Annotated in this window: 48 protein-coding genes, 1 tRNA gene and 1 pseudogene (2 of these 50 cut by a window edge); 25 read left to right on the forward strand and 25 right to left on the reverse strand. The window is 35.0% G+C overall.

All coding sequences use genetic code 11. From position 1 onward, the window contains the following. On the forward strand, positions 1 to 1,452 hold the 3' portion of the coding sequence (gene mfd, locus MCS_RS00510) for a transcription-repair coupling factor (protein WP_004854341.1). It extends 2,040 nt beyond the left edge of the window; 1,452 of the gene's 3,492 nt are visible here — the last part of the coding sequence; its start codon lies off the left edge, out of view; the stop codon is at positions 1,450 to 1,452. Positions 1,453 to 1,695: 243 nt separating this feature from the next. Further along, a complete protein-coding gene (locus MCS_RS00515) occupies positions 1,696 to 2,568 on the forward strand; it encodes a hypothetical protein (protein ID WP_004854343.1) in 873 nt (290 codons plus the stop codon). Between the two features lie 184 nt (positions 2,569 to 2,752). On the opposite strand, the gene MCS_RS00520 is transcribed toward MCS_RS00515, so the two are convergent. Continuing rightward, on the reverse strand, positions 2,753 to 4,474 hold the full coding sequence (locus tag MCS_RS00520) for an extracellular solute-binding protein (protein WP_004854346.1): 1,722 nt from the start codon (positions 4,472 to 4,474) through the stop codon (positions 2,753 to 2,755). A gap of 424 nt (positions 4,475 to 4,898) precedes the next feature. Here MCS_RS00520 and MCS_RS00525 point away from each other — a divergent pair, with 424 nt between their 5' ends. Further along, a complete protein-coding gene (locus tag MCS_RS00525) occupies positions 4,899 to 5,513 on the forward strand; it encodes an invasion associated locus B family protein (RefSeq protein ID WP_004854347.1) in 615 nt (204 codons plus the stop codon). 78 nt (positions 5,514 to 5,591) lie between these two features. On the opposite strand, the gene MCS_RS00530 is transcribed toward MCS_RS00525, so the two are convergent. Next, entirely contained in the window at positions 5,592 to 8,222 is a 2,631-nt protein-coding gene (locus MCS_RS00530) for an Rne/Rng family ribonuclease (RefSeq protein WP_004854350.1), read from the reverse strand. Positions 8,223 to 8,818: 596 nt separating this feature from the next. On the opposite strand from MCS_RS00530, the gene MCS_RS00535 reads away from it, so the two are divergent. The 3 genes from MCS_RS00535 to prfB all read left to right on the forward strand — a co-directional run bounded on the left by MCS_RS00535 (position 8,819) and on the right by prfB (position 13,992). Next, positions 8,819 to 10,048: an N-acetylmuramoyl-L-alanine amidase gene (locus MCS_RS00535; protein WP_004854353.1), complete on the forward strand. Its 1,230-nt coding sequence runs from the start codon at positions 8,819 to 8,821 to the stop codon at positions 10,046 to 10,048. A 161-nt stretch (positions 10,049 to 10,209) separates the two neighbouring features. Then, positions 10,210 to 12,675, forward strand: a complete 2,466-nt coding sequence (locus MCS_RS00540) for a penicillin-binding protein 1A (RefSeq protein ID WP_004854354.1) — start codon at positions 10,210 to 10,212, stop codon at positions 12,673 to 12,675. A 188-nt stretch (positions 12,676 to 12,863) separates the two neighbouring features. Then, positions 12,864 to 13,992 (forward strand): peptide chain release factor 2 gene (gene prfB / locus MCS_RS00545; RefSeq protein ID WP_115608613.1). Its coding sequence is split into 2 segments (ribosomal slippage): positions 12,864 to 12,932 and positions 12,934 to 13,992, totalling 1,128 coding nucleotides; the frame shifts between segments, so codons are not numbered across the junction. A 182-nt stretch (positions 13,993 to 14,174) separates the two neighbouring features. Here the strand turns inward: prfB and MCS_RS00550 are convergent. The 3 genes from MCS_RS00550 to MCS_RS00560 form a co-directional block, all read right to left on the reverse strand. Beyond that, the gene (locus tag MCS_RS00550) at positions 14,175 to 14,657 is read right to left on the reverse strand and encodes a peroxiredoxin (RefSeq protein WP_004854358.1); all 483 of its coding nucleotides are present in this window, start codon (positions 14,655 to 14,657) and stop codon (positions 14,175 to 14,177) included. Between the two features lie 238 nt (positions 14,658 to 14,895). Next, a complete protein-coding gene (gene tyrS, locus MCS_RS00555; protein WP_004854361.1) occupies positions 14,896 to 16,149 on the reverse strand; it encodes a tyrosine--tRNA ligase in 1,254 nt (417 codons plus the stop codon). A gap of 253 nt (positions 16,150 to 16,402) precedes the next feature. Then, positions 16,403 to 17,083, reverse strand: a complete 681-nt coding sequence (locus tag MCS_RS00560; RefSeq protein ID WP_004854362.1) for an alpha/beta hydrolase — start codon at positions 17,081 to 17,083, stop codon at positions 16,403 to 16,405. Positions 17,084 to 17,264: 181 nt separating this feature from the next. Here MCS_RS00560 and MCS_RS00565 point away from each other — a divergent pair, with 181 nt between their 5' ends. The 8 genes and pseudogenes from MCS_RS00565 to MCS_RS00605 all read left to right on the forward strand — a co-directional run bounded on the left by MCS_RS00565 (position 17,265) and on the right by MCS_RS00605 (position 28,315). Next, positions 17,265 to 18,404 carry a cysteine desulfurase family protein gene (locus MCS_RS00565; RefSeq protein WP_004854364.1) on the forward strand — a complete coding sequence of 380 codons (1,140 nt, stop codon included), beginning with the start codon at positions 17,265 to 17,267 and terminating at the stop codon, positions 18,402 to 18,404. 171 nt (positions 18,405 to 18,575) lie between these two features. After that, positions 18,576 to 20,087, forward strand: a complete 1,512-nt coding sequence (sufB, locus tag MCS_RS00570) for a Fe-S cluster assembly protein SufB (protein ID WP_004854366.1) — start codon at positions 18,576 to 18,578, stop codon at positions 20,085 to 20,087. 52 nt (positions 20,088 to 20,139) lie between these two features. After that, positions 20,140 to 20,895 (forward strand): Fe-S cluster assembly ATPase SufC, encoded by a 756-nt coding sequence (gene sufC, locus MCS_RS00575; protein WP_004854368.1) that lies wholly within the window; start codon positions 20,140 to 20,142, stop codon positions 20,893 to 20,895. A gap of 11 nt (positions 20,896 to 20,906) precedes the next feature. Then, positions 20,907 to 22,175 (forward strand): Fe-S cluster assembly protein SufD, encoded by a 1,269-nt coding sequence (gene sufD / locus MCS_RS00580; protein ID WP_004854370.1) that lies wholly within the window; start codon positions 20,907 to 20,909, stop codon positions 22,173 to 22,175. 8 nt (positions 22,176 to 22,183) lie between these two features. Beyond that, complete coding sequence (locus tag MCS_RS00585) at positions 22,184 to 23,428, forward strand: aminotransferase class V-fold PLP-dependent enzyme (RefSeq protein WP_004854372.1); 1,245 nt, start codon at positions 22,184 to 22,186, stop codon at positions 23,426 to 23,428. After that, entirely contained in the window at positions 23,421 to 23,822 is a 402-nt protein-coding gene (locus tag MCS_RS00590) for an SUF system Fe-S cluster assembly protein (protein WP_004854375.1), read from the forward strand. The genes MCS_RS00585 and MCS_RS00590 overlap by 8 nt, the downstream gene beginning before the upstream one ends. A 60-nt stretch (positions 23,823 to 23,882) precedes the next feature. Beyond that, positions 23,883 to 25,523, forward strand: a complete 1,641-nt coding sequence (locus MCS_RS00595; RefSeq protein ID WP_004854377.1) for a site-specific DNA-methyltransferase — start codon at positions 23,883 to 23,885, stop codon at positions 25,521 to 25,523. A 21-nt stretch (positions 25,524 to 25,544) separates the two neighbouring features. Next, positions 25,545 to 28,315: pseudogene (locus MCS_RS00605) on the forward strand (DEAD/DEAH box helicase). Between the two features lie 451 nt (positions 28,316 to 28,766). On the opposite strand, the gene sodC reads toward MCS_RS00605, so the two are convergent. The 4 genes from sodC to MCS_RS00625 all read right to left on the reverse strand — a co-directional run bounded on the left by sodC (position 28,767) and on the right by MCS_RS00625 (position 32,161). Next, positions 28,767 to 29,318: a superoxide dismutase family protein gene (gene sodC, locus MCS_RS00610; protein ID WP_004854382.1), complete on the reverse strand. Its 552-nt coding sequence runs from the start codon at positions 29,316 to 29,318 to the stop codon at positions 28,767 to 28,769. 400 nt (positions 29,319 to 29,718) lie between these two features. Then, positions 29,719 to 30,024, reverse strand: coding sequence for a hypothetical protein (locus MCS_RS00615; protein WP_004854384.1), 306 nt, complete (start codon positions 30,022 to 30,024; stop codon positions 29,719 to 29,721). Next, positions 30,021 to 30,359, reverse strand: a complete 339-nt coding sequence (locus tag MCS_RS00620; protein WP_004854385.1) for a hypothetical protein — start codon at positions 30,357 to 30,359, stop codon at positions 30,021 to 30,023. The genes MCS_RS00615 and MCS_RS00620 overlap by 4 nt, the downstream gene beginning before the upstream one ends. A 575-nt stretch (positions 30,360 to 30,934) precedes the next feature. Then, entirely contained in the window at positions 30,935 to 32,161 is a 1,227-nt protein-coding gene (locus tag MCS_RS00625) for a UbiH/UbiF family hydroxylase (protein WP_004854387.1), read from the reverse strand. Positions 32,162 to 32,344: 183 nt separating this feature from the next. Here MCS_RS00625 and pcsA point away from each other — a divergent pair, with 183 nt between their 5' ends. The 3 genes from pcsA to MCS_RS00640 are packed head-to-tail and all read left to right on the forward strand — an operon-like array spanning position 32,345 to position 34,627. Then, positions 32,345 to 33,163: a phosphatidylcholine synthase gene (gene pcsA / locus MCS_RS00630; RefSeq protein WP_004854390.1), complete on the forward strand. Its 819-nt coding sequence runs from the start codon at positions 32,345 to 32,347 to the stop codon at positions 33,161 to 33,163. A 10-nt stretch (positions 33,164 to 33,173) separates the two neighbouring features. Further along, entirely contained in the window at positions 33,174 to 34,220 is a 1,047-nt protein-coding gene (locus MCS_RS00635; protein ID WP_004854391.1) for an enoyl-CoA hydratase/isomerase family protein, read from the forward strand. Then, a complete protein-coding gene (locus MCS_RS00640; RefSeq protein ID WP_004854394.1) occupies positions 34,217 to 34,627 on the forward strand; it encodes a DUF6163 family protein in 411 nt (136 codons plus the stop codon). The genes MCS_RS00635 and MCS_RS00640 overlap by 4 nt, the downstream gene beginning before the upstream one ends. A 558-nt stretch (positions 34,628 to 35,185) precedes the next feature. On the opposite strand, the gene MCS_RS00645 is transcribed toward MCS_RS00640, so the two are convergent. The 6 genes from MCS_RS00645 to MCS_RS00670 form a co-directional block, all read right to left on the reverse strand. Beyond that, a complete protein-coding gene (locus MCS_RS00645; RefSeq protein ID WP_004854395.1) occupies positions 35,186 to 36,001 on the reverse strand; it encodes an MBL fold metallo-hydrolase in 816 nt (271 codons plus the stop codon). Between the two features lie 9 nt (positions 36,002 to 36,010). After that, positions 36,011 to 36,787 carry a TatD family hydrolase gene (locus MCS_RS00650; protein WP_004854398.1) on the reverse strand — a complete coding sequence of 259 codons (777 nt, stop codon included), beginning with the start codon at positions 36,785 to 36,787 and terminating at the stop codon, positions 36,011 to 36,013. After that, entirely contained in the window at positions 36,777 to 38,336 is a 1,560-nt protein-coding gene (gene metG, locus MCS_RS00655; protein WP_004854401.1) for a methionine--tRNA ligase, read from the reverse strand. Before metG ends, MCS_RS00650 begins: the two co-directional genes overlap by 11 nt. A 62-nt stretch (positions 38,337 to 38,398) precedes the next feature. Continuing rightward, complete coding sequence (locus MCS_RS00660) at positions 38,399 to 39,454, reverse strand: DNA polymerase III subunit delta' (protein WP_004854404.1); 1,056 nt, start codon at positions 39,452 to 39,454, stop codon at positions 38,399 to 38,401. Next, positions 39,447 to 40,094, reverse strand: a complete 648-nt coding sequence (tmk, locus tag MCS_RS00665; protein WP_004854407.1) for a dTMP kinase — start codon at positions 40,092 to 40,094, stop codon at positions 39,447 to 39,449. The genes MCS_RS00660 and tmk overlap by 8 nt, the downstream gene beginning before the upstream one ends. Before the next feature lie 31 nt (positions 40,095 to 40,125). Further along, positions 40,126 to 41,289: a D-alanyl-D-alanine carboxypeptidase family protein gene (locus MCS_RS00670; protein ID WP_004854409.1), complete on the reverse strand. Its 1,164-nt coding sequence runs from the start codon at positions 41,287 to 41,289 to the stop codon at positions 40,126 to 40,128. A gap of 47 nt (positions 41,290 to 41,336) precedes the next feature. Between MCS_RS00670 and MCS_RS00675 the strand changes: the two genes are divergently transcribed. Then, the gene (locus tag MCS_RS00675) at positions 41,337 to 41,558 is read left to right on the forward strand and encodes a hypothetical protein (protein ID WP_004854410.1); all 222 of its coding nucleotides are present in this window, start codon (positions 41,337 to 41,339) and stop codon (positions 41,556 to 41,558) included. Here MCS_RS00675 and MCS_RS00680 read toward each other — a convergent pair. Then, positions 41,544 to 42,458: a septal ring lytic transglycosylase RlpA family protein gene (locus tag MCS_RS00680; RefSeq protein WP_004854412.1), complete on the reverse strand. Its 915-nt coding sequence runs from the start codon at positions 42,456 to 42,458 to the stop codon at positions 41,544 to 41,546. The two genes, MCS_RS00675 and MCS_RS00680, sit on opposite strands and share 15 nt — an antisense overlap. A 445-nt stretch (positions 42,459 to 42,903) precedes the next feature. Beyond that, positions 42,904 to 42,979, reverse strand: a tRNA-Lys gene (locus tag MCS_RS00685). A gap of 750 nt (positions 42,980 to 43,729) precedes the next feature. Here MCS_RS00685 and lexA point away from each other — a divergent pair. Then, entirely contained in the window at positions 43,730 to 44,443 is a 714-nt protein-coding gene (gene lexA / locus MCS_RS00690; protein WP_004854414.1) for a transcriptional repressor LexA, read from the forward strand. A 215-nt stretch (positions 44,444 to 44,658) separates the two neighbouring features. After that, positions 44,659 to 45,972, forward strand: a complete 1,314-nt coding sequence (gene rimO, locus MCS_RS00695) for a 30S ribosomal protein S12 methylthiotransferase RimO (RefSeq protein ID WP_004854417.1) — start codon at positions 44,659 to 44,661, stop codon at positions 45,970 to 45,972. Between the two features lie 35 nt (positions 45,973 to 46,007). Here the strand turns inward: rimO and ttcA are convergent, their stop codons facing one another. The 4 genes from ttcA to MCS_RS00715 form a co-directional block, all read right to left on the reverse strand. Then, entirely contained in the window at positions 46,008 to 46,886 is an 879-nt protein-coding gene (gene ttcA, locus MCS_RS00700; protein WP_024864223.1) for a tRNA 2-thiocytidine(32) synthetase TtcA, read from the reverse strand. Positions 46,887 to 47,162: 276 nt separating this feature from the next. Then, on the reverse strand, positions 47,163 to 47,780 hold the full coding sequence (gene rpsD, locus MCS_RS00705) for a 30S ribosomal protein S4 (RefSeq protein WP_004854421.1): 618 nt from the start codon (positions 47,778 to 47,780) through the stop codon (positions 47,163 to 47,165). A gap of 182 nt (positions 47,781 to 47,962) precedes the next feature. Further along, entirely contained in the window at positions 47,963 to 48,781 is an 819-nt protein-coding gene (gene murI / locus MCS_RS00710; RefSeq protein ID WP_004854422.1) for a glutamate racemase, read from the reverse strand. Then, a complete protein-coding gene (locus MCS_RS00715; protein ID WP_004854425.1) occupies positions 48,774 to 49,610 on the reverse strand; it encodes an RNA methyltransferase in 837 nt (278 codons plus the stop codon). Before MCS_RS00715 ends, murI begins: the two co-directional genes overlap by 8 nt. 353 nt (positions 49,611 to 49,963) lie before the next feature. Between MCS_RS00715 and sfsA the strand changes: the two genes are divergently transcribed. From sfsA to radC, 3 genes are read left to right on the forward strand one after another with little or no spacing between them, the layout of a single operon-like run. Further along, positions 49,964 to 50,689, forward strand: coding sequence for a DNA/RNA nuclease SfsA (gene sfsA / locus MCS_RS00720; RefSeq protein ID WP_004854427.1), 726 nt, complete (start codon positions 49,964 to 49,966; stop codon positions 50,687 to 50,689). Then, a complete protein-coding gene (gene map, locus MCS_RS00725; RefSeq protein ID WP_004854428.1) occupies positions 50,673 to 51,503 on the forward strand; it encodes a type I methionyl aminopeptidase in 831 nt (276 codons plus the stop codon). Before sfsA ends, map begins: the two co-directional genes overlap by 17 nt. Before the next feature lie 17 nt (positions 51,504 to 51,520). Next, positions 51,521 to 52,315 (forward strand): RadC family protein, encoded by a 795-nt coding sequence (gene radC, locus MCS_RS00730; RefSeq protein ID WP_004854431.1) that lies wholly within the window; start codon positions 51,521 to 51,523, stop codon positions 52,313 to 52,315. Positions 52,316 to 52,357: 42 nt separating this feature from the next. Here radC and MCS_RS00735 read toward each other — a convergent pair whose 3' ends face one another. The 4 genes from MCS_RS00735 to MCS_RS00750 form a co-directional block, all read right to left on the reverse strand. Then, on the reverse strand, positions 52,358 to 52,570 hold the full coding sequence (locus MCS_RS00735; protein ID WP_004854432.1) for a DUF3126 family protein: 213 nt from the start codon (positions 52,568 to 52,570) through the stop codon (positions 52,358 to 52,360). Between the two features lie 535 nt (positions 52,571 to 53,105). After that, positions 53,106 to 53,879, reverse strand: a complete 774-nt coding sequence (locus MCS_RS00740; protein ID WP_004854434.1) for an alpha/beta fold hydrolase — start codon at positions 53,877 to 53,879, stop codon at positions 53,106 to 53,108. Next, a complete protein-coding gene (locus MCS_RS00745; RefSeq protein WP_004854435.1) occupies positions 53,876 to 54,394 on the reverse strand; it encodes a DUF192 domain-containing protein in 519 nt (172 codons plus the stop codon). The genes MCS_RS00740 and MCS_RS00745 overlap by 4 nt, the downstream gene beginning before the upstream one ends. A 268-nt stretch (positions 54,395 to 54,662) precedes the next feature. Continuing rightward, positions 54,663 to 55,238, reverse strand: coding sequence for a cold-shock protein (locus MCS_RS00750; protein WP_004854438.1), 576 nt, complete (start codon positions 55,236 to 55,238; stop codon positions 54,663 to 54,665). A 324-nt stretch (positions 55,239 to 55,562) separates the two neighbouring features. On the opposite strand from MCS_RS00750, the gene MCS_RS00755 reads away from it, so the two are divergent. Further along, on the forward strand, positions 55,563 to 56,708 hold the full coding sequence (locus MCS_RS00755) for an ABC transporter substrate-binding protein (protein ID WP_004854439.1): 1,146 nt from the start codon (positions 55,563 to 55,565) through the stop codon (positions 56,706 to 56,708). A 121-nt stretch (positions 56,709 to 56,829) separates the two neighbouring features. After that, positions 56,830 to 57,671, forward strand: the 5' portion of a protein-coding gene (locus MCS_RS00760; RefSeq protein ID WP_004854442.1) for a branched-chain amino acid ABC transporter permease. 235 nt of this gene lie beyond the right edge of the window; 842 of the gene's 1,077 nt are visible here — the first part of the coding sequence; its start codon is at positions 56,830 to 56,832; its stop codon lies beyond the right edge, outside the window.

Consider the following 57,671-nt stretch of genomic DNA (forward strand, 5'->3'; position numbering starts at 1 on the left):
CGACAACATTATCAGACTTTCCTCTCACGTTTTCAAGGGTTACCGATTAAGATAGGTCATGTTTCAAGGCTTGTGAAAGCTAAAGAGCTTGCACAAGTCAAAAAAAATATTTCAGAAGGAACCATTGATATTGTTATTGGAACGCATGCACTTCTTAGTGAATCGATTAATTTCTCACGTTTAGGACTCCTTATTATTGATGAGGAGCAACATTTTGGTGTAAAGCATAAAGAACGTTTAAAAGAATTAAAAAGTGATATTCATGTTCTCACGCTTTCAGCAACTCCTATCCCACGTACTTTAGGACTTGCTTTATCGGGTTTACGTGAGCTTTCCTTAATAACTACACCGCCCATTGATAGAATGGCTGTACGCACTTTTATTTCCCCTTTTGATACACTTGTTATACGTGAGACATTACTTCGTGAATATTATCGTGGTGGACAGAGTTTTTACGTTTGCCCTCGTATTTCTGATCTTGCCTTTGTAGAAGAATACCTTAAAGAGCATGTTCCAGAACTCAAGTTTGTTATTGCTCATGGACAAATGCCTGCTGGACAGCTTGATGATATCATGACCGCATTTTATGATAAACAATATGATGTTTTGCTTTCAACAACCATTATTGAATCAGGGCTTGATATTCCTACCGCTAATACATTAATCGTACACCGTGCTGAAATGTTTGGGCTCTCTGCTCTCTACCAATTACGTGGTAGGGTAGGACGCTCAAAACAGCGCGCTTATGCACTCTTTACTTTTCCTTCTGGTAAAGTTTTAACTCCTGCTGCTGATCGCCGTCTTAAAGTTTTACAATCTCTTGATACATTAGGTGCTGGTTTTCAATTGGCAAGCCATGATATGGATATTCGCGGTTCAGGTAATTTATTGGGTGAAGAACAGTCTGGACATATTAAGGAAGTTGGATTTGAGCTGTATCAAAAAATGCTTGAAGAGGCGGTTACAGAGCTAAAAGACGGGGAACATAACGAAGACAGTCAATGGTCGCCTCAAATTTCATTGGCTACAACAGTTATGATACCACAAAGTTTTGTACCTGATTTATCTTTACGCATGAGCCTTTATCGTCGTTTAATGGATCTTAATGATTTAGAAGAAATCAATGATTTAGGAGCTGAATTGGTTGATCGCTTTGGTGCTCTTCCACTTGAAGTTCAATATCTTCTCAAAATTGTTTACATTAAAGCATTATGTCGAAAAGCTCATGTGGAAAAATTAGATGCTGGACCAAAAGGAATTGTCATACAATTTCGCAATAACTATTTCGCAAATAGTGTTGCTCTTGTTCAATGGGTTGGGAAACAAGGTTCAATGGCGAAAATTCGACCAGATCAAAGTATTGTTCTTATTCGGGATTGGTCTACAGTAGATAAAAGACTTATTGGGGCAGCAAAGGTTATGACACAGCTCGTAGAAATGATAGAACAATAATCCTGTTTAGAAACTTTTTCCTTTTATTTCAAAACTATCGCTCATTTTTTTAAACTTATTACCTTATTCATAAGAATACATTTTATCTCAGTTACGAAAAATCATGGAATCCCCAATTTAAATAATATCAATATAATACATATTGATATAATAAACAAAATAGATTAAACAACAAAATTATAAAAACGATAATATCGTATAGTATTTATCTACAAAGCCTTTAAGAGAAAAAAATAGGATAATATGATTTTCTCATTACAGAGATTTTTAATAATAGTTTTTTTGTTAACGAATTTTATATGTAGCGTAAAAAGTACTTATGCTAAGGTTAGCTTAATAGAATTACCTCTTTCTAATTTGACTCTTGATGAAAAATACAAGCATGTTAAAGAAAGATTAAGAGTTATTGAAAAGAGAATAAAGTTTATTGAAAAAGCAGTTGCTGATTTAACTCTTTCACAAATACACACTCCTAGTACAGAATATGATAAGCTTATACAAGAACAAAAAAAGCTTATTGATGAGCGCATTAATCTTAGTTCTGAATTGCATGATTTAGCTAAAGAAAAACAAGAATTTATATCCAGAGCACATAGAGCAAGAGAATATGAAATAGGGGAATATGAAGGAAAAGTGAGTAAAGTAAGAAGATATCTGAAATCTCGACGTCCTTATGAATTAGGATTGAATGACGATGATTATATAGATCATCTTGACAATAGAAGTATTTATGAAATCGTGAAATATTATCCAATGTTCATTCTTAGTTGCAAAATTAATGAGGATATTCTGCGCTCTGATGTAGGAGATTTATTGCGTAAAGACTTTGGTTGGAAAGAAGAAGATTTTAGTTGGGCAAAGGAAGCAATTAATTTAATAGATCAAGAATTAATCAAGGGACTTGAGGAGCTTATGACGATAAGCCTTTCTGATTTCAAAGAATATATGCTTAATGATACAAAGGACAGAATAACACGCAATCCCTCAAGCGTGAAAAATCTCCCTTTGTGGTGTAAGACTATAAGAAAAATACATAATATAATGCTTCCAGATAAGAAAAAAAACATTCTAAATCGTATGCGCTCTCATATTGAAGAATGGCTTAACAAAAAGTAGCTGTATCCATTATTATGGTAATAGTTTTATAAGATAAAGTAATATTAAATTTTTAATAAAAAGACTATAATACGTTATATTAATTATGATTATGACATAAAACTTTTAATTTTTGTAAGAGTTTTTCTGTTTGATTACACTATATAATTAAAGTTTATAAGTATTTATATTTTTAAAATATTTTTTATTCACGCCACCAAGCGGGAAGGCGGTAGCCATAAAGTGGTGTATAAGTAGGGTGCTTAATATACGACCAGCGTGCTACCCACTGTTCAGGTAAATGATAAAGCGGTATGTAATAACTCCCAGAAATAAGAATTCTATCTAAAGCACGAACTGCTGTAATGAAATCAATATCTGAACGTGCATCGAGTATTGCTTTTATCATCGCATCTATAGCAGGATCCGCTGCTCCAGCGAAGTTAAAACTTCCTTTTAAATTTCGAGAAGCTGAACTCCAACGATTTATTTGTTCGTTTCCTGGAGAGAGAGAATTTCTTAATTTTCCTATAATCATATCATAATCAAACATTCCTAAACGATTTTGATATTGGCTATCATCAACAGTTCTTATTTCGGTGTGAATACCAAGGCGTGACAAAGTACTTTGAAATGCGAGTGCTATTTTTTCTTCTTCGAGAGATTGTGTCATAATTTCAAATTGAAAAGGCAAACCATTGGGAGCAATCACTCTATTATTTTTTTTGGTAAATCCCGCTTCTTGTAAAAGTTTCCAAGCCTTTTGGGTTATGAGGCGATCCATTCCTGATCCATTTGTTTTGGGCATATGCCAGCTTCCATCCATGACTTCAGGAAGTACAGCATCAGGATAAGGTGCTAAAAGTACCCTTTCTTCTTTGCTTGCTGCTCTCCCGACAGCTGAAAGAATAGATCCATACCAATAACCTTCTGTTCTTCTATAGATATTATTGAAAAGATGATGATTGACCCATTCAAAATCGAAAAGTAACGATAAAGCCTGTCGTACTTTTTTATCTTTAAAAACTGTGCGACGTGTATTAAAAACAAAACCCATAAGATCAGCAGGGGTTCCTTTTGAAAAACTCTCTTTGATAACCCGCCCATCACGAGCAGCTGGAAAATTATAAGAATGCAGCCAACGATTTGGATTTGTTTCAATAAAGACATCAATTAAGCCTTTTTTAAACGCTTCAAAGCGCGCTGTATCATTACGAAAATATTCAATTTGAATAATCTCAAAATTATTCATCCCTTTATTTACAGAAAGATCTTTTCCCCAATAATGAGGATTACGTTTATAAATAATACGTTCACCTAGATCAACATGCTCAATAACATAGGGTCCACTTCCTAGAATTTTATTTAAGCCGTTTTTTTCAAAATCATCAATGTTAATAGCATGTTTAGGCAATATAGGCATTACGCTTGCTAAGAGAAGAGGAAATTCGCGATCTTTTGAATTTGGGAAGCGTATTTTGATACCATAATTACCAACTTTTTCGACAGATTCTATGCGTTTCATATAGCGATTAAATGGAGGTCTTCCTTTATCTTGAAGGAGCTTTATTGTAAAAATAACATCTTCAATTGTTATAGGTTTTCCATCTGAAAAATGCGCCTTTGGATTAAGAAAAAAGGTAATTTCAGTACGTTCATCATTTAATTCAACTTTTTCTGCTAAAAGGCTATAAAGTGTAAAGGCTTCATCACGAGAACGTACCATCATTGATTCATAAACAAGACCAGAAAAAAGTTCATCAGAAAAAAGTCCTCTTGCAGTTGTTCGAAAACTGCGGATCACAAATGGATTTAATCCATCAAATGTTCCAACAACACCATAAGTAACTTTACCTTTTTTGTTTGCATTGGGAGAGGCATAAGGAAAATAATCAAATTTATCTGATAATTTCGGTTCTCCATGCATTGCAATACCTGTTGCTAGAGCGCTACGACTTAAAAAAAGAATTATAATTATAAAGAAAATTTTAAAACAGTAAGAGCGGTAGGGCGACATAGGAGTTTACTTTAAATGATATTGCAATATTGATTCGTTTATGTAATCTTACCTCATTCGATTGCACTGAGGTATTTTATGAATAAATATTTATAAAAAATATTAATGCAATAGAAGGGGATATTAGACACATATTATATAAAGATTTAATTGACTGTTTGTGGCTTTCTTTTTCTCAATTTGACTTTTTTCTTTATATTGAAGTAAGAAACATACACTAGAGGGTGTCATTTTATTGATTTTAATTTAATACACTTAGAAGAAATTATATTTAGTATTCTTAATATTAAGAATGTTGTAATTATAAAAGCGCGTTGAAAGGATCAACTTAATCATGCCGCATAAAAATGTCTATTCTGTTATTTCAGTTTTAGCTGGAACTGTTGCCCTTTTTTTCACATTCTATATTCCTGCAAGTGCGCAAACTTTATCCCAAGGTTGGTACAAGGTTTGTAGCAAACAGAGCGATGTTGATATCTGTAATACAATGAATACTGTTGTATCAAATACTGGACAACCCTTAACGGCTTTTAATCTCGTTGAGATAAAGGGAAAACAAAATGAAAAACGTATAGGTATCCAAGTTCCTACTGGACGTTTCTTGCCAGAAGGTGTTCATATTCAAATTGGCGACAATTTTTCTAAAAAAGTTCCTTATATTATTTGTAATGGACCAAGCTGTATTGCTAATGATATTTTAGATGATAAACTTATTGCCGCTATGAAAAGTGGTTCGAAAATGGTTGTAACCACAATTAATTTCCGCGGCTCAGCTAATCCTATTGAATTTTCTCTGAATGGATTCACAGCAGCATACACAGGTCCTGGTATGGAAGAAAAAGATTTTCAACAAGAACAAATAAAATTGCAACAAGCTATTCAATCAAAACAAAAAGAAATTGAAGACCGTATGCGGGCTGAACAAGAGAAAGCAAAACAAAACAAGTAATTCTATAACATAGAATAATTATTTAGAATTCTTTTATTTGATTCCGCCACAGAATATCTTGTGGCGGTTTTTTAATACTTAATTTTTAAAAAGAGTTCTGCGTTTCCACCAACCAACACGCTCAGTTTTACGTTCTTCATCAGGTGCTGATGATGTAACAACAGGCTGCTTAGCAATTTCTTCAACTTTAGTGGGAGCTGGTTCGATAACGTCTTCTTTAGATTTTTGCTCTGTTATTTCTTTTGTTTGCGTTAATTTTTTAGAGAATGATTTTTTTTGCGTTTTGCGTTTTTTCTTCTTTATATTTTCAGAATCTTCTTCGCCTATCTCAAGAAGGGGGCTATCTACTTTTTTTGTTTTAACTTTACGTTTTGAACCGGCTGTAGCATTTTCTTCAAGATGTACTAATGTTACTACACTCTGATCATTTTCAAGAATTTGTTGATTTTTTATTTCTTTTGAAGAAAGTGTCTTTCGCTTTTTAGATTTAACAACGGTATCAACTTTAATAATTTCGTTTTGTTGCACATCTTTGGATCGAATATCACTTTTTTCCATTTCAACTTCAACAAGCTTAGCATCTGGAATACGGCGTTGACGACGTTCTGCTTTAATTTCTGCTAAGGCTTGTTTGGCAAAGTCTCCTACTGGTTCTGCATAGGGAATACGAAATTGATAAAAATTATTATCTTGATTACGACGACCGCCACGACGCCCCCGACGGCGGATTCGACGACGGGAATCATCGTTTAGCGTATCATCTTTTTTATGAACAGTGGAAAGAGAATTGTCATTCATCTCAACTTGACGATTTTTACGTCGACGTTTCTGTTTCGTTTCAACGGATTTTTTATCTTCAGTAGATGTATTTTCTACAAAAACGACATCTTTAATATCTTCTTTACTATCATCACTATCATCTTCAAAAAACAATGGAGGTTGAGAAACTGTTTCTGCCATTGTACCTTTAGAAATAATAAGATGCTGCGTTCCAATACTGTCATCGGCTTCAATACTAATAGTAAGTTTGAAGCGCTCTTCTAGATTAACGAGAATATTACGTTTATGGTTTAACACATAAAGTGCTGTTGTTACGGGAGTACGCACGATAATGTGATAGTGGGGATTATGAAGAAGATATTCTTCAATTGAGCGTATGACATGTAAAGCAATTGATGATTCAGAGCGTACATTTCCTGTTCCAGCACAATGCGGGCAGGGTTGCATTGTACTTTCTAAAACTGATACGCGAATACGTTGACGACTCATTTCAAGAAGACCAAAATGTGAAATATGACCAACTTGAATACGAGCACGATCACTTTTTAAGCAATCTTTCAATTTTTTTTCAACTAGCTTTATATTACGCTCTTCGAGCATATCAATGAAATCAATCACAATCAAACCAGCGAGATCACGTAAACGTAATTGACGTGCTATTTCTTCTGCGGCTTCTAGATTGGTCTGTAACGCTGTTTTTTCGACAGAAAGCTCTTTGGTTGAACGGCCGGAATTGACATCAATAGCAACAAGCGCTTCCGTTTGATTGATAACAAGATAACCACCAGATTTTAAAGAAACTTGCGGAAGCAACATTTTATCAAGTTGAATTTCGATATTGTTGTGCGCAAAGATAGGGGTAGGATCGCGATAGGGTTGAACAACTTTCGCATGACTTGGCATGAGCATACGCATGAAGTCTTTTGCCTCACGATATCCTTGATCTCCAGAAACAAGAATTTCATTAATATTCTTATTGTAAAGATCACGAATAGAACGCTTTATAAGGTTGCTTTCTTCATGGACAAGGCATGGTGCTGTTGATTTTAGTGTCAATGTGCGAACGGTATCCCATAAGCGCGTAAGATATTCATAATCGCGTTTAATTTCAGCTTTTGTTCTATTTGCTCCAGCAGTTCGCAGAATAACACCCATACCTTTTGGAACATCTAATTCTTTTACAATTTCTTTAAGACGTTTGCGATCTTGTATATTTGTGATTTTCCGTGAAATACCACCACCCCTTGCTGTATTGGGCATTAGAACAGAATAACGCCCTGCTAGAGATAAATAGGTTGTAAGTGCTGCCCCTTTATTGCCACGCTCTTCTTTAATGACTTGTACCAATAAAATTTGACGCCGTTTAATAACTTCTTGAATTTTATATTGACGTTCTTGTTTATATTGATAAGTAGGTATTTCTTCACTTACATCTTCCGCACCAACCATTTCAATCTCATCATGAGAAATATCTGTATTAAATTCTTCTTCTGCATCATCAATTATTATTTCAGATGATGTAACATTGTTGTCAACATCCGCTGCCATGATGTTACTTTTTGCATCTTTTTTTGTTTTTCTGGAGCGTTTTTTATTTTTGTTTGTTTCTTCAATGAGAGTATCCGCATAATTTTCTCTCACAGCAGCTTCTTCTTCTTCAAGCAAAGCAAGGCGATCAGCAATAGGAATTTGATAATAATCAGGATGAATTTCTGAAAATGTTAGAAAGCCATGGCGGTTTCCACCATATTCTACAAAAGCAGCTTGGAGTGATGGCTCAACACGTGTAATACGTGCAAGATAAATATTTCCTTTAAGCTGCTTTTTATGCTCTGATTCAAAATCAAGTTCTTCAATTTTGTTGCCGTGAACAACAACAACACGTGTTTCCTCCGGGTGGGAGGCATCTATAAGCATTTTGTTTGACATGGGTTAAAATCCTGAAGGCGACATGCATAACTTTATTCAAACGAACAGTACAATTATTCGAAAACATAAAGGGCTGTCTGCCATAAAAAGGAGGTGCCAGAAAAACAAAACGGGCTACCATGCGCAAATGCATCATTGCATTTAAAGCATTTTTTATTCCTATACCCATCTGTTTTGTATGACTCATATTTTTGTAAGTCTCCAGCAAAACAATCTTGAAAACAGTTCGGATTCCCGAACCAGCGAATCTTAAATAACGCAATCTCAGCTTCTGAGACATAAAGACTTTTCATCTGTAAAAAGCCTAAATGTATAACATGTAATAAACCCTCTAAAAACAACTAAATATAAATACATATAATTTAGATGGCTCCGATCAAACTAAGAAGCGTAAATGCCCTTTTATGTTGATATCATGCTTTTGGCAAGTAACAATATAAATGTATACCATAATAATGACTTTATTGCCTTAATTGAGTTTCTGGATATTTGTAAATAAAAAATTCAGCATTTACTAAAAAATAGAGCATAAGTTGAATATATAATTTTTATGCGAATAAAAATAGGTTTTTTCTTTGGAATAAGGTGTTGTGCTAATGATAAGAGAATCTTCTATCAAAAAATCGAAAGCAGCTTATTGGAATGTTTTGTTGTATCTTACATGCTGTTTATTTTTCTTATTGTTATGCCAAACAATTGTTAAAGCTGCGGATGTATTGAAACTTGTCAATTTGCAAACCATTGGTGATAATGCGCACACACGCATTATTGCAGTGTTTAATGCTAAACCCAGTGTTCGTTTGCAGATTTTAGATAATCCTGCACGACTGATTATCAATTTACCCACAGCTGATTTTCCAACACAAAATACGCCTTTTAAAAAACGGGATACATTATCAACAATGCTATCAGATGTACGTTATGGTTTTTCTGATATAAAAACTTCGCGCATTATTTTTACGAGCAAAATCGCTTTTGTTGTTGAAAAAACTACAGTACAAAAATTAGAGAATGGTTTATGGCAGCTGCTGATTGATATTGGGAAAACCACACAAAAAAAATTTGGTGAAATTTTAAAAAAACAACAAAAAGTTAATCTTGATACACCGCCACCACGTAATCCAGCGCGTAATTTTCGTGTTGTTCTCGATCCAGGTCATGGTGGAATTGATGGTGGTGCCCAAGGCGTTAGTGGTATTTTAGAAAAAAATATAACGCTAGCTTTTGCTCGTGTGTTGCGAGATGAATTAGAAAAAGATTCTCATATAAAGGTTATTTTAACACGCGACTCAAATACTTTCCTAAGGCTAAGCGAAAGAGTTAAAAAGGCGCAAGAATTTAATGCTGATCTTTTTATATCCATTCATGCAGATACTATTAATGCACATTTTCTTCGTGGTGCTACAGTATATACCATATCGGATAAGGCATCTGATGCCATTGCGAAATCTTTGGCCGAAAATGAAAATAAGGTCGATCTTCTTGATGGTTTGCCTGCAGAAGAGTCTCTTGAAGTTACAGATATTTTAATTGATCTCACACGGCGTGAAACACATGCATTTTCAGTCAATTTTGCTAATAGTGTTGTTTCAAATTTATCAAAGAATCATATTAATCTGATAAATAACCCTCATCGATATGCTGATTTTCAAGTTTTGAAGGCTCCAGATATCCCTTCTGTTTTAATAGAGATCGGCTATTTATCGAACAAAGAGGATGAAAAATTATTAAATAATCCTCAATGGAGGAAAAAAATGGCTGCTTCTCTTGCTCATTCTATCCGAAAATTTGCTGAGTATAAGCAGAAAATTATGCAGCCTCTTTAAATTCGTTAGAAAATAGAGTACCAATGTTATTATTCTGATATAAATTAAAAGATGGAAAACAGTTTTCTCTTTGTCTCAATTTTGTGATGATATCTGCTTGTTTCTAATGAGATAACATGTCTTTTTTTTAATCAATTCTGAAGAAAGTGATAGTCGCTTCAATGATGATTTTTTTTAAATATCTTCTTAGTTTCTTTGTTGCTATTTGGTTTTGGGGAGAAATAACGCGGGTAGCCATGGCGGGGGATAAAGCGGATACACTTCCTGATTATGAAGTTCTTTCGCTCTATGAACCACCGGTGATGACTCGCATTCATGCTTCTGATGGCAGCCTAATGGCAGAATTTGCAACAAAAAATCGTCTTTATTTGCCAATTCAATCAATACCAAAACTCCTTAAAGAAGCTTTTATTTCAGCCGAAGATAAAAATTTTTATCAGCATTTTGGTTTAGATCCTGAAGGACTTTCTAGAGCCTTAATCAATAATATCCGGAATATTGGTTCTGGGAAACGCCCAGAAGGAGCATCCACAATTACACAACAAGTTGCTAAAAACTTCCTTTTAAGCTCAGATGCAACATTGGAGCGTAAATTAAAAGAAGCTATCCTAGCAATGCGTATTGAAAGAACTTATTCGAAAGATCACATCCTTGAACTCTACCTCAACGAAATTTATCTTGGTCGGAGTACTTACGGTATTGCAGCAGCGTCTTTGACCTATTTTAATAAATCCGTCAATGATCTTACTTTAGAGCAGTGTGCTTATTTAGCTTCTCTTCCGAAAGGACCGGCAAATTATGATCCATTCAAAAATGCACAACGCGCTCTTAACCGACGTAATTGGGTAATAGACAGAATGGTTGCAAATGGATATGTAACGCGTGAACAAGCTGAAGAAGCTAAAGCAAAACCCTTAGGGGCAACAATGCGTGGTAGTGATAACTACGTTTTTGCTGCTGACTATTTTACTGAAGAAGTGCGTCGCCGTTTAGTGCATCGTTATGGAGCAAAAACACTTTACGAAGGTGGGCTTTCAGTTCGTACAACACTTGATCCGAATCTACAGCTTATTGCTCGGCGTGCTTTACACAATGGATTAATTAAATTTGATCGCTTACAAGGCTGGCGTGGAGCTTATAAGCATATTGATAAGAAAGATGATTGGGGTGTTGAACTCGCAAATATTGCTGGATTAAGTGATGTTCCTGAATGGCGCTTAGCCATCGTTCTTTCTGCTAATGCCAATAGGATAGAGATTGGCCTACAACCACAGCGCGAAACTTCAGGTTTGTTATCAAAAAAACGAGAAACTGGTGTTTTATCTGAAGTCGACTCAAAATGGGCATTACATATTACTAAAGAAGATGGCTATCAAAAAACCGTTCCGAGTTTATCGCATGTTTTACGAGTTGGAGATGTCATTTTTGTTGAAAAAATATCAAATACAAATAATACTTACCGTTTACAACAAATTCCAAAGGTTGAAGGTGCAATTGTTGCTATGGAACCTCATACAGGACGGGTTCTCGCAATGATAGGGGGATTTTCTTTTTCTGTATCTGAGTTTAATCGCGCGACACAAGCTTATCGTCAACCTGGTTCTGCTTTCAAGCCTTTTGTATATGCTGCAGCACTCGATAACGGATATACACCAGCATCAGTTGTTTTAGATGGTCCCATTGAGATCCGGCAATATAACGGTGAAATTTGGCAACCTAAAAATTATGGTGGTACATTTGCTGGTCCTTCAACCCTGCGTTATGGCATTGAGTATTCTCGTAATCTTATGACAATACGGCTTGCCAATGATATGGGAATGCCTCTTGTCGCTGAATATGCAGAGCGTTTTGGTCTTATAGATAAATTGCAACCTTATCTTCCTATGGCGCTAGGCGCTGGAGAAACAACAGTTTTACGGATGGTGACAGCTTATTCAGTTATTGCGAATGGGGGACGATCTATTAATCCATCTCTAATAGACAGAATTCAAGATCGTTATGGAAAAACGATTTATCGTCATGATGATCGTCTCTGTGAAAATTGTAATACTGCGTTATGGGATAATCAAAAGGAACCCACATTAATTGATGAGCGTGACCAAGTCCTTGATCCTATGACAGCTTATCAAATTACATCAATGATGGAGGGAGTTATTCAACGTGGCACAGCTGCACGTTTACGGTACCTCAATCGACATATTGCCGGTAAAACAGGAACAACTAATGATTCTAAAGATGTATGGTTTATGGGTTTTACTCCTGATCTTGTTGTTGGTATTTTCATTGGTTACGATCAACCTGCTCCATTAGGATTTAATGGAACGGGGAGTACATTAGCAGCTCCTGTTTTTGGTGATTTTATGGAAGCAGCTTTAAAAGGAAAGCCAGATGTACCATTTAAAATGCCAGAAGGTATGATTTTGATGCCAATTAATCGTAAGACAGGCATGCTCACGGAAAGAGGGGATAATGACGTTATTATAGAAGCATTTAAACCAGGAACTGGACCTGCTGATATATATCAGGTAATTGGTAGTACGAATTCTTTTCAAGAAGGTGTTCCTACCATAACAACTTCTCCGCAGGTTAACAAAGCTCTTGAAAGTGGTACGGGCGGTCTGTATTAAAAAGTAAATCTCTTTTTGATATGAATGACAGAGTGAAATAATTTTTATCTATTTCTTTGTAGTATTGCTGTAGCAATAGGGTTTGTGGTGCCGTATCCTTAAGAATTGTTACGAAGACCCTTGATGTAAAATGCTAAGGAATATAGCGCTAGAAGAAGTATTTAAAATAAAGCCTATGGTGGTAAATTATGCGAGCAGAAATAGAAATATTAGTTGATGAAATCCAAAAGGCAATTAAATTACTAAGGAGGCATCTTTGACTGGGATCAATCACTCAAACGTCTCGAATATCTCAATCAAAAAGCTGAAGATCCAACCCTTTGGGATAATGCGCAACAAGCGCAAGATATGATGCGTGAACGTCAGCGTCTTGATGATTCAATCAATGGTATTCAATCATTTACAAAAACACTCGAAGAGTGCATTGAATTAATCACGATGGGCGAAGAGGAAAGTGATATTGAAATTATCAATGATGCAGAAAATTCAATACGTAATCTTAAGAGTGAGATAGATAAAAGACAAATTGATGTGCTTCTTTCCGGAGAAGCTGATCCGAATGATACTTATCTAGAAGTTCATGCTGGTGCAGGAGGTACGGAAAGCCAAGATTGGGCTTCTATGCTTTTGCGTATGTATACACGCTGGGCTGAACAACATAAAATGAAGGTTGAGATATTAGAAATTCATGATGGAGAAGAAGCAGGAATAAAATCAGCGACTATTCTTATAAGAGGGCATAATGCTTATGGTATGTTGAAAACAGAATCAGGTGTTCATCGTTTGGTACGCATTTCGCCATTTGATTCAAATGCAAAACGTCATACCTCTTTTGCGAGTATTTGGGTTTATCCAGTCATTGATGATAATATTGAAGTTGCTGTTTCAGAGGCAGATGTTCGTATTGATACATATCGTGCATCAGGAGCTGGAGGGCAGCATGTCAACACAACAGATTCCGCAGTTCGCATCACGCATATAAAAACAGGTATTGTTGTTCAATGTCAAATGGAGCGTTCTCAACATAAAAATCGAGCAACTGCGTGGTCTATGATGCGTGCAAGACTTTATGAAGAAGAGCTCAAAAAGAGAGAAGAAGAAACAAATGCTATTGAAGCTTCTAAAACAGAAATCGGGTGGGGACATCAAATTAGGTCGTATGTTCTTCAACCCTATCAGCTTGTCAAAGATTTACGTACAAGCGTTGAAAATACTGATCCACAATCTGTACTTAACGGCGATCTGGATGCATTTATAGAAGCAGCGCTTGCTCAACGTATTCATGGAAAAAATAAAGAAATCGAAGATATTAATTAATCATACACTATATTCTTCAAGTTGTAGAAGTTTACTTCTTGGTTCATTAATTTCTATCCAACCCACATCTAAATTCTCCAATTAGCAAAATAAAGTCAATTGGGGAGGGGATTTCGCTTACATGTATTGTTAATAACGCTAAGTGCTTGTGCAATGTTTATAAACGCATTGCATCACTAAGTTTATGAACCATTGCGATGTAAAAGTGTAGCAGCAGCTAAAACATTTTCAGCGTGTCCAGATACATTAACTTTACGCCATTCTTCTGCTATTATTCCAGTTGAATCAATCAGAAAAGTACTTCGTTCAACCCCCATATATTTGCGTCCATACATACTTTTTTCAATCCAAACACCATAAGCCTGAAGTGTCGTTTTTTCTTCATCAGAAACAAGGATAATATCAAGTCCATGTTTTATTTTGAATTTATCATGTTTCTCAATGCTATCTGGAGATACCCCAATAATAACGACCCCAATCTCTTCAAACTTCGTCTTCAGTCGCGTAAAATCAATCGCTTCATTTGTGCACCCACTGGTATCATCTTTCGGATAAAAATATAAAACAATTGGCTTTCCTTGAAGGTCAGAAAGGCATAATCTGCCTCCACCATCACGTGGTAAATCGAAATTAGGAGCAGGGGAGCCTTTCATTTGTTTTATCATTTTTTTGTATCTTTCTTTTTTACATAAGCATTACGTATAGGAATACATATAATGACCGAGAATGATAATAAACATAGAAATAAAATTCTTCAACTTTCTAGAAAATAATTATTTCGCATAATTTTTGTCTGTCATACAGAATTCATGTATCATAAGAATTAAATTGAGAAAACAAAACCAGGTGCAAGAAACACAAACATTGCGCATAAAATAGACGTAAAAACCACATAAAAAGATATTATAGCGGTTTCATCAAAACATGTTTTTTCTTACCAAAAGAAAGTTTAACCATTCCTGCGGCATTAACATCTTTTTCAAGAATAAGGCGTGTTTCATCATCAACAATTTGATCATTGACGCGTACACCACCTCCTTGAACATATCTGCGTGCTTCACTGTTCGATTTGGCTAGTCCCGCCTGTACAAGAAGTGCCAGCAATCCAGCACCCGTTTTTAATTCTGTAGCATCAATTTTAATAGTTGGAAGATTTTCTCCATGAGTTTTTTCTTCGAAAGTTTTACGAGCGGTTTCTGCTGCTGCATTGGCAAGATCGCGTCCGTGTAATATCGCTGTAATTTCTGTTGCAAGAGTTTTTTTTGCTTCATTAATTTCAGTTCCTTGTAATGCAGATAGTTTGAGAATCTCATCCATTGGCAATGTTGTATAAAGCTTTAAAAATCTTGTAACATCAGCATCTTCTGTATTGCGCCAATATTGCCAAAATTGATAAGGTGAAAGCATATCTGCATTAAGCCATACAGCACCATTTAATGATTTACCCATTTTGGCACCAGAAGAAGTTGTAAGTAATGGTGATGTTAATGCATATAATTGTGGTGCGCCTAAACGATGTCCTAACTCGATTCCATTAATAATATTGCCCCACTGGTCAGAACCACCCATTTGCATACGTAATCCATAACGCTTATAAAGTTCAACAAAATCATAAGCCTGAAGGATCATATAATTAAATTCCAAAAATGACAAAGAATGTTCGCGTTCAAGTCTAAGTCTGACAGAATCAAATGACAACATACGGTTAACGGAAAAATGTCTTCCTACATCACGTAAAAATTCTAAATAATTCAAATTGCACAACCACTCAGCATTATTAACGATACATGCATCCGTTTTTTTATCACCAAATGTTAAATATTGAGCGAAAACCTTTTTAATACTCGCAATGTTTGAAGCAATATCAGCTTGTGTCAAAAGGCGGCGTGCTTCATCTTTGAAGGAAGGGTCGCCAATCAATCCTGTTCCTCCACCCATCAAAGCAATAGGACGATGACCGGTTCTTTGTAACCAATAAAGCATCATAATTTGAAGAAGACTTCCAGCATGCAAACTTGGTGCTGTCGGATCAAATCCAATATAAGCACTTACAACTTCTTTTGAAAAAAGAGCATCTAAGCCTTTTTCATCTGAAATCTGGTGTATAAAACCACGTTCGCTCATAATGTGTAAAAAATCAGATTTAAAAGCAAACATAGATTTTATTTCCTATATTTAAATTGTTTGGTTACATAATCAGGTGTTAGTGCGTATTCTCTACCACAAATGACGCACTCCTCACAAGAGAACGAAAGATCTCGGAAAAAAGATAATACAGAGCTCCTTTTCACTGTATGCTTTAAGAAAAAGCGATTAGCATTGATATGAAAAGATATATTTTTGCTCTTTATGCAAGTAATATGCTAAAAGGCTACTTTTTTGTTATAAAATATTTTTAAGATTAGAATCTCTAAGTAAGCGCAAGCATTTCAGGTGGAGGAATTAAGAACTCACCTGTAATATGGTTATCCAAATATTGTGCGCATCGCTTAATAAGTTCTTCATTGTATCCACTGAAAAAGTGGTTAGCACCTTCTAGAATTTCCTGTGTAATGACAATGCCTTTTTGTGTCTTCAATTTATCTACAAGCACTTGAACATCTTTTAAGGGAGCAACCTTATCAATATCACCATGAATTATAAGCCCAGAAGAGGGGCAAGGGGCAAGAAATGAAAAATCGTAAATATTAGGCTGAGGGGCAACAGATATAAAACCTTCAATTTCTGGTCTCCGCATTAAAAGTTGCATACCAATCCAAGCACCAAATGAATATCCAGCAACCCAGCAATTTTTGGAATCAGGATGTTGTGTTTGCACCCAATCAAGCGCAGCTGCAGCATCTGAAAGCTCTCCTATTCCATAATCAAATTCACCTTGACTTCGACCAATACCACGAAAGTTAAAACGCAAGGTAGTAAAACCACGCTGTTGGAACATGTAAAATAGATCGTAAACAATTTTATTATTCATTGTTCCACCAAATTGGGGATGAGGATGCAGAATAATCGCAATTGGTGCATTTTTATGTTGTGAAGGTTGATAACGTCCTTCAAGCCGACCGGCGGGACCATTAAAAATAATTTCTGGCATTAAATGCTCCTTAAATGCTATAAAGGCTCTACACTGAGCTTGGCTTATTTCTACTATTCAGTTATTTTACATAATCATTTCATTTTAGTGAACCGTTAGATATTCTGTTTTGGGTGCATTTTTCAAGAAAATTGCGCTATTTTTCTAAATCAATTTATAAGATTAATGTCTGTGATGTAAAATGATTGTAAAACGTCGATATTTTGATCATAATGCAACAACGCCACTCACAAAAATGGCAAAGATGGCATTACTCGAATCTTTAGAGATTTTCGGTAATCCATCATCGGTCCATGCAGAAGGGCGTGCTGCTAAAGCTTTATTACAAAAAGCACGTCGACAAATTGCAGACAGACTCAATACAAATCCAGATCATGTTGTATTTACGTCTGGTGCGAGTGAAGCAGCGATGACTTTATTAACACCCTTTTATAATATGGGAAGGTCTAAAGTTCAATTTTCTCATCTTTACATTGGAGCTACTGAACATCCATCTGTTGCAAAGGGGGGACGTTTTTCTAAAGAATGTATCAGCACAGTTTCTGTTGATCAAGATGGTCTCATTAAACAAGATAAATTAGCCTCTCTCTTAAACATTCACGATAAAACAAAAGGCCTTCCTCTTGTTGCTATTCAAGCTGCAAATGGTGAAACTGGTGTTATTCAACAAATAAAAGAAATAGCTGCTATCGTTCGGGATTCTGGAGGCATCCTTATTGTTGATTTGACACAATATGTAGACAAAAATTTTGTTGATATTAATCAAATGGGAGGGGATTTTTTTATACTATCTGCGCATAAAATTGGCGGACCTAAAGGAACAGGTGCTTTTGTTTCATGTGGGAACCTTTTGATGCCATATCCTCTTATTGTGGGAGGAGGGCAAGAAAAAGGTTTACGTGGAGGAACAGAAGCATTGCCGCTTATTGCTGCTTTTGGAGCAGCGATGGCTGATTGTTTCACCCAAGAAGAAATAAAGAAACTAATGTATTTACGCAATAAATTAGAAGATGGAATACAAAAAATGTGTAATGATGTTGAAATTTTTGGTAAAAGGGTTCAGCGTTTGCCAAATACAACGTATTTCACTATGCGCAATATAAAAGCTGAAACTCTGCAAATTGGTTGTGATTTGGCGGGGTTTTCTGTATCTGCAGGTTCTGCTTGTTCTTCAGGAAAAGTAAAACAAAGCAAAATTTTGGAAGCAATGGGACATCATGTTCCAAATGGAGCAATTCGCATTTCAACAGGACGGTGCACAACTTCTAAAGATATTGATGATTTTCTGTTGTTTTTTTCTCAAATTATCAGTAATAGATAAGAAGTACAATGTATCATTTGATAATTATAAATTAGAATTATCTTACAAATAAGCTTGATTGAAATTTTCTCACTTTGCATATAGCCTAGAGAATGAATTGCTCACTTTAATTTTGTGAAAAAACAAGACTTTTAGTCACCGGTTCTTGATGCCCAAAAATGGAGAAAGTTTATGCCGGCAGTACAAGAAACAATACGCCAAGTACGTGAAATAGATGTTGATCAATATAAATATGGGTTTGAAACCAATATTGAAACAGATAAAGCTCCCAAAGGTTTAGATGAAAATATTATCAGATTTATTTCTGCTAAAAAAAATGAACCTGAATGGATGTTGACATGGCGTTTACAAGCTTTTCACCGTTGGTTGACAATGCAAGAGCCCGATTGGGCACGTATTGAATATCCCAAAATTGATTTTCAAGAGCTTTATTATTACGCCGCTCCTAAAAATCATACAGGACCAAAATCTTTAGATGAAGTAGATCCAGAGTTATTAGCAACTTATGAAAAACTTGGCATTCCTCTCAAAGAGCAAGAAATTTTGGCAGGAGTAAGAAAACAATCTGATCCTTCCACTTTTTATGATAGTATCTATACATCAGGACAAGTAGCTGTTGATGCGGTTTTTGATTCTGTTTCTGTTGTGACGACATTTAAAAAAGAGTTGGCACGTTCTGGCGTTATTTTTTGCTCTATTTCAGAAGCAATTATAGAACATCCTGATCTTATTAAGGAATATTTAGGAGCAGTCGTCCCAGCCGGTGATAATTATTATGCTGCATTAAATGCAGCTGTTTTCACAGATGGTTCATTTGTTTATATCCCAAAAGGGGTTCACTGCCCCATGGAACTTTCAACCTATTTTAGGATTAATGAGCGTAATACAGGCCAGTTTGAAAGAACACTGATTATTGCCGATGAAGATTCTTACGTTTCTTATCTTGAGGGTTGCACAGCACCTCAACGTGATGAAAACCAACTTCACGCTGCTGTTGTTGAACTTATTGCACTAAAAAATGCAGAAATTAAATATTCCACAGTACAAAATTGGTATCCTGGTGACAAAGAAGGTAAGGGCGGTATTTATAATTTTGTAACGAAGCGAGGAGATTGTCGAGGGGATAATTCTAAGATTTCATGGACACAAGTTGAAACCGGTTCTGCAATTACTTGGAAATATCCATCTTGTTTACTGCGTGGTGATAATTCACGTGGGGAGTTTTACTCCATTGCAGTTGCAAATGGTTATCAACAGATTGATTCTGGTACCAAAATGATTCATTTGGGGAAAAATACATCAAGTCGTATTGTTTCTAAAGGTATTTCTGCTGGTTTTTCAAATAACACATATCGTGGGCAAGTTGCAGCACATCGAAAAGCGCAAAATGCACGTAATTTTACGCAATGTGATAGTTTACTAATTGGTAATGATTGTGGTGCTCACACAGTGCCTTATATTGAAGCAAAAAATGCGACAGCACAATTTGAACATGAAGCGACTACATCAAAAATTTCTGATGATCAGCTTTTTTATGCTATGCAGCGGGGAATTCCTGAGGAAGAAGCAATAGCGTTAATTGTGAATGGTTTTGTAAAAGAAGTTATTCAAAAACTTCCAATGGAATTTGCTATTGAAGCACAAAAACTCATTGGTATTAGCCTTGAAGGTAGCGTTGGATAATTGTTTAGGTAAGAGCGTACTTGACGTAAAACAGCCAAAACAGGATTTAATTATGTTAGAGATAAAAAATTTACGTGCCCGAATTGTTGGGACCGATACAGAAGTTATTCGCGGTTTAAATTTGACGATTCAAGATGGTGAAGTTGCTGCGATCATGGGACAAAATGGAGCTGGAAAATCTACTTTGTCTTATTTGCTTGCTGGTCGTGATGATTATGAAGTGATAGAAGGTGATATTCTTTATAATGGACAATCCATTTTAGAAATGGATCCAGCAGAACGTGCGGCATACGGTATTTTTCTCGCATTTCAATATCCGATGGAAATACCTGGAGTGGCAACGATGGAATTTTTAAAAGTTGCGATGAATTCTCAACGCAAAGCGCGTGGTGATGAAGAGCTTAAAATTCCTGAATTTATAAAATATGTTAAAGAGATTTCTTCAAAGCTTGAAATAGATATGAACATGCTGAAACGTCCATTAAATGTGGGTTTTTCAGGTGGAGAAAAAAAACGAGCTGAAATTTTACAAATGGCGCTTCTTGAACCTAAACTTTGTATTTTAGACGAAACAGATTCTGGTTTAGATATTGATGCGTTAAAAATTGTTGCAGATGGTGTTAATAAACTTCGGGATTCAAAGCGTTCATTCTTGGTTATTACCCATTATCAACGCCTGCTTAATTATATTATCCCTGATACGGTGCATGTTCTTTATAAAGGACGCATTATTAAAAGCGGCGATAAATCGTTAGCGCTTTATTTAGAACAAAATGGATATGCTGATATTATCCATGAAGCGGTTTGAGGTCATTAAATATGAGCGTGAACGCACAGCAAAAATTGTTAGAGGTTGAAAAAGATATACTCAATAATTTCAACCGATGTATAAGTAATCTACCCGGTGATAGGGCAGTGCAGACAGTCCGTAAGAGAGCTATTGAATTGTTTAAAAATACACGGCTTCCTTCACGTAAAATCGAAAGTTGGCACTATACAAATCTTCGCACTTTATTAAAATCTGTTAGTAATTTTTCAGAAGTAAATAATGGGAAATTTGTTGATTGCTTGTTTCCAGAAAAGATTGTTTTTTCTATTAGGAACGGAAAAACATCTACAGCATCAAATATAGCAAATATTACAGTAGAACGTCTTGCAAATGCATTAAGAGAAAATTCTGTAAAAATAGATAAAATTATTTCTGATGATGATTTTATTGGACAATTAAATACAGCTTTTGTTACGGATGGTTGGCTTTTTCATATCCCTGAAAATACGAAGTTAACTGTTCCCATTGAATTACAAAATATTCAAATGGGTGGGCAATCTCATATTTTTTCAGACATAAAAATTGATAAAAGCAGTGAAGCTATTTTTGTTGAACACCAGATTGGCAATGATGAAGATACCTTTGTCAGTTCGATATTTTCTTTGGACATTGCTGCTTATAGTGATATTACATGGATAATTATTCGAAATCGTAGCTTCAGTTCTACACAGTTTGGCCGATTTCGTGCGGTTCTTGGTCAAGGAGCTAAATTATCACTTTATGTGATTAATATAGGTAGTCAACTTAATCGACAGGAAATTGATATTGAATTACAAGGAGAAAAGGCTGATTTTCAATTACGAGCAATAAATTTGCTATCTGGGCAAACGCATAGCGATCTTACAATGAGCGTTCGTCATGTTGAAGAAAAATCAACCTCAACCGAAATTATACGCAATGTGGTTACGGATAAAGCAGTTGGTGTTTTTCAAGGAATAATACGTGTTGCTCAAAAAGCGCAAAAAACAGATGCGCGTATGGCTTGTAATAGTCTTATCCTTTCAGATGATGCGGAATTTAATGCAAAACCTGAATTAGAAATTTTTGCTGATGATGTCGCATGTGGTCATGGTGCGACAGTTGCCAATATTAATCATGACCATCTCTTTTATCTCATGGCGCGCGGCATCCCTTTTAAAGCAGCTTGTGCACTTTTGATTAAAGGATTTGTCTTCGAGCTTATTGAAGACATTAAGCAGGATAATATTCAAACTGTTTTGAGTAATATTATTAGTACCTGGTTAGAAAAAAATGTTTAAGGTACAAAATGGGAAATAACGTACAAAAATTAAATTATGATGTAGAAGCAATTCGGCATGATTTTCCTCTTTTGCATCATAGTGTTTATGGCAAACGATTGGCTTATCTTGATAGTGGTGCATCTGCTCAAAAGCCGCAAGCTGTGCTTGATGCGATGAATAATTTCTATCAATGTCGTTATGCAAATGTGCATCGAGGAATGCATTTTTTATCGAATGCAGCAACACAATCTTATGAAAATGCTCGCGAAACGGTTCGTGCTTTTTTAAATGCTCAAACCGTGAAAGAAATTGTTTTTACGAAAAGTGCGACAGAAGCTATTAATACTGTTGCTTATGGTTGGGGAATGTCAAAATTGAATAAAGGTGATGAAATCGTTCTCACTATTATGGAACATCACTCCAATATTATTCCTTGGCATTTTATTCGTGAACAAAAAGGTGTTAAACTTGTGTTTGTACCAGTGGATGAGAATGGTATCTTACATATTGAAGATTTTAAAAAGGCTTTAACTGATAAAACAAAACTTGTTGCTATTACGCATATGTCCAATATATTGGGGACTATTACTCCTGTTAAAGAGATTATTAAGCTAGTACACCAAAATGGTATTCCTGTTCTTGTTGATGGTTCTCAGGCTGCTGTACATTTAACAGTTGATGTGCAAGATCTTGATTGTGACTGGTACGTCCTTACAGGACATAAGCTTTATGGTCCTACAGGTATTGGCGTTCTTTATGGTAAAGAATATAGGCTAGAGGAAATGCATCCTTTTCAAGGGGGAGGGGAAATGATTGAGGATGTAACTATTGATAAGGTTTTTTATAATGCCCCCCCCTATCGCTTTGAAGCGGGCACTCCTCCTATAGCTGAAGCCATTGGATTGGCGGCTGCTATTGATTATATACAGAAAAAAGATAGAAATGCTATTCATGCACATGAAACAGCACTTTTATCCTATGCACATGAAAAACTTGAAACGGTTAAATCATTGCGTATTTACGGCCGTTCTCCTCATAAAGGCACTATTATATCTTTTGAAATAGAAGGCATTCATGCGCACGACATCGCTATGTTTATTGATAGGCAGGGTGTTGCTATACGCGCAGGAACACATTGTGCACAACCTTTATTACAACATTTTGGTTTAATATCTGCTTGTCGTGCATCATTAGCCATGTATAGTAATCATGAAGACATTGATCAGTTAGTGGAAGCATTAGAAAAAGCAAGGACATTTTTTAATGGCTAAATCAATTGAAAAGTATCATTCTACAGAATCTGTTGAAACTGTAAGGGAAAATAAAAAATCTTGCATATCGGCAATTCCAGCAGATGAAATTGATCGTATGACCAATGATATTATTGCTGCTCTCAAAACAGTTTATGATCCGGAAATTCCTGCTGATATTTATGAGCTAGGATTGATTTATCGTATTGATATTGAAGATGATCATTCAGTAAAAATTGAAATGACACTCACAGCACCAGGATGCCCCGTTGCTGGTGAAATGCCAGGTTGGGTAGAAAATGCTGTAAGCGCAGTTGAAGGTGTTTCGCACGTTGAAGTTACTATGACTTTTGACCCACCATGGACACCTGATTGTATGTCAGAAGAAGCACAAGTTGCTGTAGGATGGTACTAAAGTACTATTCACGAATGTGTTATTTATTTTTCATAAGTAGTTTTATTTGAGAACGATTACATGCGTTATAATAAACAAAAATTAGAACTCACTTGGATTGGAAAAGAGAGACGTCCTAAATTGGAGCCTCGTATTTCATTGGAAGATCTTGAAAAATCTTACCATGCGTCGCATCAAGTGTCCGATCGGGATATTTTTGATAATAAACTCATTTTTGGTGATAATTTGCTCGCGCTCAAAGCACTTGAACAAGAATATACAGGCAAGGTAAAATGTATCTATATCGATCCACCTTATAATACGGGCAATGCATTCGAACATTATGAAGATGGTTTGGAGCATTCCATATGGCTAAGCCTTATGAGAGATAGGTTAGTGCTGTTGCATCATTTACTTGCGGATGATGGAAGTATTTGGATATCCATTGATGACGATGAACAGGCTTACCTTAAAGTTATGATGGACGAAATTTTTGGTAGACAAAATTTTGTAAATAATATCATTTGGCAAAAAAAATATGCTCCACAAAATGATACAAAATGGCTTTCGGATAACCATGATTTTGTAATGGTTTATGCTAAAAATAAAACTATTTGGCGACCTAATTTGCTTCCTCGTTCAATTGATATGGATGCGCGCTATAAAAATCCTGATAATGACCCGCGTGGATTATGGCAATCAGATAATTTATCTGCGAAAAGAGTAACACCTAAGGATATCTATGAAATCACTACACCTTCTGGACGTAAAGTGATGCCTCCTGCTGGAGCTAGTTGGCGGGTTAGTAAACAAAAGTTTTCTAAGCTATTAGAGGATAATCGTATTTGGTTTGGAACAGATAACAGCGGAGTACCACGTATTAAACGTTTTTTATCAGAAGTAAAAAATGGTATGGTTTCAATGACCATTTGGCTTTATGAAGAAGTAGGACATAATCAGGATGCTAAAAAAGAGGTTAAAGTCTTTAATTCTGATAATGTTTTTGCAACTCCCAAACCTGAGCGACTTATAGAACGCATTATTCAACTTGCCAGCAATCCTGGTGATCTTGTCTTAGATTCTTTTGCGGGTTCTGGCACTACTGGTGCAGTTGCACATAAAATGGGGCGCAAGTGGATTATGATTGAACTTGGAGAACATTGTCATACCCACATCATTCCTCGTTTGAAACAAGTGATTGATGGCACTGATCAAGGTGGTATTTCTAAAAATGTAAATTGGCAAGGTGGTGGAGGATTCCGCTATTACCGCCTTGCGCCTTCTCTGTTGCAAAAAGATCCATGGGGACAATGGATTATTAGTCGCGAATATAATGCTGCCATGCTTTCAGAAGTTATGTGCAAACATATGGGGTTTAGCTACGCACCAGATGAAAACCATTATTGGATGCAAGGTTATTCAACCGAAACTGATTATATTTATGTAACAACCAATGCAATGACACATAAACAATTACACATCATTAGTGAAGAGGTTGGACCTCATCGTACCTTACTTATTTGTTGCTCAGCTTTTGATACGAAGCCGGAATCTTTTGAAAATCTCACACTTACCAAAATACCCCGCGCTATATTAGAAAAGTGTGAGTGGGGGAGGGATGATTACAGTTTAAATGTAGCGAATCTTGAACCAATGGCTGTAGCAAAAGAATCCCCCAAAGATAAAGATACTATGCAAGCAGAATTAGATTTATTTAGATAAAGAGTAAAAAGCGGAGTTTTTATGAACGCTGTTGAAAAAAGGATTTCTGCTCGCTTATCGTTGCGCTATCCTCAGCATGAAGCCTTAAATATTTTGGTGCGAATTTTAGGTAATATCAAACTTTCTAAAAATGCTGATTTAGTTGCGGATCTGGAAGTGATCAAAAATCTCTATCCTTCTGTACAAGATTTTGAACGCGATTTTCCTTCTTTTTGTTTTGCTTAGCTACGGGAGTCGGAAAAACACGACTGATGGGTGCTTTTATCAGTTATCTTTATTTAACAGGTCGCAGCCGCCATTTTTTTATTTTGGCTCCCAATTTGACCATTTATGAAAAATTAAAACAGGATTTCAATCCTCAAAGTTCGAAATATGTATTCAGTGGAATTAGTGAATTTGTTGTAAACAGACCGATAATTATTACAGGCGAAGATTATGAAAGTGGTAAAGGGATCTGCTCTGATGCACCGCAATTTCATGGGCAACAACGTTTGTTTGAGGATAGAAATACAGCTTTCATCAATATCTTTAATATTTCCAAAATTAACACAACAGATAATAAAAAAGGAGCTGCAAAATCCATCATCCCGCGAATTAAACGCTTGCAGGAAACTATTGGAGAAAGTTATTTTGATTATCTCGCAAATCTTCCAGATTTAGTTTTATTGATGGATGAAGCGCACCGTTATCGTGCATCTGCAGGCGTTTCGGCTATTAATGAATTAAAACCTGTTTTAGGAATAGAACTTACAGCGACACCGAAAACAATAGGTGCAAAACCAGTGGATTTTAAAAACGTCGTTTACGGCTATTCACTTGCAGAGGCTATGAGAGATGGGTTCGTGAAAGAACCAGCTGTTGCTACACGTAAAGATTTTCAACCGAAAAACTATACGCCTGAACAATTAGAGTATATTAAACTACAAGATGCAATTCATACGCACGAAAAAGTAAAAGCAGAGTTAGTTATCTATGCTAGCGATTATAAAAAGAAATTGGTTAAGCCTTTCATTTTAGTTGTAGCCCAAGATACAGAGCATGCGCGAGAATTACGTAATTTATTAGAATCTGATGATTTTTTTGCGGGGACTTATAAAGGAAAAATTATAGAAATTCATTCGAAACAATCGAACACAGAAGAAGATAAAAATATTCAAAAACTGATTGCAATTGAAGATCCTAGTGAGCCAACGGAAATTGTTATTCATGCTAATAAGTTGAAGGAGGGGTGGGATGTAACAAATCTTTATACCATCGTGCCGTTGCGTGCATCTGCTTCAGAAATTTTAACTGAGCAAACAATAGGTCGTGGATTACGTTTGCCTTATGGTCATAAAATCGGCATAGAAGCCATTGATCGTTTAACAATCATTGCACATGACCGTTTCCAAGATATTATTGATCGCGCTAATGATCCAAACTCAATTATTAAAAAGCATATTGAGATTGGGATAGGTGGTGATATATCATTTGAAAAATCAGATATACTCACAGTACCAAGTCGTGCAGAAACAGAATCTAGAAAGACGATGGTAACACGTCATTCTGACATAAATGGAGCATCTGATTTACAAGATGTCATGTTATATAATACAGTTCCATTTACATTCACTCCTGAAAAGAAAAAAATTGCTGATATCACGTGGAATATTATCAAAGGATATGAAAAATTGCCAAGTTCTCAGGCACTTTGCTCCACTGTAATACAGGAAAAAATTAGTAATGAAGTTATAGCAACCATGCACGCATCAAAGGATGCTCTTATTTCTGATACTACAAAAATAGAATCTGAGGCTTTGGTGCCAAAAGTGGTTGCAAACCTAACAAAAAATTTAGCAGAACTTATAATAGATATTCCCAATATTGTGCTTATTCCCTCTGGTGAGATTACTTATGGTTTTTCTGATTTTGATTTGGAAAATTTAGAAAGTTTAAATTTGCAACCTGTGAATAAAGAGCTTTTAATTCGTGAATTACGCACACATAAAAGCATTTTTCTTACTTCTGAAAATGAGTATCTCAAAGAACCTTATTTTGAAAATTATATCATTCGTGGTTTAATTGATAATGACTTTATAGATTATGACAACCATACCCCATTATTACGAAAATTGGCGGGTCAGTTGGTGCAACATTTCCAATCTTATTTACCAAATGATGCTGCCGTTGAGAATGTGTTGATTCACTATCAGCATCAACTTACTGCTTTTATAGTTGCTCAATTAAAGTCACATCAGTGGGAAACACAGCGGGATTATGAGGTTAGAGTTACAAGAGGATTTACAACCTTACTGCCTATTCACTACACTCTACCACAAGGCTCATCTCCCATTAATTTTCGCTGTATTCCTTCTATTAAAAGCAACATTAGAACACTTGTATTTGGGGGCTTTACAAAATGCTGTTACCCTTTGCAAAAATTTGATTCCGTAGAAGGGGAATTACGATTTGCCCAAATATTAGAAGATGATATGCAAGTATTGAAATGGATGAAACCCGCTCGAGGTTTTTTCACAATAGAATATGATAAAGGATCAAGCTATGAACCAGACTTTGTTGTAGAAACAAAGAATGCAAAATATCTTTGTGAGCCCAAAAAAGCTTCCGAAATACAAAATTCTATTGTTTTGAAAAAAAGAAACGCAGCAGTTCAATGGTGTTGTCATGCGACCAATTATGCTGTTACCCATGGTGGAAAGCCATGGCATTATGTTCTTATTCCACATGATGCTATTAAAGCAAATCGTAGTTTTGAAGGTTTGTGTGCAGAATTTACTATTAAAACTCCATAAATTTTTTAATTTATGGGTGCTATGCTAATATTAATTACTTAATATTATTTTATATTTTATCTTTTCAAGATAAGTCATGGAAAAATAAAAGAAAAATTAATTCGATTTATCTCATAGAAATATATAATGAACTATTACTGTTCTTTCTCTTGTAAAATCTGCATACAATGGAATAAATGACACTACAAAAAAATTTACAGCTCGAAAAATTGCTCAATGGATATACGAAAATTACCCAGAAGCCAGTCAAAAGATAGTAGTGAAACTGATTGGGATACCGCTAATAGATTATTAGAGGAAAAACAAAGACTTTTTTCATTATATTAAACTCATTCGTCAATTTTATCAAACTGGTGAGATTCGCCAATCTGATTGGGGGCATTCCCCATAAGAATTATATTTCAAGTCTTTTACAAAAATATCAATAGACGTTAAATAATTTCTGATAGGCTTATTCTTCAATAATACCACATGCTAAACGAGCACCACCTCCGCCAAGCGGTAATGGCTTATCGGATTGATTGTCTCCCCCTAAATGAATCATTAACGAGTGTCCTTTAATCTCTGAGAGTTTTTTAATTCGTGGAGCGAGAACACTCATTGTTGAGTGTCCTGTATCATCAACATAAAGTGCCGGTAAATCACCAAAGTGGCCATTAACGTTATAAGGTCCAAGATGTTTGTTAGTATGATCCGGATCATAATGTCCACCCGCAGCACCACCAACTACACCATCTTTCATATCACATGAAGGGTTTATATGCACATGAAAACCGTGTAAACCTTCTGGCAAGGTGGATAAATTTGGCACAAAAATCAAACCATGTATGTTTTCTTCAATTTCAATTTTGCCAATAGGCTTTTTTGTGTTTCCATTTTCTAATTTATAAATCTGAACTTGCATAGATTTTGCTAATACAATAGTATCATAAGTTAGAAATGCTAAAGAAAACAGCAAGTATAAAACAGTTCTATTTATACAAAATATTTTTACATTAAACATGATTTAATAATTTTCTTAAATTTGGTAAAAAATAATTTTTTTGGAAAGTATGATTAACAGAAAAAACTCTATAAGCTCAAAATAGCTTTCTTTATTCATCTCTAAATACGTCTAGAATAATCTTTCCTATCTCACAAAAATGCATTTTATAAATCAAATAGCTATATCGCATATACATTTTTTCAAGAGATGATGCTTCTAAAAAAGCAGATTTTTGAAGTGTCGTGAGAAAAATTAAATAAGGAGCTTTGAAGTTTAGCCAATACTTCATCCATAATATGACGTGGATTTTATAAAAGTTATAATATATAACTTATTGATTATTATTTAAAAAAGTTAAATGACGCAAATTATCTACTGATTACAAAAATTATAAAAATAACAAATATTATAAATATTATTATATATATAAGTCCTCCATAAAAATGCAAAATGTGCCAACAAAAATGCCTATTATTGATCCTATTATTGCACCAATGATCGTTCCAGTAGAAAGTGCCATACTTATACCCATTGAGATAATTGGACCAAACCCTGGGAGTGCAATATATCCATATGCTGCAAGAGCTGCTGCAATTGCTCCTGATATACTACCATTTAAACTGCCAATGAATGCAAGCTCTTTAATCGAATAATAAATTTTTTTTAAAAAACTTTTCCTACAATCATTTGAATGAAGACTGTCAGAGGTTTTAAAATCAATCATATTTTTTTATCCTTTTGGATACTAACAACTCCAGAATAATCGATTGATATAATTAAATGATGTTCTTTAAATTCTACCAAAGCGCGCCAAATGCCTTCATCATCTAAACGTATTCGTTTAATATTTTTAAAACCATTCTGTATAAGACAGTTTTTAATTTGCGAAGCAGTAAATGAATTTTGTCCTGGTTTAGTGTTATCTTGAATGAAGGTATATCGAGAGGTTTTACAATAAGGAATAGAGAAAACCTCACTTATTGAAGCTGTAACTATAGAGGAGATACTTGCAATTATTATAAAGAAAATAATTAATTTTAAATTTTTACTGAATCTCATCTTGTCACCAGTTATTGCAACGATGTTTTTAAACTTTCATTTCATATGCTCAATTAACCTTTGTCTTGCTAACAGGTTCCAAAGATTGTTTTATTTTTAATATTATACTTAACGGTGTAAAATTTTAAAAATGCGCATTGATGCATTAAAATTGTTTTTTCTTCTTGATTATCTTGATAAAAAAGAGAATGTGTTGTTTTTACATGTTGAATAAGGCAATCTCTTTTGAGATGTTATGCTATAATTGCTCGTTATTATTACTATTGATAATATACCATAGTACATCTTTTTTGATGTTTATTTTGCTATCTTTGTCTATCTGGAAAGCTAATTTTCATATTTATCCTATTAGTTAGATAAGATATCTGAATAACTTCTACACCCTTTAAAAATTTTTCATAATACACTTTGGGTAAAAAAACTTTTTTAAATTAGCATATCTTTTGATGCGATTCCTCAACTTAGCGATTAATACTGCTTATGCTCTTAATATGAAGCATTTTAGGAAGTCTTATTTTTTGTAATGTTATTTGGGTGAATCTGTTTTTGATTTTACCACTTATTCTTTTATTATATCAATAAAGTTGTTTAGGTAATTTTATTGGGAACATTTGTATAATTTCTTTTAATCCAGAACCTGGATACATTCCCTCTCGCATAAATAAATTACGTAACGGAGAGCAATTACGTAATAAGCCAAGTCCAATGCTTCGCATAATATGAACAGGCAACATATTAGAAAGTAAAGCAGAGTTAAGCACATGAACAGATCCACTCCGAATCCATATATCAGATTTGCGACTCCTGTTATAATGCGCAACAATCATTTTAGAATGAGAATCAGACATTTGCTTTGGTAAAATATCGATAAAAGTTTGTATGTCACGAAATCCTAAATTCAATCCTTGTGCTCCAATAGGAGGAAAAACATGAGCAGCTTCCCCCATCAAAATTGTCCGATTAGCTGCAAAATGATGAGGAATAAGTCCTGAAAGGGGCCATGCCTGAACTGGTGTTTCTAATGTCAGTTTTCCCAGCATTGACTGCATTTTATCTTCGATTACTTTTGCAATTACTTTGGACCCTATACTTAACAACTCTTTAGCGCGAGAAGTGCTGACAACCCATACAAGACTTGATCTATTTCCTAGTAGTGGAACCTGCGTAAATGGACCATTTTCTGTATGAAATTCCGTTGATGTATTTTTATGGGAAAAATCATGAGAAAAATTTAGGACAAGTGCCGTTTGTGGATAACTCCATTGTTTAACAGCTATACCAGCTGCTGTTCGTGTTGGAGAAAAGCGTCCATCAGCAGCAATAAGGAGTAACACTTGAATAGCACTATCATCTGCAAGAGTGACGCATACATGATCTTGCTGATAATGAAAAGATTTTGCGGAAGAAAAAAATCTTGTAATATTCGGTGTATGTGCAACAGCTTTAAGGAGAGCATTATTTAATTCTATATTAGGTATGTTATAACCAAAAGCCTCTTCGCCAATTTCAGCAGAAGAAAAACTTACTGTAGGAGCACGTACAATCCTAGAGGTTATATCTATGATTTTAATAAAGGATAAAGATGCTGCATGACGTTTTAGAGTATCCCAAATATTAAGTTTTTGAAGTGTACGAATTGCTGGCATCATAAGAGCTGTTGTCCGTAATTCATCTGTATGAGCAGGCGGACCAACGAGAAAAACCGAATATCCTTTATTAGCAAGACTAAGCGCTGCCAACATACCGACTGGCCCTGCACCAATGACAGCAATATCCCTATGCTTGTTTTTTTCAAATATCACAACGATTTGAGCCTTTCGCGTTTATCAAACATTTTAATATTTATAAATGAACTCTCTCTCTTTTTATTATATAAATTTCTTCTATTATATTATGTAATAAATTATGCGATATAAAAAAATAACTTTTTTGTGTTTTTTACAGACGAATCTGTATCATGAAAGAAAAGAATGGCGTATTGGTAGATGGATGAAAATTTGAGAAACAAGGGTAAGCAAACCTTGAAACGTAAGCTAACAAAAAAAATTAAAACAAATGCTGATCTCTTACGCCATAAAAAAGTAACAATGCCACAAGCAAAAGCTTTTTCTGTTCATTTACTGACAGCTTCTGGTTCGTTTTTAGCATTTCTTTCTCTTATAGCAGCATCTCAAAAAGAATGGACTGCTATGTTCTGTTGGCTTGGGCTAGCACTTCTCGTTGATGGGATTGACGGGCCAATTGCACGCAAACTTGATGTCAAATATGTACTTCCAACATGGTCAGGAGAACTCTTAGATAATATCATTGATTATGTAACTTATGTTTTAATTCCAGCTTTTGCACTCTATCAAAGTGGCTTTATGGGATCGGGATTGTCGTTTTTATTAAGTGCTATCATTGTTATTTCATCAGCTATTTATTATGCAGATACCGGAATGAAAACTAAAGAAAACTTTTTTAAAGGATTCCCGGTAGTTTGGAATATGATGATTTTTATGGTTTTTGTAGTAAGACCAGGTGAATGGATCACTTTCATTATTATTGCGTTATCGGCGATTATTTCTTTTTTACCAATTTATTTTATTCATCCAGTAAGAGTTATCCGTTTGCGTATGCTTAATTTTCCAATTTTTCTTTTATGGTGTTTTTTTGGTGTTGCTGCATTTTTCTACAAACTAAATGCTCCATATTGGATTAAGATAGGAATTTCAGTAACAGGCATTTATATATATTGCATTGGTGCTATTATGCAATTATTTCCTCAGTTAGGAGCAAAAAAAAGAAATAAAATAGATATTTAAAGGGAATAAGATGCAAATTGATTTTGGGGCAGGTGATGATATTTCTTTTACAAAAGAAGGACACGCCGGTATTATAAAGCTCACGCGCCCTTCAGCATTAAACGCTCTTAATCAACGAATGGTTTTTGCTTTAAAGAAAGCTCTCAATACATGGGAAATAGACGAGGATGTTTCTTGCATCTTAGTTGAAGGGGAAGGGCGTGCTTTTTGTGCTGGTGGAGATGTTGTGGAAATCTACCGTATGGGAAAAAATCCCTCTTCTTACCAATATTTTAGTGATGAATATAGCTTAAATGCTTATATTAAACGGTTTCCTAAACCCTACATTTCTTTCTTGAACGGTATTTGGATGGGAGGAGGGGTAGGTATCTCTATATACGGTTCACATCGAATTGTTACAGAAAACACACTTTTTGCTATGCCAGAAGGTGCTATTGGATTTTTTCCGGATGTTGGCGCGAGTTTTTTCTTACCATCTCTTCCCGATCACTTTGGTATTTATCTTGCACTGACCGGCGCACGCATAAAATGGGGAGATTGTTTAAACTTAGGGCTAGCAACACATGCTGTTCCTGAAATTGAATTAGAATACATTAAAAAAGATATTATTGAGCAAGGAAATCCTGAATTAGCATTAAAAGAGCGAACAATAACAAGAAAAAATGAAACAAATCCCGAAATACGTTGTATTATCAGCACTTGTTTTAGTGCTAATACGTTAGAAGAATGTATTGAATTGCTACATAAAAAAAGCAGTGAAGGCATCTTATTTGCTAAAGAATGTTATGATATTTTGCAATTGCGTTCTCCAACAAGTTTAAAAATTATCTGGAGACAAATGAAACAAAATTCTTCTCAAACTTTAGAAGATTGTATGAAAATTGAAAATCGCATTGCACATCATATGATTACTTCACATGATTTTCATGAAGGAGTTCGTGCAATGTTAATTGATAAAGATAAAGCACCTAAATGGCAACCAGATAAACTTTCAGATGTAACAGATGAAATGATAGATGCTTATTTCCAACCCATTAAAAAAGAATTATTATTTTGACCAATAATCCTCAAAAACAGACTAAAAAAATCAATTTAATTTATAACTATTATTTACGATTTTTAGCACTTATTTGCTTAGGTTTAAGTGTCCTTTATTGGATTCGTCTTGTTGGTGTGTTTCCAGGAGAGCTATGGCGTTTTGATCTTATGCCATGGCCATGGCAATTTTTATCAGCTACATTGGCTATTATTTATCCTATCGCGTTAATTGGGCTTTGGATGTATTCGCCATGGGGAATTATTCTATGGTGTATTGCAGCCTTGACGGAAACAATAGCAATTTGTTCTTTTAATTTTGTCTATCAGCCGTTTATGCTAATCTTCCATGGAATGTTATTCTTAGTTCTTATAACATTACAAATTATTATGATGATGATCTCTTCAAAAAAGTCATATAATGGCTAATTAATGTTTCGGGCCAAAATTCATTGGCCCGATTTTTTACTGTTGAAAAGTTATAAAACTTTTTTAAACAAATGGTACCCACCATAAATCCCAAGGGCTCGTGGCTTTTGAACAAAATATCCATAATAATGTTGAGATCGTTCCCCAGAGTGCTACTGCCATGTAAAATATCCTTTCTTTTAAAAAAAGTTCCATAATATATATTATGCGATAAAGCACGATTAAGGAACCAAGATATTCCCCCCTTAAAACAATGATCAACTTTCTTTAGACACAATAATCATACTTTTATCGCATTTTTCATTTTTTAAACATAATTATGGCAAAATTTAGACAAAGTGTTTTTACTATAGAATCAGACACTTATTTCGGCTTTAAATAAAATTGCTTAAAGTCGAAATAAGTGTTATTTTACAGGATAGAAAACAGAAAAATTTAAAATTATTGAAATGATTTATAACGCTTTATACGTACAAGATTATTCAAATCTGACTTGAATTAACATCCATAAAAAATAGATTAGGCAAAAACACAATCCCTGCTGCATAAATCAAGCTATTACAATTGCACATTTGTTTCGAAAATAAGTCCTTGATAAGCAGGTTCTACATGCGATGGTACATAATTTGTAAGCTCATTATAATCAAGCGATCTATCCATATGTGTAAGTAAAGCTTTTTTTGGCTTTAAATACTCTATCCATTGCAACGCTTGATCAACGGAAAAATGACTTGGATGAGCTTCAAATTGAAGCGCTTCAATAATTAAAACTTCCAAATTCATAAGTTTTTCTAATGTTTTTTCGGGAAATCTATTAACATCTGTGCAATAGGCAACATTGCCAATTCGAAAACCTAAAGAATGAATAGAGCCATGAAATTGTAAATGCGTATTAATAGTTATTATGCCTCCCTGCCCATGAATGATAAATTGACTATCTTCATGAATGAGATGCGCTTTTAAAATGGGTGAATAAGACGAATCCTTTGGAGTTTCAAAACAATATCCAAAAGCATTTTGTAGATGTTCTAGTGTAAAAGCATCTGCATAAACATCTATCAAACATTTTTGAGCAAGCGCATAGCTGCGTAAATCATCAATACCATGAATATGATCTGCATGAGGATGTGTATAAAGTGCAGCATCAAGATGGCTCACACCTGCATCAATCATTTGCGACCGAAAGTCTGGACCTGTATCAATAACGACAGTTGTTTTTTTTTCTGATGCATGAATACGTTCAACTAATAAAGAACTTCTATAGCGTTTATTTTTAGAATTATTTGGGTCACAAGCTCCCCAATCACCATTAGGACGCGGAACCCCAGGAGAGGAACCGCAGCCTAATATTGTAAACCGGTATCTATCAAACATACCTTTACCTTATTTCATTTTTCTAAACAAACGAAAGGCATTTTGTGTCGTTATCTGAGCAGTTTCTTCAATACTCAAGCCAATAGTTTCAGCTAAAACAGAAGCTGTATAACGTACAAAAGATGGTTCATTTGTTTTTCCTCTATGAGGAATAGGAGCTAAAAATGGTGCATCCGTTTCAACCAATAAACGCGTATGAGGTACAATTTTTGCTATTTCACGGATTTCAAGTGCATTTTTAAAAGTAAGAATACCTGAAAAAGAGATGTATCCCCCAAGTTCAAGACCAGCACGAGCAAGTTGTATTCCAGACGAATAACAATGAAGTACAAATGGAAAAGGTCCTTCTTTTATCTGTTCACGCAATATTTTTTCCATATCTTTATCAGCATTACGTGTATGTATGACAAGAGGAAGCTGTGTTTCTCGAGAAGCAATGATATGTTCGTAAAAAATTTTCTTTTGCTCTTCCGGTGAAGAATAATCATAATAATAATCAAGACCAACTTCCCCAAATGCAACAATTTTGGAAGTCTTCTTCGATAAATGAATGAGATCTTCAGCTTTAATATTTTGTTCTTCACAGGCATGATTAGGATGGGTGCCAACAGAACAAAAAATCTGATCATAGGCTTGTGTAATTGCTAAAAGCCTATCTAATTTATGAACATGTGTTGAAATCGTTATCATACGCTTAACATCAGCATCTAACGCACGCTGGATAACATTATCCAAATCTTGTACAAAATCTTCAAAATCAAGATGACAATGTGTATCAATGAGCATGATCAGTATCGTCTTTCTTAGAAAGATAACGAGGGAAAATAGGTTCTGGCGGCGGAAGATCAAGATTTTCTTGAATTCTTGAAGTACTTATATGATGTAATAATCGTTCTTCTTCAGCTATTGCAAGACTATCAAGAAGTTTAGTTGCTGATTGCGGTATAAAGGGTAAGAGCATAATTCCTATTCGCCGCAAAATTTCTACCGTTATATAAAGAACTGTAGAAAATCTTTCTGGGTTATTTTTTCGTAAATTCCAAGGTTGTTCATTGGCAAAATAACGATTAGCATCTGCTACAACAGAAAAAATAGCTGAAAGTGCTAAATGCATTCCTTGAAAAGACATAGATTGATATACGTTTTCAAGCGCTTGAAGAGATTGTTCTAAAAGTTGTTCATCTTGTTCTAATAACACACCTGATATAGGAACTTTTGCATTGCAATTTTTGGCAATCATAGACAAAGAGCGCTGTGCTAAATTTCCAAGATCATTCGCAAGGTCTGCATTAATACGATTGACAAAACTATCATGGCTATAACTACCATCCTGTCCAAACGGAACTTCACGAAGGAGGAAATAACGAACCTGATCAAGACCATAATGATCAACCATTTCAAAAGGATCAACAACGTTTCCAATGGATTTTGACATCTTTACACCACGATTGAGTAAAAAACCATGAGCAAAGATGCGCTTAGGCAATTCAATTCCAGCAGACATTAAAAATGCTAGCCAATAAATAGCATGAAAACGAATAATGTCTTTACCAATGATATGAGTGGTCGCAGGCCAAAAATCACGTTTTTTTGAGCCTTCATCAAAAAAATCAATTGCTGATAGATAATTTGTGAGGGCATCAACCCAAACATACATTACATGTTTTGGATTATTGGGAACACAAATGCCCCAATTAAAATTTGTTCGTGAAATAGAAACATCTTTTAAACCCGATTTAATAAAACTTATAACTTCATTGCGTCGTTCAGGAGGCGCGATGAAATCAGGATGTTTTTCATAATATTCAAGTAGAGCTTCTTCATAACGAGAGAGTCTAAAGAAATAGCTCTCTTCTTCGTTCCATTCAACGGGAGAACCTAATTCTTTTTCACGACGGACATTATCTTTTCCAATTTCAGTATCCTTTTCTTCATAATAAGCTTCCTGTCGAACCGAATACCAACCTGCATAACGGCCAAGATAAATATCACCGTTAGCTTCCATCTTTTTCCAAATTTCTTGACACGCTTTAAAATGCCGCTCTTCTGTCGTACGAATAAAATCGCTGTTAGAACAATTTAATGTTAGAAGCATTTTTTGAAACGTGGCACTGTTACGATCAGCAAGCTGTTTAGGCGTGATACCCAATTTTTCTGCTGCTTGTTGCATTTTTAAACCATGCTCATCTGTTCCAGAAAGAAAAAATACACTTTTACCATCTAATCGTTGAAAACGTGCTAAAGCATCTGCTGCAATCGCACTATAGGCATGTCCAATATGCGGTGCCCCATTGGGATAAAAAATTGGAGTTGTTATATAATATGTGTCATGCATGTCATACTCATTGTAAAACGCAATAAAGGAATACAATGACATAACGCCTGTTAATCACATTGTCACGGAAAAAGCTCATTCTCATGAATGATCTTATGAACCCTAAAAAGCAAGTTGATAACGAATTGCTTTTTATCAAGATTAAATGATTGCATTTCCTCTATTTCTTGATGAATCTTTTGCCACGCTTGTGCGCATTTTTTTGAGAAAATAAGATTCCCCCTTTCCGCTAGTATGATAGCTCTTTCTTGAATTTTATCAAGAACTTCATCACAAAGTTGTTGAAATTGAGTGCCCGAAGATGACATCGAAAATGTTTGGGCAAGATTATGTACAATAGCAGGATTACAAACAGATTGTTCTAAAATGGAATCAATAGTTCTAACAATTTCAAGTCCACCGTGACAGATAAGTAAGGCTGCTTTTCTGGGGATTCCTTTAGATCTTTTTACAATCATCTCAACGGTTTTTTTATCCATAATACCCTGGTTGGAAAATAAATGTCTAATGACTTGTTTCATCTCATCATCACTCAATGGACGGAAAGAGATCTGTTGACACCGTGAACGAATTGTAGGAAGCAATTTTCCTGAAGAATGCGAAATAAGAATAAATAGTGTTTTAGAAGGAGGTTCCTCAAGTGTTTTGAGTATTGCATTGGCTGCACTTCTATTCATATCATCCGCAGAATCAATGATAACAATGCGCCACCCACCATCTTTTGATGTTTGGTTTAAAAAATGCATAATATCGCGAATATCATCAATAAGTATGCCTGTTTTAAACTTTTGTGTTTTTACATCAAAACGACGTGAAATATGTAAAAGACCCGGATGGCTTCCCTGTATCATTTGGCGCCATATGATTGAATCATGCTCTGGTTGCAGAAAATCACCCTTTTGTGAACTTAATATATTCCATGCAAGATGAAAAGCCAATGTGGCTTTTCCAATACCATACTCCCCTTCAAATAATAGAGCATGATGTAAACGTCCCTCTTTAGCTATTTGTGCCAAAAAATAACGAGCAATCTCATGACCAAAAATGATATTATTTTGTAATGATGAAAGAACTGTGTCAATATCATCGTATTGGCGTAAGAAATTTACTTCACTCATAAAGATGACCCAATATCAGTTGATCACAAATATCTTTTATTTTCTGTGCAATCGCTTCTACTGAAAGTGTTGCATCAATTATTCGAAACCTATGAGGTTCTTGCTCTGCTAATTGAAGGAAAGCTTGGCGTCTCTGTTCTTGAATTTCAAGTTCATCTTTTTCAAAATAATCGATTTTTTCTTCTTTATTTCTTCGCAAATTTGCGCGCTCCATGCCATACATTGCTGGTATATCTAACAAGAATGTCAGGTGCGGCATAATGCCATTGAGCGCCACAGATTCCAAAATAGAAAGAGTGAAAAAATTCACTGCATTATTGAGCCCTTGATAAACACGTGTAGAATCAATAAAACGATCGCATAAAATGATCTTACCCTTTTGCAAAGAAGGTGCAATAACTTTACTCACATGATCAGTACGTGCTGCTGTAAGGAGAACTGTTTCAATCAAAGGTCCATAATGTTGTGCCTTCCCTGATAACAAGATATGGCGGATGACTTCTGCTCCTGCCGTTCCTCCTGGTTCTCGTGTTGTAATAACATCATATCCTTTGCTACCCAAATACTGAGCAAGCAAAGAAATTTGTGTTGTTTTTCCTACTCCCTCCCCTCCTTCAAATGTGATAAAATAACCCAACACGTGTGAATCTTAATCCTTATTTAGACAAGTCCTATAAATATTTCCGTAGCCATCCAATTGTTATTTCATAGATTGCATTTTTTACTTTTGTAAAAAAGCTTCCTTCCCGAACAGAACTTCCAGAAAAAATTGGCTTTTCAAGAAGAACCTGTTTATCTTTTAAAATTTGAATAATACCAACAGATTGCCCTAAAGCGATGGGAGCTTTTAATGGTCCACGATATTTAATTTTTGCTTTAACATTTATTGCATTTTCATTCGAAAGCATAAAACTTATTGGTTCTTTAACAATAAGAGGAACAAAACTCTGCAATCCACCATAAACAGAAGCACGACCAATTACCTCTCCTTTTGTGAAAATTGTTTTAAGATCAAATGTTGTTAATCCCCATTGAAGAACGCGTTCTATTTCTTTTGTACGTCTTTTATCATCCCGCAAACCATTTATTGCTAAAAACAAGCGTCTATGATCTTTATAGATGGCTACAACCATAGAAAAACCTTCTCCCTCGCTGTAGCCAAAACCAAATCCTTCTACACCAATTTCCTTAGAAATAAGAGGATTTTTATTATATTGAAAAATTTTGTTCCAAGTAAAATGGGGTTCACGATAGAGCGCATAATAGTCAGGATATTCATGAGCAATATGACGTGCTAAAATGATCATATCACGCAACGTCACAAACTGCCCCTCTTCAGGAAGTCCTGTTGCATTAACAAAATGGCTGTATGACAACCCAATTATCTTCGCTCGCTGATTCATTAATTTAGCAAAATCAACTTCATTCCCCGATATCCCTTCAGCGAGGGTAATAGCTGCATCATTTCCATTGACAATAATTAAACCACGTAAAAGATCAGCAACACTAATTTCTGTTTTCACTTTTGCAAACATAGTGGTTGTACCAGAAGGTGCCCCACCCTTGCGCCAAGCATTTTCACTCACCTTAAATGTTTGAGTACTGCTTAACACTCTCTCTTTTAATTGATGAAAGACCACTTCAGCTGTCATTAATTTCACTAATGAAGCAGGAAAAAAAGCAATATCGCTCTGTTTTTCAAAAAGTATTGTATCTGTGTTATCATCTAATAAGAGTAATTGTGATGCAGAAGTTTGAAAACCTTGCGCTCTTCCCCAATCATTTAGCATCAACATCAAAAACAAGGTCAATAAAACCCTTAATGCCGTATGCATAACTGATTCTCCCATATCCTAAGGATATCAGTATAAAGAATCTTTTTATGCAAGAAAAGATTTGTTTATTTCCCGCAAACCAAGAATTATCTGCAAATAAAAAGCATTTTATTTTTGATCAAGATGATCAAAACAAAGTCGTTAGTATTTTAAAGACACACAAAATACAAGAAAAATTTATAATAAATACGCAACATTATTCAATAAAAATTACTTATTTTTCAGCTATATATAATGAAAAGTTAACAACTTTTTTAAAAATTCCGTAGCCAACTTTCTTTTATTTTTCTGCCTAACTTATTTATAGAAGCTATCTGATCAAATGACTTTGGTTTTTCAACTAAAACGGGACCAATCTCCGGCAATTTTATTGAAAAAGTTTCATCAAATTGTTTTCCTTCAATAGAATCTTTAACTGACCGCTCTTTTTTGCTGCCTGTATAGAATATGCCTGGTATAACATCTTCTTTTCTTTTTGGAACCATGGTCAATGCTAATAAAGATGAAACATCGTTTCCTGGAGTATATGAAGCCATCAAATAAGAACCGTCATAATAACCAACAGGCGCTTCAGCAATATACTCCACTTTGACGTTTGTTACACCTGCATCTACATACCCGAGCACTTTTGCAGCTTGTTTTGATAAATCAATGATTCTATCTTTTATAAAAGGACCACGATCATTCACTCTAACAATAATAGAAGAGCCATTTTTCAGATTAGTAACGCGCGCATAACTGGGTAACGGCATTGTAGGATGAGCAGCAGTTAAAAGATTCATGTCATAAATCTCACCGTTTGCTGTCAAACGCCCATGAAAATCTGAACCATACCATGATGCTTCCCCAATACGTTTATAGTTTGGATCATTCTGAGGATAGTACCACTTCCCTTTTATTTTGTAAGGTTTGCCAACCACAACCCGCCCATTCCCTACTTTTTTCGATTTACCTTGTACATTCGATTTACTCTGTATACTTGAAACTTTTTTAGGCATAGGAGTAGTTTTTGTCTCTGTTGTCTTATGGTTACAAGTACTCCTTTTTGAAAAGGATGACTTTTGACTCACACAGCAAGATATCAGTAACTGAGAAATAGCTACTATAAAAGCAAATCGAAATGTTAATTTAAGAATGGAAGTAACTTTTTTCTCGCTATTTAAAAGCATCTGTCAACCTGCTTATTCTTGTTGAGTATTTATCGCAAAAACACACCTTCTATATGCCCCACCTATTACGATAGGAAGTTCATATTTGTAGATGCCCCCTTAGCGCCCTTAATAGCTTTTAAATTCACTTGTTCAAGGGGAGATTAACATATTATTAACCTTTTCTCTTTTTCACAAGAAATAAATGTATTGTAATAACATTACAATACATAAAAAATAATAAAAATCAATGTATTAATAAAAATACGACCTTATAATATAAACTGTGAATAAATAAAATTATTTTGTTTAAAGCGCAGACAATGATTCTCGTTAAGGCAAAAAATAATCGCAAATCAATGAATCAAAGAGTCGTAAAAAACTTGAAACAGAAAAAATATACAAGAAAAACAATAGAATCAAAATTCCCAAACTTTTGTATAAACACCACTGACTTTTTTAGCCATGGTGAGCGCGCAGGGATTCGAACCCTGGACCTACTGATTAAAAGTCAGTTGCTCTACCAGCTGAGCTACGCGCTCCCAAACAAGTCATTCCTCTTGCAGAAAGTGAGTGAAACATACGGTTGACTTTTCATTTGGTCAACACCTTTTAAAAAAAATATTCTTCTTTATTTTAGTTATCAATATTTTTTCTGATTCTTCTCCTTTCTACATCACTGTATATGCAATTTTTTTCCCTTTTTGCGCTTGATTGAAAATAGTCATTCAAACATATAATGCTCCATATCCTCTAAAATATGAAAGAATAAATATTTTTGCCTCTCTCAATATTTGTATGATTTCGGTTATGCATAAATGATGCATGCAGTATTTCACATCTGTAAAAAACTTTACTGAAAAGAAATACGTGAAATGATTCTAAATACATATTAAGTAATGCATTCACACTAAAATGAGAAATAAACTTTTCGTTGATAGTTCTATGTCAGAAATTATAAAAGGTGCAGATACACTCCAAGAAAACAGATGTTTACTTCAAAAATGATTGTGGAATTTATCTTCAATTCGCATCATGCGAAAAAATATAATTTATAGATATGTAAAAAAACGTCATTAATATATTGATATTCATATAAATATATAATAAAAATGTTTTAAACACAATTATAACATAAAAGTTTATATCGCAATGTAATTGTTTATTTATAATTAAATAAATATTTTTCATTATTTTAATTTATAAAATATTTGTAATATATATTACTCATTTGTAATATATATTCTTTATTTTCTATTTGTCTCTTTTCGATTTTTTGAATGGAATATTGAATGCTGACATGTAAGCAATATGAGCTACTCTTGTTCATTCACAATCATATGAAAGAAACTGGAATTCCTCCTTCCTTTGATGAGATGAAGGTTGCATTGGAGCTTGCTTCAAAATCTGGAATTCATAGGCTCATTACAGCGCTAGAAGAAAGAGGCTTTATACGTCGTTTATCAAATCGTGCTCGTGCGGTAGAAATTATCCGTCTTCCTGATAAAATAACATTCAATCTTTCTTCAGCACGTAAAATTTCTCCAAGTGTATTAGAAAAAAACAAAAAAAGAGTACCAAAAAACTCTGAAAATCTTGATAATTTTTCTTTAGAAAATAAAAAAAATATTACTATTCCGATTATGGGACGTATTGCTGCTGGTGTGCCTATTTCCGCTATACAGCAACAAACAAACACACTTTCTTTGCCGTCAGATATGATAAACTTGGAGGCACATTATGCTTTAGAAGTCAAAGATAACTCTATGATTGAAGCTGGTATTCTTGACAGTGATACTATACTTGTTCGACATCAAAATACAGCAGCACTCGGTGAAATTATTGTCGCATTCATTGATAAAAAAGAAGCAACCTTAAAGCGTTATCGACGCAAAGGTGCTTTAATTGCATTGGAAGCAGCAAATCCTCATTATGAAACACGTACATATAGACCTGAGTGTATACAGATACAGGGTAAAGTCATTGGGCTTATTCGCAAATATTAAAAATATAAAAACATTTTCCTAATACCGTCTGTCGCTTTAATAAAGGACTGTTTAATATTTTTTAGTGTATACGACACATACACTGACAAAATTTTGTCAAAAAATCAAAGAGCTTTGTCACAAACTGTGTTGCGTATAAATAAAGCATTTTTATTTTTTATGATGTAAAAGTAGCAAATAAAATTCAATTGTCTTAAAAAATTGTAAGGATCATCATGACAGCACCTCGTATTAGTTTCGTTTCCCTTGGATGTCCCAAAGCACTTGTCGATTCTGAACGAATTATTACAAGTCTTCGATCCGAAGGTTATGAAATTTCACGAAGTCATCAGAACGCTGATCTCGTTATTGTAAATACTTGTGGTTTTCTGGATTCTGCCAGAAATGAATCACTTGCCAATATTGATGAAGCCCTCAAAAAAAATGGAAAAGTTATTGTAACTGGATGTCTTGGTGCCGACCCTGATATTATACGCCAAGCTCATCCTAATGTATTGGCCATTACAGGACCACAAGCCTATGAAAGTGTAATACAAGCAGTCCATACAGCAATTCCTCCAGTTCATGACCCCTTTATCGATTTAGTTCCTTCGCAAGGGATTCGTTTAACACCTCGCCATTATGCTTACTTAAAAATTTCTGAAGGATGCTCTAATCGGTGTAGCTTTTGTATTATTCCTAATCTGCGTGGAAATCTTACCTCACGCCCTATAAATGAAGTTCTTCGCGAAGCTGAAAAGCTTGTACAAGCAGGTGTAAAAGAGCTTTTGGTTATTTCACAAGATACGAGTGCTTACGGCATTGATATTAAATATCTTGAAAATCATTGGAAAGAACGCACCGTTAAAACAAAGTTTTTTGATCTTTGTCGCGAACTAGGAGATATGGGAATTTGGGTACGCATGCATTATGTTTATCCTTATCCTCATGTTGATGAGGTTATTGAACTTATGGCTGCAAAAAAAATTCTTCCGTACTTAGATATTCCTTTTCAGCATGCATCACCAACCGTTTTACGCAACATGAAACGCCCTGCTCTTATGGAAAAAACAAACCGTAGAATTGAAAAATGGAGGACAATTTGTCCAGATCTCACTTTACGGTCAACATTTATTGTTGGCTTTCCAGGAGAAACCCAAGAAGATTTTGATATACTTCTCGAATGGTTAGAAGAAGCAAAAATTGAACGTGCTGGCTGTTTTAAATATGAAGCAGTAAAAGGTGCAGCTGCAAATAATTTAGGATTAGAAATTATTGCTGAAGAAGTGAAAGAAAACCGATGGCATCGCTTCATGGCAAAACAGCAACAAATTTCTACCCATCTTTTAAAGAAAAAAATAGGAAAGAGGCTTCAAGTTCTTATTGATGAAAGTCAAGGAAAAATTGCTAAAGGTCGTAGTCAATACGATGCTCCAGAAATAGATGGTGTCGTGCACATATCATCTCGAAAACCGCTACGTGTAGGTGAATTTGTTACTGTTAAAATAGAACAATCAGATGCCTATGATCTTTATGGAATCGCAGTGTAAAATATAAAATTTAAGATTTACGTGAGATTTAATATTTACAACAAACTTTTAAAATCAAAAATCTTTTTATCAAGTAAATGGCTTGGTCGTACATTTGTTAAAGCCCGAATCATGGTATCTTTACGTCCCGGCATTTTTTCTTCAATACCTTTTAGCATTTCTTTCATTGCCTTGCGTTGTAAACCATCTTGACTACCACAAAGATTACAAGGGATTATGGGAAATTGCATTGCTTGAGAAAATTTTTCCATATCTTCTTCAGCTGCATAAACGAGAGGACGCAAAACAAAAAGATCTCCTTCATCGTTTATAAGTTTTCCAGGCATGGCTGCTAATCGTCCACCATGAAATAAATTCATAAAAAATGTTTCCAAAACATCATCACGATGATGTCCGAGAACTAATGCAGAACATCCCTCTTCACGGGCAATACGATATAAATTTCCACGTCGTAACCGAGAACAAAGCGAACAATATGTTTGTGTATGTGCTAATTTATCGGTAACAATGGAATAAGTATCTTGATATTCAATGCGATAGGGAATTTGATAAGAATTTAAAAAATCCGGAAGAATATGCTTTGGAAAACCTGGCTGACCTTGATCAAGATTACAGGCAAGAATTTCTACAGATAAAAGACCACGCCACTTCAAATCGAGAAGAAGTGCGAGTAAACTATAAGAATCCTTTCCACCTGATAAAGCAATAAGCCATTTTTTTCCTGACGAAAGCATAGAAAAATCATCAAATGCCTGCCGCATATGGCGCAAAAGTCGTTTGCGTAATTTGTTAAACTCTACAGTTGAAGGTGCAACGCGAAAGATCGGATGACAATTATCAGCTTCCCCTAGAAAAGTATCAACTTTTTCTTCATTCTCTTCCATTGTCTGATACTCAACTGAAGCATTATTCATAATACCATAACCCAGCACAGTATAATAGCTCATCCTGAAAGAATGACATAAACAACATGTAGTATAACTTAAACTTATACTCATTTTATCTATAAGCTTAGATAAACAAAAAGAAAATAGGGCTACACCAATCTTATTGCTATAAAAAATAACAATGAACTTGATATAGCACCTATTTACAAAAAACACCTTTTAGCTTCAACAATTATAAAGCAAAAAGTATCTCTGAGCGTATACTAAGACTAAAGAGAAACAAGTATTTCTTATACAAAAAATTTAGCGAGAATAAAATTCAACAACCAAGTTTGGTTCCATTTGCACAGCGTAAGGAACATCTGCAAAAGCAGGAATACGTGTAAATGTCGCTTTCATCTGATTATGATCTGCTTCAATATATTCAGGCACATCACGTTCTGCTAATTGCACAGATTCCAAAACCAAAACAAGCTGTTTTGACTTTTCACGAACTTCAATAACATCACCAGGTTTACAACGATATGACTGAATATTTGTACGCCGACCATTTACATTGACATGTCCATGATTGATAAATTGCCGAGAAGCAAAAATCGTTGGTACAAATTTCGCACGATAAACAACAGCATCCAAACGCGATTCTAAAAGACCAATAAGATTTTCACCAGTATCGCCACGCCTACGCGCTGCTTCTTCGTAAGTTTTACGGAATTGTTTCTCTGAGATATCACCGTAAAACCCTTTCAATTTCTGCTTAGCACGCAATTGCACCCCATAGTCAGAAAGTTTACCTTTACGACGTTGACCATGTTGACCTGGACCATAATCACGACGATTAACAGGTGACTTTGGACGTCCCCAAATGTTTTCTCCCATACGGCGGTCAATTTTATACTTTGTTGTTTCGCGTTTACTCATCGCATTTCCTTTAAAATAAAACGTAAAATCTCACAGTGAGATCTCAAGGAAACGCACCCTCCTCTACCTTCAAACATGAAGACTGACAGGACATCTTAACACATTATTTGTTAAGTTATCCACGGGACACGTTAATTAATACCATTTTCTCGAAAGAAAAAACTGAAGTGGTTTTATTGATCTCATACCTCAAAGTCAACTCTTTTCATGATATTTAAGCCAAATCCTTTTAATAAACGCTTTGTTGAAGATGTTATATTTTGCGATGTAAACAATGCAAAATCTTTATCTTTCTTTATATTTATATTTTTGCGAGGTATTTTTCCTAGCAATAATGATTTTGTCTGTTTGGCTATAGCTTTTGCTGGATCAATCCATTTAACAGGCCATAAGGCTTGTTCACGAAATAAATGAATCAAAAAAGGATAATGCGTACAAGCCAAAACAATAATATCAGTGTATTTGCCATTTTGTTCAACAAAGCATGGAAGAATTTCATGACGTAGTTCTTCCGAATCAACAGGTTTCCCGCGTAAATAATCTTCAGCAAAACCAGCAAGCTTTTCACTTCCAACAAGTTGTACATGGCATCGATCAGCAAAAGAATTGATTAACTCGTGTGTATATGCACGTTTAACTGTCCCAGGAGTAGCTAACACTGAAATAAAACCTGATTTTGTTTGTTTAGCAGCTAATTTAATTGCAGGAACCGTTCCGACAAAAAGAACATGAGGAAATCTCTGTCGTAAATCCGCCATCATTAATGTAGAAGCGGTATTACAAGCGATTACACATAAAGTGGGATTATATAGTGTTAAAAGATTTATAAAAATCTTTAAAATTCTGTCTTTTAAAACATTTTCTTCCCAATTTCCATATGGAAAGCCCGCATCGTCAGCAACATAAATAAACTGCGTTTCAGGGATAAGAACGCGGGCTTCTCTTAATACTGTTAAACCTCCGATGCCGCTATCAAAAAAAAGAAGAGATTGTTCATCCATCGGTGTTCACACTTGTTTTTAATTTTTTACGATCACGTCCTATGGGAGGACCACTACCCCGTGGAAACTGAGGAGAAAAATGATCTAGTGACGATACAATTCCTCGCAGCAAACGCACCTCAGATTCACTAAAATTAGCACGTGTAAAAACAGAACGCATATTTGCAAGCATCACTTCCTTGCGTTCTCTCGGCCTAAAATATCCACGAGTATCCAACGCATCTTCTAACTGAGATAAAAAACCATGAAGGGTAGCTTTATCAGCTGGTTCCATCTCCGCTGTACGAAAAGCTGTATCATTCACATTGTCTAAACCCGATTTCATCCATTCGTAAGACATAAGCAAAACTGCTTGTGCAATATTAAGAGATGCAAAAGCCGGATTAACGGGAAAAGTGACGATTTCATCAACAAGACTAATTTCACTATTTTCTAATCCCCACCGTTCTCTTCCAAATAAAATACCCGTCTTCTGGCCAAGTTTTTCACGCTGACGTAATATATTCGCTGCTTCAACGGCACTTTTTACAGTTTTAAAACCACATCTCTCACGTGCTGTTGTAGCAAAAATATAGTGTAAATCTGCAATTGCATCAGATAACGTATTAAAAATTATCACCTCATTAATGACATGGTCTGCTTTACTTGCTGCAACTCTGGCTTTTTCATTTGGAAATTCTTCCCGAGGTTTAACCAATCTAAGTTGAGAAAGCCCAAAATTTGCCATTGCCCTTGCGACCATACCAATATTTTCAGGAAGCTGTGGCTCGACCAAAATAATAATTGGCCCATTTGTTAAATTTTTACGGTTTTTATTTGTTCCAGCCATCAATCTTACCTAATTTCATACATTATGCCCCTATTACGGATTTTTTTGGACTCCATTTTAAACGAAATATTCCATAAAATAACCTTTTTTTACAAACATATTATGGGCAATATTTTTACTGACTACAAATAAAATAATGGTTTCAAAGAATGAGTAATGCTACCCTAAAAATGAATAAAAAATTATAAAAAGCAAAAAATAAACTGCAATATTTATAGCAATTATATAAGATTCTAAATGTTTTTTGCATCAATAATGCCTTAATTTTATATGCTATAATCTTTACAGATCAACTTTTGAGGTAATGATTATCATAAGTTGAATTATGAAACTACACGCTTTAAGAAAGGAATATGCTCTTTACTTCCAAACTTTTTCCTGCAAAACTTATTTGTCGTTATAAACGTTTCCTTGCTGATGTTAAACGGGATGATCAGCATGTCTTTACTGTTTCAGTTCCTAATACAGGGTCGATGCTTGGATTAATAACTCCAAACTCCAATATTTGGCTTTCATATCACGACAATTCCAAGCGAAAATATGCATATCAATTAGAAATTGTTGAAAAAGAAAATACTTTGGTTGGCATCAATACAGCTTTGCCCAATAAATTGGCATTAGAAGCAATTCAAAATGGATTATTACCGGAATTAAGTGGATATAAAACAATCTTGAAAGAACAACGCTATGGTATGCAGTCGCGTATTGATTTTCTCCTGCGTGATGATAGCCTTCCCGACTGTTATTTAGAAGTTAAAAATGTTCATTTCGTGCGTCAAAAAGGATTAGCAGAATTTCCTGACACCGAAACAAAACGTGGTGCACGTCATCTTGAAGAGCTCATAAAAGTCGTGCAACAAGGTAAACGAGCCGCTATGCTTTACATAATTCAACGAGAAGATTGCTCAGCTTTTACAATCTGTCATGATCTTGATCCTCTCTATGGACGTAAATTTAATTTAGCATTAAAGTCAGGGGTAGAATTTTACGCTATAAAATGTCACGTAAGTATAGAAGGTATTTTTCCAATTCATCGTGTGAAAATAGAAAACAGAAAAGACAATGATCGATTATATTGAATATCATAAAGCGCCCTTGAAATTTAATGGACAAATTCGCATTTTCGATGACTACGCTTTTACTAAAATGCGTGAAGTTGGTCGTATTGCGGCAGAATGCCTTGATGCTCTTATGAATATTATTAAACCGGGTGTTACGACACAAGAAATTGATGACTTTGTCTTTGTTTTTGGTGCCGAACGAGGAGCGCTCCCTGCAGACTTGAATTATCATGGATACAGCCATTCATGCTGTACATCCATCAATCACGTTGTATGCCATGGTATCCCAAATAAAAGGCCCTTACAAGAAGGCGATATCATTAATGTTGATGTTACCTTTATTCTCGATGGATGGCATGGTGATTCAAGTCGTATGTATCCTGTTGGAAAAATCAGACGTGCTGCGGAACGCTTACTGACAGTAACGCATGAAAGTCTTATGAGAGGAATTGCTGTAGTGAAACCTGGAGCAACCACCGGTGATATTGGTGCTGCTATTCAACGTTATGCTGAATCTGAACGATGTTCAGTTGTGAGAGATTTTTGCGGTCATGGAATCGGCCAGCTTTTTCATGATACCCCTAATATTCTGCATTATGGAAATCCAGGAGAAGGGATAGAACTCAAGCAAGGTATGATGTTTACAATAGAACCTATGATCAACCTTGGTAAACCACAGGTAAAAATTTTGTCTGATGGCTGGACTGCTGTTACACGTGATCGATCTCTTACTGCACAATATGAACATACAATTGGTGTTACAAATGATGGATGCGAAATATTTACACAATCACCTAAAAATATTTTTTATATTCCAAATTTACATGCCTAAATAAATGTAGAAATATTATGGCGAAAAAAACATATAAAAAAGGGGACCATCAAAGCAATCATTTTGCGTTAACACCAAGTTCTCCACTCATCCCAGAACAAAAAATTAAAAATAGAAAAATTCAGAAGCATTCACAGATAGACCAACACTATCAAGGGCATCGTGAACGTCTTCGTAAACGCTATTTACAATCAAAAGGAAATGCAATTGAAGATTATGAATATCTTGAATTATTGCTTTTTCGCACTATTCCCCGCGCAAATACAAAACCACTCGCGAAGAGCTTGATAGCACATTTTGGCTCGTTAGCTGATGTTCTAGGCGCTGATATTCGCCGACTTCAAGAAATTCAAGGATGCGGTCCAGCCACTGCAACCGATTTAAAAATCATTTCAGATGTTGCTGCACGTCTTGTTCGCGCAGAATTATTTAAACGTGATATTTTTTCCTCATGGGATCAAGTGTTAGCCTATTGCAAAATCGTTATGGCGCATGAGATGCGCGAACAATTTCGCATCTTATTTCTTGATAAGAAACATGGTTTACTTTCTGACGAAGTGCAACAAACTGGAACGATTGATCATACCCCCGTTTATCCTCGTGAAGTAATCTCTCGCGCTTTACAATTATCTGCCTCAGGCCTCATCTTAGTTCACAACCACCCTTCTGGCGATACAACTCCCTCTCAAGCAGATATATCAATGACACTTAGATTAAAAGACGCAGCAAATGCACTAGGAATCATCGTTCACGATCATCTTATTATTGGACGAAACGGTTATACAAGCCTAAAAAAAGAAAGGCTCATGTAAATCTTCTTGTGTGAGGAAATTTCTTCATTTACTCATAATACATTAATTATCTAAATCAATATCTAGTATAGCCATTGAGAAATTATATGATAACTCATTCTCATCTTCATCTCGATAAATAACACCTAAGAACTCATCCCCAATATAAACTTCACAAGAATCATCCTTTTTAGGACGCGCTTTTACTTGCAATGCTAAGTTTTGGAATTTGTTTTTAAAATAATTATCAAGTTTTTTTATTTCATCAGCATTCACTACGCTCTCCTGTCTTTTAAGACTATTCAATTAATTTCTTGTTAGCAAAAAATAAGACATTCTTGCGATTCTAAAAAGCCCAACATTTTTTAAATCATCCATATAAACTTAAAAAACAAGTAACATACTGTAAATATTAATAATTTTTACTTTACTCTCAATATCAGTTTTTGCACTCAAAAGAATCTTCTGATGAAACATTCATCCAATCGCTATAAATTCCGCTTCTTTTATCTAAAGCAGAATTACATAAAATAAAAACCGTTTATCTTTTTCTTCTATTGCTGCTGTTTTGTTTACCACAAAATGCTATTGGATAATAAAAAAATTCCCTTTTTAACTTCTTCAAGAAATAATAAGCTTACCTTATAAAAGGAAAACGCTCCTATACAAAATAAGCGAACAAGATTTTTATGCTGTTTCCTGCTATTTTTGCAAAAATTTATACCATAAAAATCGATATTCTAGAGTTTTTATATTGTCTAAGATAAAAATATTAGAAACCTTTACAAACTATAAAAAGTATATCTGCTTCTTATACGAGAGGATAACGAGAAAGAAAATCAATAACGCCTTTTTTATAGATTTTATCTCCCACAGCAAGCATATGATCTCTATCGGGAATTAGGAGTGCTTCACCTTGAGGCAATAAAGCTGCTAATGGTTCTGCTTCACCACCAATTTCATCTAATGTTCCAACAGCAACAAGTGCAGGTTGCTTAATTTTGTAAACTTCCGATGCTGTTAATTCCCGTTTTGAGGTCATAATACAAGCAGCGAGAGCTCGCCTATCGCTTTTAGTTTGATCTGCAAATTTACGAAACATTAAACCACGTGGATTGGTAATGGTAGAAAGATCTTCTGTTAAAAGAGCTTCAGCAACAGGTTGCCAATCTCCTGCTCCTGTTACCATACCAATACCTAAACCACCAAAAATAACACTATAGACGTATGTTGGGTGCAAAAGAGCCATGAATGCACTAATTCGAGCACCCATAGAATATCCCATGACATGCACTTTAGATAACTTTAAATGCTGCAACAATTTCACAGCATCACCTGCCATAGCTTGAGGTGTATAAAAAGAAGGATCATAACTCTTAATGGAATCTCCATGCCCACGGTTATCAAGAGCAATAACACGATATCCTGCTTCAGTAAGGGTACGAAACCAACCTGTTGCATACCAATTTACACGCGCAGAAGACCCAAAACCATGAATCAATAAAACAGGCACACCCTGCCCTTCTTCACGATAAGCAAAACGCAAACCATCATATTCAAAAAAATGGATGTCTTCTGCTGTCATTTATTATTTCCTTTACATTCTCCACAAATAGCAGGATGAAAAACACGTTGTCCCTTTTCTATTTGTTTTTCAGAAACTTCACCAGCATTAACTTCAATTACAAAAGTCGCAGGTACTTTTGATGAAATCATATCCGTTGAAAATGGAATAGTTTTCTCTACGATGGAAACAATGACACCTTCATCGTTTAAAAAAAGCATATCTAAGGGCAAAGGAGTATTTGCCATCCACATAACAAGCCCCTGCTTATCTCCTAATTTATCGTTTTCTTGATGTTTAAAAAGCATCGCATGGTCGCGTGGGAAATGAGTGCGATACATCAAACCGGCTTTTGCTTGAGATGGTGCAAAAGCAATCTCTACTTTATAAGAAATTGTTCCCTGCTGTGTTTGTATTTCTAAAGGAACAGGATCAACAGGAATCTCCATAGGCTTTTTTGCTACTGCTATACCTGCCCCTAACATAAAAAACAGTGCCAATTGAATAATTAGCCTTTTGTTAAAAAGTTCTAACATTTTTATCTCTACCACAAGCAATTATTTAAATTCTGTTGCATAAAATAAAAAGCATAAATATTAAAAAAATGAAGAAATAAAACAGCCGCATTCTTTTTATCCTAAGACCGCCGTCTCCTTATTTCCCAACGCGATAATGAAGACCATCTGCTTTCATTTATTACAACTTAATAAGATCATTGATCTTATTTTTTCTGCTTAAGTCAACTGTACAACTGTTCCATTATCTTTTCTAAACAAAAAAATGATGATACTTCAATATTGAAATTCAATGCGTAGAAAATGGAATCCCTATATCTGGATAAATCTCTGCCGTCATCAAGCCTTTTTCCCCTTTACCATAGCGTATAAGAACAACTTGGCCAGAACGAAGCTCTGCTAAACCAAAACGACGCAATGTCTCCATATGAATAAAAATATCCTCTGTTCCCTGCCCACGGCTAAGAAAACCAAAGCCTTTATCACGATTGAACCATTTAACAATTGCGCGCTCTAAACCACTTTCTGGATTAACAACAACATGCGTACGCGCTGGAATTTCTGACGGATGAATCGCTGAGGAACAATCTATAGACTTTACCTGAACACACTTTAATCCTCGTTCAGTTTTTTCTACAGCACAAACAACCTTAGCACCCTCCAAGGCCGTTTGAAAACCATCTCTTCGCATCACTGTAACGTGCAATAATATATCGGGAAATCCCGGCAAATCAGGTACAATGAAACCATAACCCTTACTACTATCAAACCACTTAATGACACCATTGACTTCGATAATTGCACCGCAAGTACCTAAATTGTCTTCAGACAGGGAATAATCTTTTAATGTATCCTTACTTGTCATAATAAAACGTGATCCTGTAGGTCTAATTTATAATATTGATTCTCTATATTTTAGTAAACATTGCTCTTGCATCAACACGCAAGCCCCAAGATAAGATTTCCCCACATTGTCGTACCTCTTATATTAAGATATGGCCCATAATGCTAAATATTTACAAAATTCGTTTGATCACATGCCTTACATCTTTTACAACTTTTACAACACATTTCTCATCAGAGATGAGAATACAAAAAGTTTTTTATACAGTGACATTATGTGTAACTTGCATGATAAAGAAGTTCAAGATAAGGTGAGGAAACTACAATTTAATTAAGGGATGGTGCAATGCAATTGAGGAAAATTCTTACCACAATCACTGCTATAATAGGAGCTGTAGTAGTACTTATAGTGAATGTCTATGCGAATGAGCCTATTAAAATTGGTGTCTACCTTCCATTGAGCGGTCAAAATGCATTTGGAGGACAACTTGAAATTAAAGGTATACAGCTGGCGCACAAAAAAATACCAGAAATACTAGGACGTAAAGTGGAACTTGTTATCATTGATAATAAATCGGATAAAGTAGAAGCTGCTAATGCTGTTATGCGTTTAACGGCAAGTGAGAAAGTCAGTGGAATCATTGGTAGTTATGGTTCTTCACTCTCGCTAGCAGGTGGAGAAATATCTGAAAAGGCAAGGACTCCAGCTATCGCAACTTCCTCAACGAGTCCACTTGTTACGCAGGGGAAAAAATATTATTTCCGCGCTTGTTTTATTGATTCTTATCAAGGTATAGGAATTGCAACTTATGTAATTCAAAATTTACGCGCAAAAAAAGCTGCTATTCTCAAAGACATATCAAGCGATTACGCAATTGGCCTTTCAAGTTACTTTACACGTGCTTTTAAAAAACTAGGTGGTGAAGTTATCTCAAATTTAAACTATAGTTCTGGAGATCAGGATTTTTCAGCTGTTCTCACGCAAATTATAGCGCAAAAACCTGATATCTTATTTATTCCATCCTATTTTTCTGAAGGTGCCATCATTATGAAACAAGCACGTGAACTTGGTGCAAAGTTTCTCATTATGGGCGGAGATGCTATGGATAATCCAGAAACCGTTACAATTGCAGGAAAGGCATCAGAAGGCTTCTTACATACGACACTTCCCTACAGTGTAGATATGCCAAATATGTCAAAAGCAGCACAAGAATTTACCAATGAATGGAAAGAAACTTATCCTGACAGCGAACCAAACATCAATTCTGTTTTGGGATATACAAGCTATATGATGTTCATGAAAGCTATTGAAAATGCTGGCAGTGCTGATCGTGAAAAAATTACAATAGAACTTAGCAAATTAAAAGACTTTAAAACTCCTTTTGGTGATATGTCTATGGATGAAAATCATAATCCCAAAATTCCTATTGGTATCATAGAAATAAAAGATGGGAAACGTGTTTATTTAGATGAAGTTAAACCTGCTTTTTAAAAAAATTTAAAAAATCTTATTTATCAAAATATAAGAATTGGTTGAGAATTATTTTCTCAACCAATATCTGAGAGTTTCGTATTTTATCCTGTATGAATTAACAAATGTGGAAGGACAAGAGATGAGCACCGAAATGTTCATCCAGTATTTTTTTAATGCACTGGCATTGGGATCACTTTATGGGCTGATCGCAATTGGTTACACTATGGTTTACGGTATCCTGAGACTCATTAACTTTGCTCACGGTGATATCTTTATGTTGGGAGCATATTTTGTCTTCTTTTCCACAATTAGCTTTATGCCTGCTTGGGCCGCTATTCTTCTTGTTTTTCTCGCCGTTCTTGCTTACTATTTGGTGTTCATAGGATTAAAAAAACAACCTAAAATTTATTGGATAGCTATTTTTTCCATTCTTGTTTTAGGATTCATTTATTATCTCAAAATTGCTCCACAAGATTTTACACCAATTTGGATTTTAGCCATTTGTTTTTCCATTTTTATCACAAGTGCTGTAGGTATTACTGTTGATCAGTTTGCCTATAGGCCTCTGCGTCATGCTCCACGTATCTCAGCACTTATTGGTGCAATAGGTGTTTCCTTTTTTATTGAAAATCTTGCAACTGTGCTCTTTAGTGGTGTTCCAAAGGGTGTAAAACAACCAGATTTTATTGTAACACCATTACTATGGCATTTAGGGCAAGGAACAGAAGGAATTATTAGAATTGCTCCCATGTCTTTGATTGTTCCTACCGTTTCGTTTTTTCTTATTGTGTTACTGCTATGGATTATCAATAAAACAAAACCGGGCCTTGCTATGCGTGCAATTTCACACGATATTGAAACGACTCGTTTGATGGGTGTCTCTGTTAATAAAATCATTGCATTCACATTTGGAATAGGTTCAGCACTCGCTGCTATTGCGGGCATTATGTGGGCTCTACGCTATCCTCAAATTCAACCTTA

The sequence above is a fragment of the Bartonella doshiae NCTC 12862 = ATCC 700133 genome, from assembly GCF_000278155.1.
Classification (GTDB): domain Bacteria; phylum Pseudomonadota; class Alphaproteobacteria; order Rhizobiales; family Rhizobiaceae; genus Bartonella; species Bartonella doshiae.

Bases quoted from the DNA above. Each gene is read 5' to 3' on its own strand.
- MCS_RS00670 (WP_004854409.1), bottom strand. From the start codon at position 41,289: ATGCATACGGCATTAAGGGTTTTATTGACCTTGTTTTTGATGTTGATG.
- radC (WP_004854431.1), top strand. From the start codon at position 51,521: ATGGCGAAAAAAACATATAAAAAAGGGGACCATCAAAGCAATCATTTT.
- MCS_RS00740 (WP_004854434.1), bottom strand. From the start codon at position 53,879: ATGACAGCAGAAGACATCCATTTTTTTGAATATGATGGTTTGCGTTTT.
- MCS_RS00680 (WP_004854412.1), bottom strand. From the start codon at position 42,458: ATGCTTTTAAATAGCGAGAAAAAAGTTACTTCCATTCTTAAATTAACA.
- MCS_RS00635 (WP_004854391.1), top strand. From the start codon at position 33,174: ATGCAAATTGATTTTGGGGCAGGTGATGATATTTCTTTTACAAAAGAA.
- MCS_RS00750 (WP_004854438.1), bottom strand. From the start codon at position 55,238: ATGACAAGTAAGGATACATTAAAAGATTATTCCCTGTCTGAAGACAAT.
- metG (WP_004854401.1), bottom strand. From the start codon at position 38,336: ATGCATGACACATATTATATAACAACTCCAATTTTTTATCCCAATGGG.
- pcsA (WP_004854390.1), top strand. From the start codon at position 32,345: ATGGATGAAAATTTGAGAAACAAGGGTAAGCAAACCTTGAAACGTAAG.
- sufD (WP_004854370.1), top strand. From the start codon at position 20,907: ATGAGCGTGAACGCACAGCAAAAATTGTTAGAGGTTGAAAAAGATATA.
- map (WP_004854428.1), top strand. From the start codon at position 50,673: ATGATCGATTATATTGAATATCATAAAGCGCCCTTGAAATTTAATGGA.
- ttcA (WP_024864223.1), bottom strand. From the start codon at position 46,886: ATGAATAATGCTTCAGTTGAGTATCAGACAATGGAAGAGAATGAAGAA.
- MCS_RS00540 (WP_004854354.1), top strand. From the start codon at position 10,210: ATGATGATTTTTTTTAAATATCTTCTTAGTTTCTTTGTTGCTATTTGG.
- sufC (WP_004854368.1), top strand. From the start codon at position 20,140: ATGTTAGAGATAAAAAATTTACGTGCCCGAATTGTTGGGACCGATACA.
- lexA (WP_004854414.1), top strand. From the start codon at position 43,730: ATGCTGACATGTAAGCAATATGAGCTACTCTTGTTCATTCACAATCAT.
- MCS_RS00755 (WP_004854439.1), top strand. From the start codon at position 55,563: ATGCAATTGAGGAAAATTCTTACCACAATCACTGCTATAATAGGAGCT.
- rpsD (WP_004854421.1), bottom strand. From the start codon at position 47,780: ATGAGTAAACGCGAAACAACAAAGTATAAAATTGACCGCCGTATGGGA.
- sodC (WP_004854382.1), bottom strand. From the start codon at position 29,318: ATGTTTAATGTAAAAATATTTTGTATAAATAGAACTGTTTTATACTTG.
- MCS_RS00660 (WP_004854404.1), bottom strand. From the start codon at position 39,454: ATGAGTGAAGTAAATTTCTTACGCCAATACGATGATATTGACACAGTT.
- MCS_RS00530 (WP_004854350.1), bottom strand. From the start codon at position 8,222: ATGTCAAACAAAATGCTTATAGATGCCTCCCACCCGGAGGAAACACGT.
- MCS_RS00620 (WP_004854385.1), bottom strand. From the start codon at position 30,359: ATGAGATTCAGTAAAAATTTAAAATTAATTATTTTCTTTATAATAATT.
- MCS_RS00745 (WP_004854435.1), bottom strand. From the start codon at position 54,394: ATGTTAGAACTTTTTAACAAAAGGCTAATTATTCAATTGGCACTGTTT.
- sufB (WP_004854366.1), top strand. From the start codon at position 18,576: ATGCCGGCAGTACAAGAAACAATACGCCAAGTACGTGAAATAGATGTT.
- murI (WP_004854422.1), bottom strand. From the start codon at position 48,781: ATGGATGAACAATCTCTTCTTTTTTTTGATAGCGGCATCGGAGGTTTA.
- sfsA (WP_004854427.1), top strand. From the start codon at position 49,964: ATGCTCTTTACTTCCAAACTTTTTCCTGCAAAACTTATTTGTCGTTAT.
- MCS_RS00550 (WP_004854358.1), bottom strand. From the start codon at position 14,657: ATGATAAAACAAATGAAAGGCTCCCCTGCTCCTAATTTCGATTTACCA.
- MCS_RS00525 (WP_004854347.1), top strand. From the start codon at position 4,899: ATGCCGCATAAAAATGTCTATTCTGTTATTTCAGTTTTAGCTGGAACT.
- MCS_RS00650 (WP_004854398.1), bottom strand. From the start codon at position 36,787: ATGCTCATTGATACACATTGTCATCTTGATTTTGAAGATTTTGTACAA.
- MCS_RS00535 (WP_004854353.1), top strand. From the start codon at position 8,819: ATGATAAGAGAATCTTCTATCAAAAAATCGAAAGCAGCTTATTGGAAT.
- MCS_RS00675 (WP_004854410.1), top strand. From the start codon at position 41,337: ATGCAAGAAAAGATTTGTTTATTTCCCGCAAACCAAGAATTATCTGCA.
- MCS_RS00645 (WP_004854395.1), bottom strand. From the start codon at position 36,001: ATGTTTGATAGATACCGGTTTACAATATTAGGCTGCGGTTCCTCTCCT.
- MCS_RS00715 (WP_004854425.1), bottom strand. From the start codon at position 49,610: ATGGCTGGAACAAATAAAAACCGTAAAAATTTAACAAATGGGCCAATT.
- rimO (WP_004854417.1), top strand. From the start codon at position 44,659: ATGACAGCACCTCGTATTAGTTTCGTTTCCCTTGGATGTCCCAAAGCA.
- MCS_RS00520 (WP_004854346.1), bottom strand. From the start codon at position 4,474: ATGCATGGAGAACCGAAATTATCAGATAAATTTGATTATTTTCCTTAT.
- MCS_RS00590 (WP_004854375.1), top strand. From the start codon at position 23,421: ATGGCTAAATCAATTGAAAAGTATCATTCTACAGAATCTGTTGAAACT.
- MCS_RS00595 (WP_004854377.1), top strand. From the start codon at position 23,883: ATGCGTTATAATAAACAAAAATTAGAACTCACTTGGATTGGAAAAGAG.
- MCS_RS00515 (WP_004854343.1), top strand. From the start codon at position 1,696: ATGATTTTCTCATTACAGAGATTTTTAATAATAGTTTTTTTGTTAACG.
- MCS_RS00585 (WP_004854372.1), top strand. From the start codon at position 22,184: ATGGGAAATAACGTACAAAAATTAAATTATGATGTAGAAGCAATTCGG.
- MCS_RS00565 (WP_004854364.1), top strand. From the start codon at position 17,265: ATGATTGTAAAACGTCGATATTTTGATCATAATGCAACAACGCCACTC.
- MCS_RS00615 (WP_004854384.1), bottom strand. From the start codon at position 30,024: ATGATTGATTTTAAAACCTCTGACAGTCTTCATTCAAATGATTGTAGG.
- tyrS (WP_004854361.1), bottom strand. From the start codon at position 16,149: ATGTTTGCTTTTAAATCTGATTTTTTACACATTATGAGCGAACGTGGT.
- MCS_RS00560 (WP_004854362.1), bottom strand. From the start codon at position 17,083: ATGCCAGAAATTATTTTTAATGGTCCCGCCGGTCGGCTTGAAGGACGT.